This is a genomic window from Phytoactinopolyspora halophila (assembly GCF_003287285.1).
Lineage (GTDB): Bacteria > Actinomycetota > Actinomycetes > Jiangellales > Jiangellaceae > Phytoactinopolyspora_A > Phytoactinopolyspora_A halophila.
Map to the genome: position 1 here is coordinate 1 of NZ_QMIG01000019.1, position 57,671 is coordinate 57,671.

At 66.0% G+C, this 57,671-nt stretch carries 54 protein-coding genes and 1 CRISPR repeat array (1 of these 55 running past the window's edge); of the genes, 42 read left to right on the forward strand and 12 right to left on the reverse strand.

Annotated elements, in window-relative coordinates:
- Positions 1-212: 212 nt before the first annotated feature.
- The 15 genes from DPM12_RS15935 (at position 213) to DPM12_RS16005 (ending at position 14,948) form a co-directional block, all read left to right on the forward strand.
- The gene (locus tag DPM12_RS15935) at positions 213-701 is read left to right on the forward strand and encodes a DUF1707 SHOCT-like domain-containing protein (protein ID WP_112259335.1); all 489 of its coding nucleotides are present in this window, start codon (positions 213-215) and stop codon (positions 699-701) included.
- A gap of 255 nt (positions 702-956) precedes the next feature.
- A complete protein-coding gene (gene infA / locus DPM12_RS15940) occupies positions 957-1,178 on the forward strand; it encodes a translation initiation factor IF-1 (RefSeq protein WP_112259336.1) in 222 nt (73 codons plus the stop codon).
- 69 nt (positions 1,179-1,247) lie between these two features.
- Positions 1,248-1,361: a 50S ribosomal protein L36 gene (gene rpmJ / locus DPM12_RS15945; RefSeq protein WP_112259337.1), complete on the forward strand. Its 114-nt coding sequence runs from the start codon at positions 1,248-1,250 to the stop codon at positions 1,359-1,361.
- A gap of 197 nt (positions 1,362-1,558) precedes the next feature.
- Entirely contained in the window at positions 1,559-1,936 is a 378-nt protein-coding gene (rpsM, locus tag DPM12_RS15950) for a 30S ribosomal protein S13 (RefSeq protein ID WP_112259338.1), read from the forward strand.
- A gap of 74 nt (positions 1,937-2,010) precedes the next feature.
- Positions 2,011-2,409 carry a 30S ribosomal protein S11 gene (gene rpsK, locus DPM12_RS15955; RefSeq protein ID WP_112259339.1) on the forward strand — a complete coding sequence of 133 codons (399 nt, stop codon included), beginning with the start codon at positions 2,011-2,013 and terminating at the stop codon, positions 2,407-2,409.
- 34 nt (positions 2,410-2,443) lie between these two features.
- Positions 2,444-3,049 (forward strand): 30S ribosomal protein S4, encoded by a 606-nt coding sequence (rpsD, locus tag DPM12_RS15960; RefSeq protein WP_112259340.1) that lies wholly within the window; start codon positions 2,444-2,446, stop codon positions 3,047-3,049.
- Between the two features lie 117 nt (positions 3,050-3,166).
- Positions 3,167-4,180, forward strand: coding sequence for a DNA-directed RNA polymerase subunit alpha (locus tag DPM12_RS15965; protein ID WP_112259341.1), 1,014 nt, complete (start codon positions 3,167-3,169; stop codon positions 4,178-4,180).
- A gap of 81 nt (positions 4,181-4,261) precedes the next feature.
- Positions 4,262-4,876 carry a 50S ribosomal protein L17 gene (gene rplQ / locus DPM12_RS24350; RefSeq protein ID WP_112259342.1) on the forward strand — a complete coding sequence of 205 codons (615 nt, stop codon included), beginning with the start codon at positions 4,262-4,264 and terminating at the stop codon, positions 4,874-4,876.
- Between the two features lie 44 nt (positions 4,877-4,920).
- Entirely contained in the window at positions 4,921-5,829 is a 909-nt protein-coding gene (gene truA, locus DPM12_RS15975; RefSeq protein ID WP_170313710.1) for a tRNA pseudouridine(38-40) synthase TruA, read from the forward strand.
- Positions 5,830-5,890: 61 nt separating this feature from the next.
- Positions 5,891-6,304, forward strand: coding sequence for a hypothetical protein (locus DPM12_RS15980; RefSeq protein WP_112259343.1), 414 nt, complete (start codon positions 5,891-5,893; stop codon positions 6,302-6,304).
- Positions 6,305-6,527: 223 nt separating this feature from the next.
- Positions 6,528-9,239 carry a M64 family metallopeptidase gene (locus tag DPM12_RS15985; protein WP_112259344.1) on the forward strand — a complete coding sequence of 904 codons (2,712 nt, stop codon included), beginning with the start codon at positions 6,528-6,530 and terminating at the stop codon, positions 9,237-9,239.
- A gap of 19 nt (positions 9,240-9,258) precedes the next feature.
- Positions 9,259-9,714 carry a hypothetical protein gene (locus DPM12_RS15990; protein WP_123788588.1) on the forward strand — a complete coding sequence of 152 codons (456 nt, stop codon included), beginning with the start codon at positions 9,259-9,261 and terminating at the stop codon, positions 9,712-9,714.
- On the forward strand, positions 9,711-10,289 hold the full coding sequence (locus DPM12_RS15995; protein ID WP_123788587.1) for a TlpA family protein disulfide reductase: 579 nt from the start codon (positions 9,711-9,713) through the stop codon (positions 10,287-10,289). Before DPM12_RS15990 ends, DPM12_RS15995 begins: the two co-directional genes overlap by 4 nt.
- Before the next feature lie 213 nt (positions 10,290-10,502).
- Positions 10,503-12,836, forward strand: coding sequence for an immune inhibitor A domain-containing protein (locus DPM12_RS16000; RefSeq protein ID WP_112259347.1), 2,334 nt, complete (start codon positions 10,503-10,505; stop codon positions 12,834-12,836).
- Between the two features lie 90 nt (positions 12,837-12,926).
- On the forward strand, positions 12,927-14,948 hold the full coding sequence (locus DPM12_RS16005; protein WP_123788586.1) for a CocE/NonD family hydrolase: 2,022 nt from the start codon (positions 12,927-12,929) through the stop codon (positions 14,946-14,948).
- A 59-nt stretch (positions 14,949-15,007) separates the two neighbouring features.
- Here the strand turns inward: DPM12_RS16005 and DPM12_RS16010 are convergent, their stop codons facing one another.
- The gene (locus DPM12_RS16010; RefSeq protein ID WP_158542922.1) at positions 15,008-16,345 is read right to left on the reverse strand and encodes a PucR family transcriptional regulator; all 1,338 of its coding nucleotides are present in this window, start codon (positions 16,343-16,345) and stop codon (positions 15,008-15,010) included.
- Positions 16,346-16,726: 381 nt separating this feature from the next.
- Here DPM12_RS16010 and DPM12_RS16015 point away from each other — a divergent pair, with 381 nt between their 5' ends.
- The 11 genes from DPM12_RS16015 to glmM all read left to right on the forward strand — a co-directional run bounded on the left by DPM12_RS16015 (position 16,727) and on the right by glmM (position 31,007).
- Positions 16,727-18,319 carry an ABC transporter substrate-binding protein gene (locus DPM12_RS16015; protein WP_112259350.1) on the forward strand — a complete coding sequence of 531 codons (1,593 nt, stop codon included), beginning with the start codon at positions 16,727-16,729 and terminating at the stop codon, positions 18,317-18,319.
- Positions 18,320-18,421: 102 nt separating this feature from the next.
- The gene (locus tag DPM12_RS16020) at positions 18,422-19,453 is read left to right on the forward strand and encodes an ABC transporter permease (RefSeq protein WP_112259351.1); all 1,032 of its coding nucleotides are present in this window, start codon (positions 18,422-18,424) and stop codon (positions 19,451-19,453) included.
- On the forward strand, positions 19,453-20,532 hold the full coding sequence (locus DPM12_RS16025) for an ABC transporter permease (protein WP_112259352.1): 1,080 nt from the start codon (positions 19,453-19,455) through the stop codon (positions 20,530-20,532). The genes DPM12_RS16020 and DPM12_RS16025 overlap by 1 nt, the downstream gene beginning before the upstream one ends.
- On the forward strand, positions 20,529-21,551 hold the full coding sequence (locus tag DPM12_RS16030; protein WP_112259353.1) for an ABC transporter ATP-binding protein: 1,023 nt from the start codon (positions 20,529-20,531) through the stop codon (positions 21,549-21,551). Before DPM12_RS16025 ends, DPM12_RS16030 begins: the two co-directional genes overlap by 4 nt.
- Entirely contained in the window at positions 21,535-22,869 is a 1,335-nt protein-coding gene (locus tag DPM12_RS16035) for an ABC transporter ATP-binding protein (RefSeq protein ID WP_211659046.1), read from the forward strand. The genes DPM12_RS16030 and DPM12_RS16035 overlap by 17 nt, the downstream gene beginning before the upstream one ends.
- Positions 22,870-22,885: 16 nt before the next feature.
- Positions 22,886-23,971 (forward strand): C45 family autoproteolytic acyltransferase/hydrolase, encoded by a 1,086-nt coding sequence (locus DPM12_RS16040; RefSeq protein WP_112259354.1) that lies wholly within the window; start codon positions 22,886-22,888, stop codon positions 23,969-23,971.
- A gap of 73 nt (positions 23,972-24,044) precedes the next feature.
- Positions 24,045-24,842 carry an SDR family NAD(P)-dependent oxidoreductase gene (locus DPM12_RS16045; protein WP_112259417.1) on the forward strand — a complete coding sequence of 266 codons (798 nt, stop codon included), beginning with the start codon at positions 24,045-24,047 and terminating at the stop codon, positions 24,840-24,842.
- A 64-nt stretch (positions 24,843-24,906) separates the two neighbouring features.
- Positions 24,907-26,583, forward strand: a complete 1,677-nt coding sequence (locus DPM12_RS24355; RefSeq protein ID WP_112259355.1) for an ABC-F family ATP-binding cassette domain-containing protein — start codon at positions 24,907-24,909, stop codon at positions 26,581-26,583.
- Positions 26,584-26,977: 394 nt separating this feature from the next.
- Positions 26,978-28,163: a CRISPR direct-repeat array (repeat unit 28 nt; unit sequence GGATCATCCCCGCGTGCGCGGGGAACAC).
- Positions 28,164-28,531: 368 nt separating this feature from the next.
- Positions 28,532-28,975: a 50S ribosomal protein L13 gene (gene rplM / locus DPM12_RS16055; protein ID WP_112259356.1), complete on the forward strand. Its 444-nt coding sequence runs from the start codon at positions 28,532-28,534 to the stop codon at positions 28,973-28,975.
- A gap of 37 nt (positions 28,976-29,012) precedes the next feature.
- A complete protein-coding gene (gene rpsI, locus DPM12_RS16060) occupies positions 29,013-29,492 on the forward strand; it encodes a 30S ribosomal protein S9 (RefSeq protein WP_112259418.1) in 480 nt (159 codons plus the stop codon).
- 168 nt (positions 29,493-29,660) lie between these two features.
- Positions 29,661-31,007 carry a phosphoglucosamine mutase gene (gene glmM / locus DPM12_RS16065; protein ID WP_112259357.1) on the forward strand — a complete coding sequence of 449 codons (1,347 nt, stop codon included), beginning with the start codon at positions 29,661-29,663 and terminating at the stop codon, positions 31,005-31,007.
- 36 nt (positions 31,008-31,043) lie between these two features.
- On the opposite strand, the gene DPM12_RS16070 is transcribed toward glmM, so the two are convergent.
- The 3 genes from DPM12_RS16070 to coaA form a co-directional block, all read right to left on the reverse strand.
- Complete coding sequence (locus tag DPM12_RS16070) at positions 31,044-32,036, reverse strand: GNAT family N-acetyltransferase (protein WP_112259358.1); 993 nt, start codon at positions 32,034-32,036, stop codon at positions 31,044-31,046.
- A gap of 69 nt (positions 32,037-32,105) precedes the next feature.
- Positions 32,106-32,891, reverse strand: a complete 786-nt coding sequence (locus DPM12_RS16075) for a PP2C family protein-serine/threonine phosphatase (protein ID WP_112259359.1) — start codon at positions 32,889-32,891, stop codon at positions 32,106-32,108.
- Positions 32,892-32,941: 50 nt separating this feature from the next.
- Positions 32,942-33,895 (reverse strand): type I pantothenate kinase, encoded by a 954-nt coding sequence (gene coaA, locus DPM12_RS16080; RefSeq protein ID WP_211659047.1) that lies wholly within the window; start codon positions 33,893-33,895, stop codon positions 32,942-32,944.
- Between the two features lie 99 nt (positions 33,896-33,994).
- On the opposite strand from coaA, the gene glmS reads away from it, so the two are divergent.
- Positions 33,995-35,842, forward strand: a complete 1,848-nt coding sequence (gene glmS / locus DPM12_RS16085) for a glutamine--fructose-6-phosphate transaminase (isomerizing) (RefSeq protein ID WP_112259361.1) — start codon at positions 33,995-33,997, stop codon at positions 35,840-35,842.
- Positions 35,843-35,900: 58 nt separating this feature from the next.
- On the opposite strand, the gene DPM12_RS16090 is transcribed toward glmS, so the two are convergent.
- Entirely contained in the window at positions 35,901-36,380 is a 480-nt protein-coding gene (locus DPM12_RS16090) for a hypothetical protein (RefSeq protein ID WP_112259362.1), read from the reverse strand.
- A gap of 54 nt (positions 36,381-36,434) precedes the next feature.
- On the opposite strand from DPM12_RS16090, the gene DPM12_RS16095 reads away from it, so the two are divergent.
- The 10 genes from DPM12_RS16095 to DPM12_RS16140 all read left to right on the forward strand — a co-directional run bounded on the left by DPM12_RS16095 (position 36,435) and on the right by DPM12_RS16140 (position 46,213).
- Positions 36,435-36,821 (forward strand): holo-ACP synthase, encoded by a 387-nt coding sequence (locus tag DPM12_RS16095; RefSeq protein WP_112259419.1) that lies wholly within the window; start codon positions 36,435-36,437, stop codon positions 36,819-36,821.
- Between the two features lie 39 nt (positions 36,822-36,860).
- A complete protein-coding gene (locus DPM12_RS16100) occupies positions 36,861-38,330 on the forward strand; it encodes an NAD(P)H-hydrate dehydratase (RefSeq protein ID WP_112259363.1) in 1,470 nt (489 codons plus the stop codon).
- Between the two features lie 35 nt (positions 38,331-38,365).
- Positions 38,366-39,535 carry an alanine racemase gene (alr, locus tag DPM12_RS16105; RefSeq protein WP_112259420.1) on the forward strand — a complete coding sequence of 390 codons (1,170 nt, stop codon included), beginning with the start codon at positions 38,366-38,368 and terminating at the stop codon, positions 39,533-39,535.
- Positions 39,532-40,695: an alpha/beta fold hydrolase gene (locus DPM12_RS16110; RefSeq protein ID WP_112259364.1), complete on the forward strand. Its 1,164-nt coding sequence runs from the start codon at positions 39,532-39,534 to the stop codon at positions 40,693-40,695. The genes alr and DPM12_RS16110 overlap by 4 nt, the downstream gene beginning before the upstream one ends.
- Positions 40,692-41,177 carry a tRNA (adenosine(37)-N6)-threonylcarbamoyltransferase complex ATPase subunit type 1 TsaE gene (tsaE, locus tag DPM12_RS16115; RefSeq protein ID WP_112259365.1) on the forward strand — a complete coding sequence of 162 codons (486 nt, stop codon included), beginning with the start codon at positions 40,692-40,694 and terminating at the stop codon, positions 41,175-41,177. The genes DPM12_RS16110 and tsaE overlap by 4 nt, the downstream gene beginning before the upstream one ends.
- A 62-nt stretch (positions 41,178-41,239) precedes the next feature.
- Positions 41,240-42,043, forward strand: coding sequence for a pentapeptide repeat-containing protein (locus tag DPM12_RS16120; protein WP_112259366.1), 804 nt, complete (start codon positions 41,240-41,242; stop codon positions 42,041-42,043).
- A 101-nt stretch (positions 42,044-42,144) separates the two neighbouring features.
- A complete protein-coding gene (gene tsaB / locus DPM12_RS16125; RefSeq protein ID WP_112259367.1) occupies positions 42,145-42,810 on the forward strand; it encodes a tRNA (adenosine(37)-N6)-threonylcarbamoyltransferase complex dimerization subunit type 1 TsaB in 666 nt (221 codons plus the stop codon).
- Positions 42,811-42,856: 46 nt separating this feature from the next.
- Positions 42,857-43,375, forward strand: coding sequence for a ribosomal protein S18-alanine N-acetyltransferase (gene rimI, locus DPM12_RS16130; RefSeq protein ID WP_211659048.1), 519 nt, complete (start codon positions 42,857-42,859; stop codon positions 43,373-43,375).
- Positions 43,372-44,418, forward strand: a complete 1,047-nt coding sequence (gene tsaD, locus DPM12_RS16135; protein WP_245951294.1) for a tRNA (adenosine(37)-N6)-threonylcarbamoyltransferase complex transferase subunit TsaD — start codon at positions 43,372-43,374, stop codon at positions 44,416-44,418. Before rimI ends, tsaD begins: the two co-directional genes overlap by 4 nt.
- Before the next feature lie 163 nt (positions 44,419-44,581).
- Positions 44,582-46,213, forward strand: coding sequence for a glycoside hydrolase family 3 protein (locus DPM12_RS16140; RefSeq protein ID WP_112259421.1), 1,632 nt, complete (start codon positions 44,582-44,584; stop codon positions 46,211-46,213).
- 30 nt (positions 46,214-46,243) lie between these two features.
- On the opposite strand, the gene DPM12_RS16145 is transcribed toward DPM12_RS16140, so the two are convergent.
- The 5 genes from DPM12_RS16145 to DPM12_RS16165 are packed head-to-tail and all read right to left on the reverse strand — an operon-like array spanning position 46,244 to position 51,036.
- Positions 46,244-46,891 carry a GTP-binding protein gene (locus DPM12_RS16145; protein WP_112259370.1) on the reverse strand — a complete coding sequence of 216 codons (648 nt, stop codon included), beginning with the start codon at positions 46,889-46,891 and terminating at the stop codon, positions 46,244-46,246.
- Positions 46,872-47,252, reverse strand: coding sequence for a DUF742 domain-containing protein (locus DPM12_RS16150; protein WP_112259371.1), 381 nt, complete (start codon positions 47,250-47,252; stop codon positions 46,872-46,874). The genes DPM12_RS16145 and DPM12_RS16150 overlap by 20 nt, the downstream gene beginning before the upstream one ends.
- Positions 47,253-47,264: 12 nt before the next feature.
- Positions 47,265-47,693: a roadblock/LC7 domain-containing protein gene (locus DPM12_RS16155; protein WP_112259372.1), complete on the reverse strand. Its 429-nt coding sequence runs from the start codon at positions 47,691-47,693 to the stop codon at positions 47,265-47,267.
- Positions 47,690-50,239 carry a sensor histidine kinase gene (locus DPM12_RS16160; protein WP_112259373.1) on the reverse strand — a complete coding sequence of 850 codons (2,550 nt, stop codon included), beginning with the start codon at positions 50,237-50,239 and terminating at the stop codon, positions 47,690-47,692. Before DPM12_RS16160 ends, DPM12_RS16155 begins: the two co-directional genes overlap by 4 nt.
- 11 nt (positions 50,240-50,250) lie before the next feature.
- A complete protein-coding gene (locus DPM12_RS16165; protein WP_211659049.1) occupies positions 50,251-51,036 on the reverse strand; it encodes an MHYT domain-containing protein in 786 nt (261 codons plus the stop codon).
- 274 nt (positions 51,037-51,310) lie between these two features.
- Here DPM12_RS16165 and DPM12_RS16170 point away from each other — a divergent pair, with 274 nt between their 5' ends.
- The 5 genes from DPM12_RS16170 (at position 51,311) to DPM12_RS16190 (ending at position 55,368) form a co-directional block, all read left to right on the forward strand.
- Positions 51,311-52,522, forward strand: coding sequence for an ABC transporter substrate-binding protein (locus DPM12_RS16170; protein WP_211659050.1), 1,212 nt, complete (start codon positions 51,311-51,313; stop codon positions 52,520-52,522).
- A 96-nt stretch (positions 52,523-52,618) separates the two neighbouring features.
- Positions 52,619-53,395, forward strand: a complete 777-nt coding sequence (locus tag DPM12_RS16175) for an ABC transporter permease (protein ID WP_211659051.1) — start codon at positions 52,619-52,621, stop codon at positions 53,393-53,395.
- On the forward strand, positions 53,395-54,237 hold the full coding sequence (locus DPM12_RS16180; RefSeq protein ID WP_170313708.1) for an ABC transporter permease: 843 nt from the start codon (positions 53,395-53,397) through the stop codon (positions 54,235-54,237). The genes DPM12_RS16175 and DPM12_RS16180 overlap by 1 nt, the downstream gene beginning before the upstream one ends.
- Positions 54,234-55,034, forward strand: a complete 801-nt coding sequence (locus tag DPM12_RS16185; RefSeq protein WP_112259376.1) for an ABC transporter ATP-binding protein — start codon at positions 54,234-54,236, stop codon at positions 55,032-55,034. Before DPM12_RS16180 ends, DPM12_RS16185 begins: the two co-directional genes overlap by 4 nt.
- Positions 55,027-55,368: a hypothetical protein gene (locus DPM12_RS16190; protein ID WP_112259377.1), complete on the forward strand. Its 342-nt coding sequence runs from the start codon at positions 55,027-55,029 to the stop codon at positions 55,366-55,368. The genes DPM12_RS16185 and DPM12_RS16190 overlap by 8 nt, the downstream gene beginning before the upstream one ends.
- A gap of 22 nt (positions 55,369-55,390) precedes the next feature.
- Here DPM12_RS16190 and DPM12_RS16195 read toward each other — a convergent pair whose 3' ends face one another.
- Together DPM12_RS16195 and DPM12_RS16200 are read right to left on the reverse strand one after the other, a co-directional pair.
- Complete coding sequence (locus tag DPM12_RS16195) at positions 55,391-56,548, reverse strand: amidohydrolase (protein ID WP_112259378.1); 1,158 nt, start codon at positions 56,546-56,548, stop codon at positions 55,391-55,393.
- Between the two features lie 53 nt (positions 56,549-56,601).
- A protein-coding gene (locus tag DPM12_RS16200) for a glutamate--cysteine ligase (RefSeq protein WP_112259379.1) crosses the window boundary here: on the reverse strand, positions 56,602-57,671 show its 3' portion. 142 nt of this gene lie beyond the right edge of the window; 1,070 of the gene's 1,212 nt are visible here — the last part of the coding sequence; its start codon lies off the right edge, out of view; its stop codon occupies positions 56,602-56,604.

Below are 57,671 nucleotides of genomic sequence, written 5' to 3' on the forward strand. Positions count from 1 at the left end.
GCAGATACACCGCGTGATAGATCGTCTCGTGCGACACTTGCATCCCCGCATCACCGTGGTGTTTAGCCGCCAACCACGCCGAGATCTGCTCCGGCGACCAGGCGGGCGCAAGCACCGCTTGAGCCCGCCCATAGCCCGACAAGTGTTCATGATCAGCAGATCAGGGATGTTCCCGATGGTGGTGGGGGCTCGATGTGCGCATACTGGGATATATGGCGAGCCGTTCGGACATGCGCGCTGGTGATGAAGACCGGGAACGCGCAACGGAGATCTTGCAGGAGGCGCATGGCGATGGCCGGTTGTCGCATGACGAATTGATGGAGCGGCTCGAGTCCGCTTACACCGCACGCACCTTTCACGATCTCGACCGCGTCATCGACGACTTGCCCATTCCGCGCCGCGCCGGTGGGCAGCTCGCTGATCAGATCATGCAGCGGCCGCGCTCGGCTCCCGCGCCGGCACGACGGCTGACGGCTCGTCGGGTCGCACGTGTCTTCTTGAATGTGAACTGGTGGGTCTACGGCACCACTGTTGCCCTGTCCGTTGTTATCTGGCTGCTGGTACTTGTCGTATCCAGCTATGGTGTCCAACACCTCTGGCCCCTCTGGGTGGCCGGTCCGTGGGGCGTCGTGCTCGGCGCGGGCGAGCTCGCGTATCGCAGGCGATGGCCGGGCGGCGGCCCGAGGCCCGGCGTCGACTGACGTCCTCGCAACCGGATGGTTCGGTAGCCGCGGGTCCGGTTGACAGGTGGCACCCGGGTTTGGTCAACCTCCTCTCTGTGACGTAAACTCTGGCGTTGGCCCACTGTGGCTTACTTGGTCGTTCCCTTGCGGCTGACCCGTCGAATCAAGCATGCCGACGGGTGGGGTTGTGGCCAGGTTCACCGCCAACTGCGTCACGTGGCGGTGGCGCAGTGCGCCGAGGAAGACGACCAAGACCGAAGAAGTGCGGAGGCTATGCCGAAGAAGGACGGGGTCATCGAAATCGAGGGCACCGTGACCGAGGCTCTTCCCAACGCGATGTTCCGGGTGGAGCTGGAGAATGGTCATCAGGTGCTCGCCCACATATCAGGCAAGATGCGCCAGTACTACATTCGAATCCTCCCGGAGGATCGAGTTGTCGTGGAGCTGAGTCCGTATGACCTCACCCGCGGTCGCATCGTCTACCGCTACAAGTAAACCGCGCGCACGTGTGGAGGATCCGGAGAACGTTCCGACCTCGCAACACGCCGACATGAGAGAGATCTGATGAAGGTCAAGCCGAGCGTGAAGCCTATGTGCGACCACTGCCGAGTGATCCGCCGTCACGGACGGGTGATGGTGATCTGCTCAAATCCGCGCCACAAGCAGCGCCAGGGTTGAGCCTGCACGGACAGGATCACGCGCGTTCGTCGCCCGTCACAACTGAATAATTCCGACGGCGCACCAGCTGCGCTCACCACCAAGCAGGGTGAGCGTCCACCCCTGGAAGCGAGGGCCGGGGCTCGGGAGCTGTCCGGCAGCTCACCGAGACGCTGTGCGCACAGACCTTCGCACGAGTCAAGGAGAAGCACGACCAGATGGCACGTATCGTTGGTGTCGACCTCCCACGCGACAAGCGTCTCGAGGTCGCCCTCACGTACATTTTTGGCATTGGCCGTACCCGTTCGCGCGAGACGCTGGAGGGGACGGGTGTGAGCCCGGACCTGCGCGTCAAGGACCTCGGTGACGAGGAGCTGGTGAAGCTCCGGGACTGGATCGAGAGTAACTACCAGACCGAGGGTGACCTGCGCCGCGAGGTACAGGGAGATATCCGCCGCAAGATCGAGATCGGTAGCTATCAGGGCATCCGTCATCGCCGGGGCCTCCCTGTCCGCGGTCAGCGCACGCATACCAACGCCCGCACGCGCAAGGGCAAGAAGAAGACAGTGGCCGGCAAGAAGAAGGCCGGTAAGTGAGGGCCTGATCGCATCAGGCCGCTGTCGCCCCCAGAGCGGATCGACACAGACCTTTCTCGAACGGGAGAACCAGAATGCCACCAGCGAAGGCCCGCACCACCAAGGTGCGCCGCAAGGAACGAAAGAATGTCGCTCATGGTGTCGCGCACATCAAGAGCACCTTCAACAACACCATCGTCTCGATCACCGATCCGCAAGGAAACGTGATCTCATGGGCCAGTGCCGGCCAGGTCGGTTTCAAAGGCTCGCGCAAGTCGACCCCGTACGCGGCGCAGATGGCGGCCGAGGCGGCCGCACGCCGGGCGCAGGAACACGGTATGCGCAAGGTCGACGTGCTGGTCAAAGGTCCGGGCTCCGGGCGTGAGACGGCCATCCGTTCGCTTCAGGCGGTGGGCCTCGAAGTCGGTTCGATTTCCGACGTGACCCCGCAGGCGCACAACGGTTGCCGCCCACCCAAGCGTCGCCGCGTCTGACCCGTACGAGATCACCCAGGAGATCTGAACCACCATGGCTCGATACACCGGTCCCATCACGAAGAAGTCCCGCCGCCTCGGCGTCGACCTGGTTGGCGAGGACAAGGCATACGAACGTCGTCCGTACCCGCCGGGCCAGCACGGCCGGGGGCGGCAGAAGGAGAGCGAGTACCGCGTCCAGCTGCAGGAGAAGCAGAAGGCCCGGTACACCTACGGCGTGCTGGAGAAGCAGTTCCGCCGGTACTACGAGGAAGCCAACAAGACCAAGGGCCGCACCGGTGAGCGGCTGCTGCAGATCCTCGAGTCGCGACTCGACAACGTCGTGTACCGAGCTGGCTTCGCCCGAACCCGGCGGCATGCTCGCCAGCTGGTCGTCCATGGCCATTTCCTGGTCAACGGCCGCAAGGTGAACATCCCTTCGTACCAGGTCACCCAGCACGACGTCATCGACGTGCGGGACAAGTCGAAGGAGATGACGCCGTTCATCATCGCGCGCGAGACCCACGGTGAGCGCACGGTGCCGGCGTGGCTCGAAGTCATCCCGAACACGATGCGGATTCTCGTCCACCAGCTTCCTACCCGGCAGCAGATCGACACGCCGGTACAGGAACAGCTCATCGTCGAGTTCTACTCGAAGTAGCGCACCACCCATAGTTCACGTTCGTGGCTATCCGGACCGGCGAAACAAGAGCATCCGATCCGATGCCACACCTGATCGCGGCAGTCATATAGCGGGCGTCGCGGAAAGGAAGTTCCCGTGCTCATTACACAGCGTCCATCGCTTTCCGAGGAATCGGTCGCAGAACACCGCTCCCGGTTCATCATCGAGCCGCTGGAGCCAGGCTTCGGCTACACGCTCGGAAACTCGCTTCGCCGGACCTTGCTGTCCTCCATTCCGGGGGCAGCGATCACGTCGATCCGGATCGATGGGGTACTCCACGAGTTCACCACCATCCCGGGAGTCAAAGAGGACGTCACCGACGTCATCCTCAACCTGAAGGGTCTGGTCGTCTCGTCCGAGCACGACGAGCCCGTGGTCATGTATCTGCGTAAGCAGGGCCCGGGAACCGTCACGGCCGCCGATATCGCTCCTCCGGCCGGCGTCGAGGTACACAACCCCGACTTGCAGATTGCAACTCTCAACGGCAAGGGCAAGCTGGAGATGGAGCTCACGGTCGAGCGGGGCCGTGGTTACGTCTCGGCGGTGCAGAACAACCGCAGTGACGCCGAGATCGGTCGGCTTCCGGTCGACTCGATCTACTCGCCGGTGCTGAAGGTGAGCTACAAGGTCGAGGCCACGCGAGTGGAAGGCCGTACGGACTTCGACAAGCTGATCGTCGACGTCGAGACCAAGGCCGCCATGCGCCCGCGTGATGCGCTGGCCTCCGCCGGCAGCACGCTGGTCGAGCTGTTCGGCCTGGCCCGCGAGCTCAACGTCGAGGCCGAGGGTATCGAGATCGGGCCGTCGCCGGTCGATGCGCAGCTTGCTGCGGATCTCGCCCTGCCGATCGAAGACCTGCAGCTCACCGTGCGGTCGTACAATTGCCTCAAGCGTGAGGGCATCCACACGGTCGGCGAGCTGGTCTCGCGCAGCGAGGCGGATCTGCTCGACATCCGCAACTTCGGGCAGAAATCCATCGACGAGGTGAAGGCCAAGCTGGCGACCATGGGTCTGGGCCTCAAGGACAGCGCTCCCGGCTTCGACCCGACGGCGGCGGTGGACACCTACGGCGACGACGACCAGTCCTTCGCCGAAGACGAACAGTTCTGAGCACAGCTGACGAGCCCCCGGGCGTGGTGTCCGTGACCAGTACCGGGGCTGACCACGGAAGAACACAGGAGAACGATCACGATGCCCACCCCCACCAAGGGAGCTCGCCTCGGCGGTTCGCCGTCGCACCAGCGTGCCATGCTTGCGAACCTGGCCACCGCGCTGTTCGAGCATGGCCGCATCACTACTACGGAGGCCAAGGCTCGTCGGCTGCGGCCGGTGGCCGAGCGCTTGATCACCAAGGCCAAGCGCGGTGATCTGCACGCCCGCCGCCAGGTGCTGCGCACCATCCGGGACAAGGACGTGGTGCACATCCTGTTCACCGACATCGGCCCGAGGTACGAGAATCGCAATGGCGGCTATACCCGGATCGTCAAGATTGGGCCGCGCAAGGGCGATAATGCACCCATGGCCATCATCGAGCTCGTCGAGCCGCTAGCCGAGCAGGTCGTGCAGGAGGCAACGAGTGCGGCTCGCCGCGCGGCGGGCAGCTCGGCGGCCGCGTCCACGGCTCAGGCGGATTCCGGCGTTGAGGCCGGCGAGGCCACCGACGTCGAGGAAGCCGCCGCTGCGGATGCCGGTGCCGGGGAGGCGACCGGCGACGCGGAGGACTCGGCCACCGAGTCCGAGCCGGCGGACTCCGACGACACGAACGACTCCGGCGACGCGAACGACCCGGACGACTCCAAGGCCTGACGACGCCGGTTCCGCGTCGTGACCTGACGAGTCCGCGCTACGTGATGACGCAGCAGCCCACCGATTCCCGAGGCCGGGACGGTGGGCTGCTGCGTATCCGGCTGGACGTCGCCTATGAGGGGACGGACTTCTCTGGCTGGGCAGCTCAGCCGGACCAGCGCACCGTGCAGGGAGTGCTGCAGGAGGCCCTCGGTCGCGTCCTGCGCTGCGAACCACCTCGCCTGACGGTTGCCGGACGTACGGATGCGGGGGTGCATGCTCGTGGCCAGGTCTGCCACGCGGACGTCAGCCCGGATGCCTGGCAGGCCGTCCCGGGCCGCTCGGAGCGAGCTCCCGGGGAAGCGCTGGTCCGCCGTCTCGCCGGTGTGTTGCCGTCCGATGTCCGCGTGACGGCGGCCGCTCAGGCGCCGGAGGGTTTCGACGCGCGCTTTTCCGCGATCTGGCGCCGTTATGTATATCGCGTGGCGGATACGCCCTACGGTGCGGATCCGTTGATGCGCCGTCAGGTACTCGCCTATCACCGTCCCGTCGAGCTCGGCGTCATGAATGCGGCTGCGGCCCGCCTTCTCGGCGAGCACGACTTCGCCGCCTACTGCCGAGCGCGGGAAGGCGCGACGACGATTCGCGAGCTGCTGCGTTTCGAGTGGGAACGCGATCCCGGAGGGATCGCGTGTGCCACGGTCGAGGCCGATGCGTTCTGCCACAACCAGGTACGAGCCATGGTGGGTGCGCTGCTCCACGTGGGGGACGGCCGCCGAGATGTCGACTGGCCGGCGACGGTGTTGGCCGGGCAGGAGCGCGATCCTCGCGTTGTTGTCGCTCCAGCGCACGGTCTGACGATGGAAGCCGTCGGATATCCACCGGAGCCGGAGCTTGCCCAGCGGGCACGTGCTGCTCGGAACGTGCGTCGCTCCGGAGAGCGACGGGTGAGCGCGGAAACAGAGAATTCCTGATGGGTGAAATCTGGAGGTTCCCCCTGAGGCATTCGCCGCCTATGGCACGTAGCCTGGATATATGGGCACCTTGATCTCGATTGCGGTAGCTGTCCTCGGAACCGGGATGGTCGCGTACGCCGTGCGAGAGGTTCGGACGAAGGGGGCCGCAGCAGCCCTGCAGATGGCCGCATTCGGCCTCATGTTCATCGGCGCGTCGGCGACCGGCCTCGTCCGTTTCATCACCACCCTCACCTTCAACCCGCTGGCGTGGATCGGCGCCGGGTTCCTGGCGTTGGCCGGTGTCTTGTTCCTCGTCGGCCAGAAACTCGAAGGTTCGGGCAAGGCCAAGAAGCCCAAGCAGCCCAAGCAGGTCGATGAGTCCGAGAGCCAGCCGGCCGTCGAGCAGTCCAAGGGCAAGTCCTCGAAGTCGGGTGGCGACGACGAGGACTTCGAGGACATCGAAGCGATCCTTCGCAAGCACGGCATCGAGTAGCGTCGAGCGTTCGGTCCCGGCTCGACGAGAATTGCCGGGTCGAGGAGAACGGCCGGACCGACGAGCGAGACGCGTTCGACGTTAGACGGACGGCAGTAGCCCCAACTTCCGTCAGATGACGGGTGCCCTCTACCTGACCTCATCGTTAGCGTGCTGTGACCGATACCCGACGTCGGCTGCCGGGTTTTCGGCGCTGTCGGCACGTGGATGAGGTGAAGCTCAGATGAGCCGGAGAATGGCGGCGCTGTCGGCGTCCGCGCTGCTGGTCGCGGGGTTGTCGTTGAGTACGTCGACGGTAGCGACGTCCGTGCAGGACACAGCCGAGGACGCGCCTGCCGGGGGCGCATTGCCCGAGTGGCCCGAGCCTGGAAGCGCGCGCGTCGTACCCCTGCACGAAACCGGACCGGCGAGCGAGCGGCTCAACCTCGTCATCCTGTGCGACGGTTATCAGTACGGGGAGATCGACAAGTGCCGCGACGACGTCGACCGAAATCAGGCGGTCCAGTGGAGCGTCGAGCCGTTTCGGACATATCGCCACTACATCAACGTCTATCTCGTCGAGATCGTGTCGTACGACTCCGGGGTGCGTCGGGACCCGGAGGAGGACGCGCCGCCGGAGGAGCGTGATGCCACGAACACGCCCTTGCGGTTGTGGTATGCCGACGGCCTCACGAACCCGTTGGCGCGGGGAATCACCTACGGCGAGCCGCTCGAGGGTGCCTCGGACGGCAGCGACTGCCCGGGCCATCCCACGCCCACGACCAATCCGGACTATCCCCTGGAGCCCGGCATCTTGGGTGATCCAGCGTGTAACGGTGACCAGCAACGGGCGATGTACTTGAACAGCTATGTCGCGGATGAGCTGGGCCTCCCACAGGGGAGTTTCGATCCCACTCGCGGGCCCGGCTCGGGGCCACAGAACGTGCAGACGTTGGCGATCTCCAACACGTTTACCTATGGCGGCATCGGTGGCCGGGATGCGACCACTTCGGGCGGTAGCCCGCAGGCGCCGTTGATCTCCCTGCATGAGCTCGGCCACTCGCTGGGCGAGATGCAGGACGAGTATCCCTACTGGGCGAGGGACGTCCCGGGAGATCCGTATCCGGATTCGGAACCGGGCTCGTTCCATCACACCCGGATGACAGCCGAGGAGATGATCGAGGCCGAGGCGAAGTGGTTCCGCTGGCTCGGGGAGGAGAGCGAATCGGGCGGGACGATCCGCGCAGCCGACCCGGACGGTTACGAGAGCGGGCTGTACAGCGGGTCGAATGTCTGGCGGCCGAGCCAGAGTTCGATGATGCGCTGGATCGGTTTCTACTTTGACCAGGTGGGCCGCGAGCACATGGTCGCGCGGATCACCGGCCAGCGCGATCGTGGCGAGATGAGCCTGGAGCACACCCCGGAGGGCGAGGTGCGCAGGGATAGCGTGCTGTGGGTCGAGCCGATGCAGCCGCGTTACCACGAGATGCAGGTCACCTGGCGCGTAGGCGGCCCCGACGGTGATGTGTTGGACACCGGCAACAGTCGCTACCTGGATCTGAGCGAGGTCGACGTGCAGCCGGGCACGTCGATCCATGTCGAGGTTCGGGACCCGGTGGGTCCGGACGGTATCGACTGGGTTCGCAATCCCTCTACGGGAAACAGCGCCACCGATTCTGGGTACAACGGCCCCCGATTCGTTCAGACGCGCGAGTGGACCGTGGGCCGCCAGCGGGTAATGCCCGATCGCGGCCCGGTCGAGTTCACCGGGTGGACGCCGGACGAGCAGCCGGTCGCCGGCGACGAGGTCGTCTACGTCCGCACGCAGAACCCCCGGGATCGCGTCCTGGAGGTCACGTGGTTACTCGACGGTGAGGAGCTGGCCACAGAGCCGCACAGCAGGACTCTGAACCTGGATGACCTGGATCTTGACGAGGGCACGTACGACCTCACGGCCGTCCTCAGCGATCCGGGCACCGACGACGCGGAGGCCGACGACGCGGAGGTAGACAGCGTCACCTGGGTTGTCGACAACGAACTGCCGAGCGCACCACGGACCCTGTCGGAATCATTGACCACGCTCGACGGTGACGTCGAGCACCCGGTCTATTTCGGGGGCTGGGACATGTGGCTGGATCCCCAGGATGAGCGGGCAGGATACGACGACGATCCGTACGTCGTTGGCGAGTTCCGGCTGAACGACGGCGGCTGGTTCAACTACTTCGGTTTTCCGGAGGAGCCGATGCCCGAGTCGCCGTTCCGGTTCCGTCATTCCGGCATCGACGTGAAGGCCCTGACGTACGGCAATCTCGGCACCGGGGGCCTGTCGAAGGCGGCCTTCGAGCAAGAGTACGGGCCGGACGACCCGAACGGCCCGTTCGTCCCCGGGTATGGCACGCACGTGGTCGAACACCGCGCGATCGATCCGGCAGGCAATATCGGCGCGGCGGACGAGTACCGCGCGACGGTCCTCCCGGGTGGCATGCCGGAGTGCACGCAGACGGTCTCCGGTTCGCACGACGGCCCGCTCATGATCACCGACGGTGTCGTGTGCGTGGAGGACGCACAGGTCGATGGTGGTGTGACGGTGCGCGGCGGCTCGCTCGTGGTGTCCGACAGCTCGATCGACGGCACGCTGATCGTGGACGACGCCGCCGACGTCCAGGTGTTCGGCTCGACGCTTCGGGGGCGTGTCCGGGTGTCGGGGACGCAGGGGAGTGTCACGGTGGCGGGCAGCACCTTCCACGGCGCCGTCACGTTGTCCGGTAACGAGCAGGTACCCCACGACGAGTCGGCCGAGCGGTTCAGCGAGTACGGCTACGAGTACGGACCGATCCTGGCCGGAAACACCTTCTACGGCCGGTTGTCCTGCACGGGCAACGATGCCCCGGCGCGGGACTTCGACGCCGCGAACCGGATCGACGGGCCAGCCCGTGGCGACTGCGCCGATCTGTGATCGGTAGGCGGGCGGGCCGATGACATGGCACGAGCGACGTCTCGCTGGGATGCTCACCGTTGCGGCGGTGCTGGCGCTCTCGACGGCGGCGTGCTCGAATCCGGAGGGACGCCACGAGTCCCCGGACGCGGCGCTCCAGGTGCGGCTGGTCATTCCGGACGGACATATCCGTGAGCCCGAGGCGACGTGCTCCGGTGCGGATGCGTACCGCGACGTTCATCCGGAGGTGCCGTTCACGGTCGAAGATTCCGCGGGCCAGCGGGTCGTCTCCGGTTCGCTGCCTCACGGGCGAGCCGAGGAAGCCGTTACCCTCGACGTCGGAGACGATCCCCAGCCGACGATCTGTGTCATGACGCTCGATCTCCCCGGGCTGGACTCTGTCGATGATCACGTTCTGATCATCGACGGCCGCGACCCGGCACCGATCACGAGGAATCCGAAACTCGACGACCAGCCGGAGGTGGTCCTGCCGTGAGACCGCCACGTCAGGTGCTCGCGCTCGTGACGGCCGTGGCCGGAGCGATGGCGGTGGCGTGTTCGTCGGCGGGAGCGCAGGGCGGGACCATCGAGGCGCTCCCAGGTCCGGTACCCGAGGACGCCGAGTTTCGGGAGGCGCCGGACGATGCCCCGTCGGCTCCCGAGTTCGAGCTGGAACTGCTCGACGGTGAGATGGTCAAGATGAGCGAGCTCTGGGAGGAACGTCCCGTGGTGCTCGTGTTCTTCGAGGCCTGGTGCGAGCCGTGCGGGGAGCTCCAGCCTGGCCTCAACGACGTGGTCGACGACTATCGGGACGTGGTCACGTTCATCGGCGTGGCCGGGTATTCCGAACCCGATGAGCTTCGCGAGTATGTGGACGAGCACGACGTCGGCTATCCGGTGGGTACCGATCCGGATGGGAGCAGGTGGCTCAAATACGGGGTCTCCGAGCCGCCGCTGCTGGCCCTGGTGAGCCAGGGCGGGGCGCTGCTGCGCGGCTGGCCGGGAGGCATCACCGAATCTGACCTGCGTGCGTACATCGACGAGTACGCCGTGGCTCACCCTCATCCCTGAACAGGTGATCGCAGTTGCGCTGCACAGGCATGACGAGTCGCGTCTCGACAGATGTTCGATGAACGACCGAGCTATTCCGTACAGATGCTCGGTGACGGTCGATGACCCCCGCCTCTAGGGTCCTGGGATCGCGTTACCCGTGGCGATCGACCCTGGGTCGATGTTGGGAGGGTGAGGTCATTGAGAAACCGGCAATCATCTCGGAAGAGGTCGATGGGCTGGCGGGCCAGCGGCGTGGCTGGTTCTGTGGCGTTGACGCTGTCCCTGCTCGGTGGCTTCGGCTCCGCATCGGCGCAGGATCTGCACGCAACTGGTGATTCTCCGGATCCGGTCGTGCCGCCGGATCCGCAGCAGTGGGTCGATCAGGCCGAGATGACGTGGGACGACTACGTGTCGATCCGGCCGGAGGAATGGTATTCCTCCGAGACCAGCCAGGGCAGCGAGGAGCAGTGGAACAGCGCCTTCATCCTGCTCGATTACGAGGACCAACCTTTCCTGATTACGGAGGAACCCGAGTCCCATCCCTTCGGTAATCCGCAGAGCGGATGGGAACCGGTCGACTCTCATGAGGTCAACGAGTGGTACGAGGAGTACTACACGGTCCCGAACGAGTACAACGGTGGCCAGACACTCCACGGGTACTGGATGGAGAACACTCACGGCCGTCTGGGCATCGACGTCGACGTGTTCGGCCCGTACACGCTGCCGGGCAAGGTGCACGAGTACGGTCTCGCCGGTTGGGGCCGTCCGGTCGGCGACGAGGAGGATTCGCTGTGCCCGGCCGGTGACGAATGCGATAAGGACCTGCGTGGTGATGGCGGCGACCTCTGGCGCACGGACATCGGCTGCGACACCAGACTGTGCGGCTACGACAGCATCTTCTTCGTCACGGCCGGGCACGATGAATCGTCGACCTGGCAGGAACTCGGCGAGATGATGTTCCGGACCGCGGACGACGTCCCGGCGGCGTTCGGTCCGCCAGGTGCCGAGGACGGCCCCGTCTTGAACGAAGCGGGTAATCCGATCACGAATTACGCTGGAACGCGCTACGTGCCGTGGACGTCGTGGCGCGCGGCAGCCAACCATTGGCCGAGCGCATCCCGTGGTCTGACGACCCAGGCGGAGAGCTCCGGGCAGAGCGTGTTCGCGCACGAGTTCAGCCATGTGCGCGGCCTGCCGGACAACTACAACAACCCGTTCGTCGCGGCCACGGGACGCAACTACACCGGCTACTGGGAGATGATGAGCCGTGGGACGTTCAACGGTCCCGGCGGTACCCACAACCGGTGGCAGGTGCCGAACGTCGGCGGTTCCGGTCTCGGGCCGCACCACATGGTGTATTTCAAGACCAGTGGCGATGGCCGGCTGGATGTGTTGGCCGAGGACGAGCACATCCAGCTGAACCGGCAGGAGCTGGCCGACGAGGGCGTCGCGGTCGTTCCGCTCAAGGCGCGTTCGGCACAGCCAGATGGCGATCTTGTCGGACTCACCATCGAGCTCGGGGAAGGTGGCTTCACCCCCGGTGCGTGTGAGGATCGCGTCGACGACGACTTCTGGTGTACACCCAGCGCGACGAACTGGCAGAACTTCACGATGGAGGTCGTCGACCGGGTCGGCAACGACTCGTTCACACCTGGCCACGGAGTCTTGCTCGCGCAAACTCGGCCGAGCGGATATCCGCGAGTGTGGATGGTCGACGCTAACCCGGAGGACATCGACCGGGTGGACTTCTACCGGCCGGGCAACGACGAGGAACCGGGCGGCGAACCCGTGCCGGTGTCGAAGGGAGATCCGCGCCAGCTCGACGACGCCACCTTCCACGCGGGGACCGGTTCGGACAGCGAGTTCGAGTACGTCGACGAATACAACGACGTGCACTTCTACGTCCTCGATGCGTATCGGGACGACGAAGGGACGCTGTTCTACGACGTCGCGGTGCGCAATCTCGACGGTGCCGGAGAGTACGAGCGGGGCGCCGAGCTCGGTGACCCGGTGGTTCATCCGGCCGGAGCGTCGACGGCGCTGGTGACCGCGGACCTCACGAACACCGGCGACGCGGGGGACGGGGTGTACGGCTCCGACGTATACCGTCTCTCCGCGAGCGTCGACGCCGATGGCTGGGACGTGTCCCTGCCCTATGAGGTCACATCGGCAGCTTCCGGGGAGAGCGTGCCGATCGTGGCTCATGCGACGGCGGGCGACGGCGCCGGCGATGTTGCCACCGTCACGATCACGGCCACCAGCGAGTCCGATCCGGAGGCGTCGGCCACCGTCGAGTTCGACGTGACGGCCGACGACGTGACCACCACGTTCGAGAGCGCAGCGGCCCTGGTGGACGCCTACGCCGAGCAGGGCCTCCTCGAGCGTTCGGAGCGGCAACGGCTGCTCGCGCAGCTCCGCGTCGCCGAGCGGAGTCCGCAGCGTCCAGCGGAGCGAGCTCTCGACCGGTTCGTCGAGATCGCCGAGGACGTTGCCGAGGTCGGAGCGGCCAATCTTGCCAGCGCGGCGCTCGTGTCCGTGGCAGAAGAGCTTCGCACCCACCTGTAGCAGCCCATTGACGGGGGCAGCGCCGCCGAGGGGAGGCGCTGTCCCTCTTGTATATCCAGCGACGGTTCAGCGGCGGTGAAGGAGGACTCGGTGCGTAGCTTCAGACGGGCCTGGCGGCGATCCCTCGTTGTTGTGGGGGCGGGTGCCCTGGCCATGGCGGCGGTCGCGGTGCCGGGACAGGCGGAACCAGCCGACGACGACACGGCGGCCGACGAGTGGCCGGCCACGGATACGTTCCCCGACGAGGATGTGGCTCCAGATCTGGCGCAGAAACAGGAGGAACGCCGATCAACTGACCGAGACGGGCAGTCCTCGTCCACCATGGAAGACGAGCCGGACGAGATCGTCGTCGATGATGGCGTAACCCAGCCGGTCTTTGACTATGCGGGAGCCGTGCGCGAGGCGGTGCGTATCCCCGGCGCGGTCGGCAGCGGTGATGATGGGGAAGAGGACTCGATCTATGTCGACATCATCCGCCCGGCGGCGTCGGACGGTGACCTGGACGTGCCGACCATCATCATCCCGAGCCCGTACTATCACGCGACCGGGCGTGGCCGTACCGGCGAGACCAAGCCCGAGCCCGGCGGGCCGATCGAGCAGTTCCCGCTGTATTACGACAATTACTTCGTGCCTCGCGGGTACGCGGTCGCACTGCTGGATCTGGCAGGGACGCGGGGCTCGACGGGGTGCTTGGACATCGGTGGACCAGCAGAGATCGAGAACACCGCGAAGCTCGTCGAGTGGCTCAACGGTCAGGGATCCGCCTATGATCTCGACGGCAACGAGATCTCTGCCGACTGGTCCAACGGGCTGTCCGCGATGGTCGGCAAGTCGTGGGACGGCACCGTGGCCAATGGTGTGGCGGCAACTGGCGTAGAGGGCCTGGCGACGGTCGTGCCGATCGCGGCGATCTCCGACTGGCATCAGTGGTTCTGGCACAACGGCGTGCACTTCTGGGGCCATACTGCATTGAGCCTGGCCACGGTCATCCAAGACATCAATGAGGTGCCCCCGGTATCGGAATGCACGCAGGTGCGAGACGAGCTGGCACGAGGCGGCGTCACCGCCGACCCAGCCGATGAACTGTGGGCGGAGCGCGATTACGTCAGCGCTGCTGGAGACGTCGAGGCCAGCGTTTTCGTCGTCCACGGAAAGAACGATTACAACGTCAAGCCGAACAACTATGGCGAATGGTGGGATGCGCTCGCCGAGCACGACGTTCCCCGCAAGATCTGGCTGTCGCAGGTGGCACACGAGAAGGCCTTCGACTTCCGGCGGGACGAGTGGCTGGACACCATCCACCGGTGGTTCGATCACTGGCTGCACGGCATCGAGAACGGCATCATGGACGAGCCCGTCGCCGACGTGGAGTACGACGTCGGCCAGTGGCAGACGTACGACGACTGGCCAGGCGGGACGCCGGCATTGCTCCGGCTCGGCCAGCCGGAGGGACCGGACGACCCCAGGCAGGGCGTGCTCAGTGTCGACCGGCGGAACCTCGTACCCCGCCAGCAGAGTTTCGAGGAGGCTCGCCGGCCCCTGGACACGGTCGTCGAAGATGGCTTTGCCGAGGACGACGAGCGCGTGGCCTTCATGACCGACGAGCTCACCGAGCCGGTCCGGATCAGCGGCTCGACCGAGCTGTCGTTGCGGGCGGCCATCGACGGAGACGATGCCGGCCTGTCGGCATACCTCGTGGACTACGGCACGGCCGAGCGTACGGACTGGACGTCTGATGGAGGTTTGCGGGATCTGTCCACCGTGAGCTGTTTCGGCCAGGGGACGGAGGCCGACACGGGGTGCTATCCCGATGTGGAACGGGTGACCCGTACCCGGCCGCACGAGGTCGTGGCGCGGGGCTGGGCACGGGCGAGTTTCGTCGCCGACGGCGGCCTCTCGTCCCGTGGATCTGATCGGCTGACGTGGGACATCATGACCGACGACTACATCTTCGACGCCGGGCACCGGATCGGCATCGTGATCGCTGGTGTGGACACGAGTATCCACCAGAGGTTCGACTTCGGCAGCAGCATCGACGTGAACCTCAACGGCAGTCAGGTGCGGCTTCCCGTCGTCGGGGGGACGTCGGCGTTGCGCCGCGCGCTGGATTGACGCCTTCGCCCTCGACGTGGCCTGATGCCGGATGCGACCCCGGCGTCGCGGTTCAGCGATCAGTGCCGCGCGTGAGCGGGAACCGTCACATACGGTCCAGGGTTGTCGTTTCGCGATTCTGACGGCAGGCCGGGACCGGCGTCGTGGGCGTTCGTCCTGCCAGTACGCTCCCCGCCGTGGCGGGGAGCGTACTGGCCGGTCATTCTGGCCACCTTGAGTGCCAGATGTAGGGACAGCCGCTCGACGCCGTTCTTGAGGTCGGTGTGTGCCAGCTGTTCGAGCCGCTGGAGCCGGTAGTACAGCGACGTCCGATGAAGGTTCAACCGTTCGGCGGTGACCTGGGCGTTGCCCGCGACGTCCAGGTACGTCTCCAGGGTTTCGAGCAGGGGAAGGGTATCTGGATCGCCGAGCAGCCTGCCGAGCCCGCGATGAACCACGGGTACCTGCTCGCCGAGCGCGGCCAGCTTCACCACGATCTGATGGACACCCAGGTGTGACCAGTAGACGATGTCTCCGACGCCGGGCAGCTGGAGCGCGGCGTCAACGGACATCCGCGCTTCGCGGAAGGAATGCACCGCATCCTCGAGGCGGGTCCGGCGACTTCCGATGCCGGCGACGAGAGACACCGGCGACGGCGAGGCGGCCAGGCTGGACTGCGCCATGGCCACGGCGGTGTTCACCCGTTCGTGCAGATGCGGGTCGTCGTCGCTGGTGCACGACATCACGACGACACAATGGTCCCGGCTTACCAGGTCGAGCGCCTGACCGCGACGGACAAGGCGGCGGAAGTCGGCCATCGCCTGGGCGAGCGGATCTTCGATGTCGACGTCCGTCGATCCATCGTGGGCAATGCCCTGCAAGACGAGGGCGACGATCCCGTCGCCCGCGGTGAGATAGCCGGCCTCTTCGAGACTCGTGGCCGCTTCCGCGGTCATCGCCGAGTCGCTGAGCAGCATGTGCATCGTGTCGGCGAGCCGTGCCGTGGCGAACAGGCTCGCCACGCTCTCGCGGTGCAGCTGCTCGCCCAGCTCTTCGGCCTCTGCCACACAGACGTCGATCTCGTCGGTGGTCATGGTGCTGTCGGAGTCGACGAACCACAGGTAGCCCAGGACCCTGTCCTTGTAGAGCACGGGAATGCAGACCCGTGGGAGCATGTGCAGTTCGGGATTCGCGGGCAGGCGAAGAGGGCGACGTGCCTCGGCCAGGCCGAACTCCTTCAGCCAGCGGCTCACCTCGGTAGAGGCGTGCTTACGCAGGATGGAATCTTCGCGAACTTCATCGAGGGGGCGATCGTGGGCACTGTAGGCGATGAGCTTGAGGAAGCGGTCCTCCAGGACTGCCGGGCGACCGATGCGCTCGGCGACGGCATCCAAGAGCTGCTGCAGCGTGAGTTCCAAGGACGCCTCCGGACGGAGAACTCTGAGGCAGGCTCGCAGATAGTACGAACTATGACATATGACATGTCTCTCCGCGACGGCATATCTCATGTGATGAGAACCTCTTATCACCTTCCTGTCTATTCTTTCCGAACGTGACGAATGTGTTGACGCACGGGCGGGGCCGGGTGGGGTGTCGGAACGTGTCGCACGAAGTTTCGTCACGTGTTGGAACGAGCGTGTATGCGTGATTGGATCGTTACCTTAGTGGGATCGGGGGTTCGTCCGCATACCGAGACCCAAAGGACTAGTCTTCCCGTAAGCACCGAACGGCCAGCATGGTGGGAGGGGTCGTTCGCTGCTTCATCGGGCCCACATTTCTAGAACATCGAGGTGAACCTAATGCGCGCACGAAGGTTTCGAGGTGCCGCCGCGTTCGTCCTGGCCGGCGCATTCGCGCTGGCCGCATGTGGAGGTGACGACGACACGGCCGCCGATGACGACGGTGGTGAGGCCGGCGATTCGTCGCTTCCTGTCGTGCTCGGAACGACCGATACCGTCACCAACATTGATCCGGCGGGCTCCTACGACAAGCCTTCCTGGAACATCGTTTACAACACGTACCAGCGCCTGCTCGCGGTGCCGCTCGGGGGGAGCGAGCCCCAGCCCGACGCTGCGGAGTCGTGTGACTGGGATGACGACACGACATACCGGTGCACGCTGAAGAGCGGGCAGACGTTCGCCGACGGCAGCGAGATCACCTCGGAGAACGTGGTGCATTCCATCGAGCGCCAGCTCGAGATCCAGCACGAGTCCAACGGCTGGCAGCTGCTGACCGGGATCGAGGAGGTCGAAGCCCCCGACGAATCCACCGTCGTCTTCCACCTCGAATCTCCCGATGCCACCTTCCCGTTCATCCTCACCACCGCGGCCGCGGCGATCGTCCCGATGGACTATCCCGCCGACGAGCTGCAGCCCAATGACCAGGTGGTCGGTTCTGGTCCTTACACGGTCGACGAGTTCGATCCCACCCAGCAGATCCAGCTGGGCGTCAACGAGAACTACGCGGGTGACCGCGAGGTCAACAACAGCGGCGTGATCTTGCAGTTCTACCAGACCGAGTCGGCGCTGAAGCAGGCCATCGAAGAGGGCGAAGTCATGATCGCCTACCGGAGCCTCGCCGTGACCGACGTCGAGGACCTCGAAGAGAACGGAGCGGAACGCGGGGTCGAAGTCGTCGTGGGTGAGGGCACCGAGATCAACTACATGGTGCTGCAAGCGAGCCGGGAACCGTTCGACGAGCCGGCCGTTCGCCAGGCGGTGGCGCAGATCATCGACCGGGAGACCATCGCCGAATCGGTCTACCGGGGCACAGTGACTCCGTTGTACGGGCCCATCCCCGAGGGTGTGCCCGGTCACGTGCCGTCCTTCAAGGAGCAATACGGCGAGCCGGATCCGGAGGCGGCCGAGCAGCTCCTCGACGAGGCGGGAGTCGAGACACCGGTCGAGTTCGACGCCTGGTGGATGCCGGATCGCTACGGTGAAGAGATCGGCGACATGTTCGGCGAGATCGAGCGTCAGCTGGAAGACACCGGGCTGTTCGAGGTCAACCTCGAACAACTCTCCTGGGCGCAGTACGCGGAGACGTTCTCCGATCAGAGCATGGACGCGTTCGATCTCGGCTGGTTCCCGGACTACCCGGATGCCTCCAACTACATCGAGCCCTTCTATCACGCGGAAAGCGTCGTCAATAACGGATACAGCGACGACGAGATGGACGAGCTCATCGATGTGATGCTGACGGACACCGACGAGGAGGCGCGGTTGGACGCCTTCGAGCGGGCCTCGGAGATCGTGGCCGAAGACGCACCGATCATCCAGCTGTGGCAGCGTGATCAGATCGCTGCGGTCCGCGAGGGCGTCGAGGGGGTCGAAGAGACCCTGGATCCGTCGTTCATCTTCTACTACGACGTCGTGAGTGGCGTGGAAGAGTGAGTTCCGCATAAGGCCACATGACCCCGGCTCTGGGGTCGGTCTCTACAGGCCGGCCCCAGAGCCGGATCGCGAACGACGGTCGAGAGAAAGGCGGGTACCGGGTTGTCCACTCGCACCGCGGGCTCGTTGCGGACATATCTGCTCACCCGGGTGTTGCTGTTCGTTCCGCAGGTCATCGTCATCCTGACGATCGTGTTCGTCCTCATGCGGGTCGCACCGGGAGACCCGGTGAGCGTCGCACTCGGGGGCCAGCGCTCGGAGGAAGAGCTCGCCGAACTGCGAGCGGCGGCTGGCTACGATCGGCCGATCATCGTCCAATACTGGGAATACATCAGTGGCGTCCTGCGTCTGGACTTCGGCCACACCATCATCGACAATCGCTCGGTTGCTGAGATATTCGCGGTCAACGGTGGGGCGACCCTGACGCTCACGGTTGCCGCGTTCGTCGTCGCCCTGTTGCTCGCCGTGCCGTTGGGTCTCATCGCCGGGCGGTTCCGGGACACTCCGTTGGACGGCTCGCTGCGGGTGTTCGGCATCTTGACCTATGCCGCTCCGGTGTTCTTCGTCGGGCTGCTCATGCAGCTCGCCTTCGCACGCGGCCTGGGCTGGCTGCCGTCGAGTTCGCAGGCGAGTCCCGTCGTCACGGCCAGGGTCCCGTCCCAGACGAACATATTCCTGGTCGACGCGCTGCTGGCAGGTGACACCGCCGCATTCTGGAACGGGGTCCAGCACCTCGTGCTGCCGGCGGTCACCCTCGGGCTGCTGCTGACCGGAACCTTCATGCGCATCATCCGGGTGAACTTGATTCAGACCATGCGCAGTGACTATGTGGAGGCGGCGCGAGCTCGCGGCGTGAGCGAAACGCGAGTCGTCATCCAGCATGCCTTCCGCAATGCCATGGTGCCGTTCGTGACGATCCTCGGCCTCCAGGTCGCCCTGCTGCTCGGAGGTGCCATCTTGACCGAGCAGACCTTCAACTGGAACGGCATCGGTAGTCAGCTCGTTCGCTACCTGGACAGTCGTGACTACATCGCTGTGCAGGGCATCATCACGCTGTTCGCGCTCGCGGTGGTGACGGCGTCACTGCTGATCGACATCATCAACGCGATCATCGACCCGAGGGTGAGGTACTGATGGCCACGGCGGCAGGTCCCCCGCCGGACGATTCCGCGGTGCCGGCCGGCGGTCGCACCCGGACGCGGCGCGTTCTCAGCGGTATTGCCCGGCCGTATCGGGACTCGCACGGCGTGGGCCGGTTCATGCTGGTGACCGGAACGGTCCTCGCGGCGATCATGGTGGTGCTCGCCGTCTTCGCGCCCCTGATAGCCCCATTTGGCTTCGCCCAGGTGGCCGATGTGGACGGCGAGCGGTTCGGCAACCACCTCGAACCTGGCGGCGTGCACTTGTTCGGCACCACGACACAAGGCTTCGACGTGTTCAGCCGCGTGGTCTGGGGTGCCCGCACAGCCGTCACGGTGGTGCTTCTCGCCCTCGTCTTCTCGCTCATCGTCGGAGTCTTGCTCGGGCTGGTGGCCGGGTACGTGGGGCGCTGGGTGGACCGCTTACTCGTCATGATCATGGATTCGCTGTTCGCGCTCCCGGCGCTGCTGCTCGCGATTGTCGTCGCATTCCTGCTGGCCGAGCACATCGGCGGGGGAGCCGCCACGGCTGCGTTGGCCATCACGGCGGTCTACGTACCGCAGTATTTCCGGGTGGTACGCGCGGCGACGGTCAGCGCCAAGGAACAGACCTACGTCGAGGCCGCTCGCGCGATGGGGGCTCGGTCCGGCACGATCATGTTCCGTTACCTGCTCAACAACGTGATCCAGAGCGTTCCGGTGATCGCGACGTTGAACGCCGCAGACGCCATCCTGACTCTAGCCGGCCTGGGCTTCCTCGGTTACGGCATCCAGCCCACCGAGGCTGCCGAATGGGGCTATGACCTGCAGCGTGCCGTGACCGATGCGGGTACGGGTATCTGGTGGACCGGCCTCTTCCCCGGGATGGCCATCGTTCTCCTCGTCATGGGGCTGACCCTGATGGGTGAGGGACTCAACGAGACGATCAACCCCGCCATCCGGGTACGCCGGATGCTGTCCATCACGTTGCCGGAGCGGGCACACGAGTCTCGACCGGGTGTCTCCCCGGTGTCGAGACAGCCCGGGCCCGGACCCGAGCAAGACGGCGAGGCCGGGAAGGATGGTGCACAGTGACCGAACCCGTTCTGTCGGTGCAGGACCTCCGGGTTTGGTACGGCAGCGAGCGGGGTGCCGTACGCGCTGTCGACGGGGTGTCTTTCGATCTGCGTCCCGGAGAGACTCTCGGCTTGGTCGGGGAGTCCGGCTGCGGCAAGACCACGCTCGGCCGCGGTGTGCTTGGCCTGCTGCCGCGAGGCGCGAAGCTGGACGGCGAGGTGAACTATGGTGGGCGCAACCTGGTCACCACGAGCCGGCGCGAGCTCCAGCAAATGCGTGGTCCGGAACTCGGATTGATCTTCCAAGAGCCGCTGACCAGACTGAATCCGCTCCTGCGTGTCTCCGAGCACTTCGAGGAGGCGCTCGGAACCCACGAACCGGATCTGGACAAGGAGGAGATCAAACACCGCAGTATCGAGGCGTTGCGGGCTATGGGAATTCCACCCACCCGATACCGCGCCTATCCGCACGAGTTCTCCGGTGGCATGCGGCAGCGGATCATGATCGCGTTGGCGCTGGTCTTGCGGCCGTCGTTCATCGTTGCCGACGAGCCGACCACGGCGTTGGACGTTCTGGTCGAAGCGCAGATCATCCGTATTCTCGGCGACCTGCGCCGCAACTTCGACACGTCGTTGTTGTTCATCACGCACAATCTCGGGATCGTGGCCGAGGCGTGCGATCGCGTCGCCGTCATGTATGCCGGGCGGATCGTCGAACAAGGCCCGGTCACGGACGTTTTCGCCCGCCCGCAGCATCCGTATACGCGTGAGCTGCTACGTTCCACCATCTCGCTGGCCACCACGGGGCTGCACTACATCCCCGGCGCCCCGCCGGACCTGATCGATCCACCGTCGGGCTGCCGTTTCCATCCGCGTTGCCCCGAAGCCATGCGGATGTGTCCCCAGCAGTTCCCCCAGCCCGTGGCTCTCGGGCCGCAAACGGTGGAATGCTGGCTACACGGGCCGCAGAACTTGGTTCCCGAAGGTGGCCAGGAGCCCTTGGAACGTGAGGAGGTCACCGTTGCCGACGAAGCCTGACGTGCTCACCTCGACAGGTGGAGCGCAGGACGACGCGCTGATGGAGATCCGCGATCTGGAAGTGCACTTCCAGCTGCGGTCCAACGCGCTGGCCAGGCTGGTCGGCGGTGGAGGCGAGACGGTCAAAGCTGTCGACGGAGTCAACATCACCCTGCGCAAGGGCGAGGTTCTTGGCCTCGTCGGCGAGTCCGGTAGCGGGAAAACCACGCTAGGACGGACCTTGCTGGGATTGGTCCGGCCGTCGTCGGGACAGATCCTGTACGGGAACCAGGACATCGCGCGACTTCGCCAGAACAAGATGCGCAAGTTGCGGCAACGGCTGCAGATGGTCTTCCAGGATCCGCACGCCGCGCTGAACCCGGCCATGGACGTGCGGGCCGCTCTTGGTCATCCGTTACGGATCCAGGGGTTGGTGCGCAACAAGGCAGAAGAGCGGGCACGGGTGGTCGAGGCGCTCGAACGGGTCGGGTTGACGCCGGCGGAGCAGTTCCTCGACAAGTTGCCGTCGGAGCTATCCGGTGGGCAGAAACAGCGGGCTGTCATCGCGCGGGCCATCATCTGTGGCCCGGAGTTGCTGGTGGCCGACGAACCGATCTCGATGCTCGACATGAGCGTTCGAGCGAAGATCCTCGAACTCATGCTGGAGCTGCGACGGGATCTCGACCTGACGTACGTGTACATCACGCATGATCTCGCGACCGCCAAGTTCTTCTGTGATCGTGTGGCGATCATGTACCTCGGCCGAGTCGTCGAGATCGGTCCCACCGAGGAGATCTTCGCCGACCCGAAGCACCCCTACACGCAAGCTCTGCTCGCCGCAGTGCCCGACCCGGATCCGGAACGCCGGATTCCCCGAGAGCTCCCACGCGGTGAGATCCCTGACGCGGCCGCACCGCCACACGGATGCTCCTTCCACCCGCGGTGCCCGTTCGCCTTCGAGCCGTGCGGCTGGGAGGCGCGAGACCTCCAGGCGCTGTTCGAACGTCGTTGGACAGAGCGGGGTGAGGAGGTCTTCGCGCGAGAGGAACACCTGGTTGAGGGCCTGTCTGACCTGCCGTCGGGCCAGGAGACAGTGCGGTTGCCGGTGCCGTCGGGTCGCAACGCCTCCGAGCTGAAATCCCTGCTCGACGATGCTCGGGCCGAGGCGCCGGACGATCCGCTGTGGCGTGGCGTGGAAGACATCGACGTGGAGGACGGCCAGGTGACATTGCGCTTCCGGGCCGGCATCGATCCGGAACTGCGCACCGTCGGCGGCGTCGACGTCGCATGCCATCTGCACGATCCCGATCTCAAGCCGCCAGAGAACGCCGGGTATTGAGCGGCAGACGATGCCCATGAACCCGGCGAGCATACCGACGTTCGAATCCACCGAGACGGATCCGTGGGCGCGAGGTCGCGAATTCGGCCTGGCGTGGGCGAGCGATATCGAGGCCACGTGCGCCGGGTACGCCGATCTGTTTCGCGCCCAGGGTGCCGCTGATGAACAGGTGAGGTCGTGGGGCTTGCGCGCCGTCGGCCAGCTGGAGACATGGGCGCCGGAGATGGCCGACGAGATCGCCGGGATCGCCGATGGCGCGAACCTCGAATTGTGGAGGATCGGAGCGCTCAACGCCCGCACCGAGATCATCGCCGCACTTCGGGCACGAGGGGGATCGGAGTGCTCGGCGTCCGTTGTCGTTCCCGAGCACGGTGCCCCGCGAACCATCCAGACATGGGATTGGCGGGACACGCTCAGGCACGTGCCGGTGGCCTGGAGCTACGATACCGGCGCCGGCCGCGCGGTTCGCGGATTCACCGAGTTCGGCCTTCTAGGCAAGATCGGAGTGAACAGCGATCGGGTCGGGGTGCACTTCAACATCCTCCGGCACGTCTCGGATCACGCCGACATCGGCGTGCCAGTCCACGCCGTGGCTCGCCGGATCCTCGATCGGGCCGGGAACATCGACGACGCGACGACGATCGCGCGCTCGGCGTGGACCTCAGCGTCGTCGGTCATCTCCGTGGTCGCCGTCGAGAACGGGCGAGGCCGCGTACGTGGACTGGAGCTGTGCCCGGACGGCGTGGGCGTCGTCGAGCCGGACGCGGACGGTTTCTATGCCCACACCAACCACTTTCTCGACTCCGAGCTGGCGTCCGGTGAGCTGCAGGGTATCGAGCGGCCCGGAACCTACCAGCGGCTGCGACATCTCCGATCCCACATCGATGGGCTGGCGTCGGAGGATCTCGACCGGCGGGTCGCGGCGATGCGCAGCCACGCCGTTGATGGCGCTGCGGTGTGCTGTCACGCATCGCCCGAGGAGCCGTTTCACGAGCGCTCCGAGACGCTCGCGACGATCAGTCTCGACCTCGACGTGGGACAGCTCTGGCTCCATCGCGGCGGGCCGTGCCAGGTGTCTGCCCGCACCTGGCAGCGTTGCTGAGCGATCGGTTCACGTTCTCCGTCCGGTTCGACGGAAGCGAACCTGTCGGATGTCGCTGCTAGCGTCATCGACCATGGAACTCGATCTCCGTGGTCGCCGCGCGCTGGTGACCGGAAGCAGTGGGGGTATAGGCGCAGCCATCGCGGAGAACCTCGCCGCTGAGGGGTGCCACGTCCTGGTGCACGGCCGGCGCCGCGACGCCGCCGAGAACGTCGCCGAACGTGCCCGGTCCCGCGGTGCCGAAGCCGATGTCGTGTTGGGAGATCTGACCGCGGACGGGATAACTGAGCGAGTCGGAGAGGCGGCGGTCCAGTTCGGGGCACAGATCCTGGTCAACAACGCGGGCCCGTTCGCCGAACATGACTGGGACGATGTCCAAGCGACGGATTGGCACACGGCGTTCGACGGGAATGTCGTCAGCGCGGTACGAGTCACCAAGACTCTGCTGCCGCTGATGCGCGAGCACGGCTGGGGCCGGGTGATCACGATCGGCAGCCGAGCGGTCACCACCCCACTGCCGAACATGGTGGAGTACTCCGCGGCCAAAGCGTCGGTGGTGAACATGACCACTTCTCTGGCGCAACATCTGGCCGGAAGCGGCGTCACCGCGAACTGTGTCAGTCCTGGCGTCATCCGCACGCCGTCGTTCGAGCAGATGTTCAGCACTCGGGCGGCTGACTCGCCACGCGGCGGTGTTGACCGCTCGCGGATCGAGGCGGAAGCGACGGCGGAATACGCTCCCAACCCGACTGGCCGGCTGGGCCGCGCCGAAGACATCGCTTACGCGGTGACATTTCTCGCCAGCCCTCTGACGGGCTACATCAACGGCATCAACCTTCGTGTCGACGGCGGCATCACAGGTACGCCCTGAACGTCCTGGCTGGCCGCAAAATTGCGTCGACACGTCCGCTTCCTTCACGTGACACTGAACGGCTGTGGGTCACGTCGATTTGAACTCCGTCTCATTCACCCTGCCCGATGGCCGGGTACTGCTCGACGACATCTCGTTCCGCGTCGGCGACGGCGCGAAGGTGGCGTTGGTCGGGGCGAATGGGTCCGGCAAGACCACGCTGTTACGGATCATCGCGGGTGATATCGATCCGCATGCGGGCAGCGTGACGCGTAGTGGCGGTCTCGGCGTCATGCGGCAGTTCGTGGCGCGGGAATCCGAGGACGTGCGCTCCCTCCTGTTGTCGGTGGCGCCTCCGCGTTTGCGGGAGGCGGCGGCTGCCGTCGACGCCGCGGAGCTGGCCATGATGGAACGCGACGACGAGAAGGCGCAGCTGGCTTACGCGGACGCGCTGGCCGAATGGTCCGATGCCGGTGGTTACGAGATCGAGGTGATGTGGGACGCGTGCACGACGGCAGCGCTCGGTGTCGGCTTCGATCGTTGCCGGTGGCGCGAGGTGTCGACGCTCTCCGGAGGCGAGCAGAAACGGCTCGTGCTTGAGGCGTTGCTCCGCGGCCCGGATGAGGTACTGCTGCTGGACGAGCCGGATAACTATCTCGATGTGCCCGGCAAGCGCTGGCTGGAAGAGCGGCTCACCGAGACGCCGAAGACGGTCTTGTTCGTCAGCCATGACCGGGAGCTGCTGGCGCAGACCGCCACCCGGATCGTGACCGTGGAGCTGGGAGCGGCGGGCAACACCGCGTGGGTCCATCCCGGCGGATTCGCCACTTATCACGCGGCTCGCCAGGAACGCTTCGCGCGGTTGGAGGAGCTGCGTCGCCGCTGGGACGAGGATCACGCCAGGCTGAAGGCCCTCGTCCAGATGTACAAGCAGAAAGCCGCGTACAACTCCGACATGGCGTCGCGTTACCGCTCTGCCCAGACACGGCTTCGCAAGTTCGAGGAGGCCGGCCCGCCCCAGGCGCTACCGCGAGAGCAGAACGTGCGGATGCGACTGCGCGGTGGCCGGACGGGCAAACGAGCGGTGGTCTGTGAGCGGCTCGAGTTGACGGGGTTGATGCGGCCGTTCGATCTGGAAGTGTGGTACGGCGAGCGGGTTGCCGTGCTGGGATCCAACGGGTCGGGCAAGTCGTTCTTCCTGCGCCTGCTGGCAGCCGGTGGTACGGATCCGGAGCCGGACCAGATGCCTGTCGACGAGACACCGGTGGAACCCGTCGAGCACGATGGCATCGCACGGCTCGGTGCTCGGGTCCGCCCGGGATGGTTCGCCCAGACGCATGAGCATCCTGAACTGGCCGGACGCACTCTCGTGGAGGTGCTGCACCGTGGTGATGGCCGCCGCGATGGCATGCCGAGGGAACAGGCGGGCCGGGTGCTGGACCGATACGAACTCGCCTACGCGGCCGAGCAGACCTTCGAGTCCCTGTCAGGCGGGCAGCAGGCCCGATTCCAGATCTTGCTTCTCGAACTCTCGGGAGCGACATTGCTGCTGCTCGACGAGCCGACCGACAACCTCGATCTGGTGTCCGCCGAGGCCTTGCAGGACGGACTGGAGGCGTTCGAGGGAACGGTGCTGGCAGTCACCCACGATCGGTGGTTTGCGCGGGACTTCGATCGGTTTCTCGTCTTCGGCGCCGACGGCACGATCTATGAGTCGCCCGAGCCGGTCTGGGACGAGGGACGTGTCGCCCGCTCCCGTTGACGGTGGTTGATTCCGTTGACGATCGTCGCGGGTTGAACGTGGGCTCGGGAGACGGACGCCTGCCGCTCGGGTGGATCTACGAGACGGTCAGCATGCTGCTCGAATGGAGCCTGAGAGGTTACCTGCCGCCCGAACGGACACGGTGATCCATGATCGATGTGGAGTTCCGGTTACCCGTGCGTGGCGTGTGGCATACAGGTCGCTATAGCGACCTATTCTCCGCACACAAGGCGCGGAAACTCCACACCCGATCATGGCCCGCATGCGAGGTGACGTCCCTCGCGATCGATACGCTCGATGCCCACGTGATCGTTGACGATAGTGCATATGTCCATGGAGGCGATCGTCGACGATCAGCAAAGCCTGGCCATTTCAGATGCACTCATTTAGTTGACGATCATCCCCGCGTGCGCAGGGAACACGAATGTTTCCCTGATGGGTTCGTGCGGTCCTCATGGATCATCCCCGCGTGCGCGGGGAACACCACCCAACCCAAGGCAGAGCACACGGAAGAACCGGATCATCCCCGCGTGCGCGGGGAACACCATGTCGACGTTCAGGTGATTGAGGATGGCCCAGGATCATCCCCGCGTGCGCGGGGAACACGCCGTAGGCGTCGCTCCAGTCTGCGACGTCGACGGATCATCCCCGCGTGCGCGGGGAACACTTGTTGTTATTGAATTCAACGTCGCCTGAACCAGGATCATCCCCGCGTGCGCGGGGAACACTCGGGCATTGTGGCGTCCTCCATCGCAGAGGGGGGATCATCCCCGCGTGCGCGGGGAACACCGAACCAGAACCTGAGAGGCCATTTCTTCCTGAGGATCATCCCCGCGTGCGCGGGGAACACATTATGCCAACAATCGAAAATCCCTATCAGGCGGGATCATCCCCGCGTGCGCGGGGAACACGCGGTGTCGTGCTTCTGATAGTTGGTGTAGTCCGGATCATCCCCGCGTGCGCGGGGAACACATATACGCGCCGTTGGGTTCGGTCAGAGCAATGGGATCATCCCCGCGTGCGCGGGGAACACAGATTGGTGGACGTTCCCAGGGTCAGCGGGTGTGGATCATCCCCGCGTGCGCGGGGAACACTTCCGTCGCGGGGTTCGATGATGTCGGGCGAGAGGATCATCCCCGCGTGCGCGGGGAACACGGTCGCGCTGCGCGACCCGGACACCGGGAACTAGGATCATCCCCGCGTGCGCGGGGAACACAGATCACCGGCCGGCCCCAGCTGACCCAACCGCGGATCATCCCCGCGTGCGCGGGGAACACTGCGCCACCGAGTTCTCGGACGGGTCGTAACAGGGATCATCCCCGCGTGCGCGGGGAACACGATCACGTAGTGGGGAGCCTGGCACGTTCTCAAGGATCATCCCCGCGTGCGCGGGGAACACGCATCGTCCTGGATAACCAGGTGATAGTCCGGGATCATCCCCGCGTGCGCGGGGAACACGAACAAATCAGTTTCTTCTTCTAAATCGAATTGGGATCATCCCCGCGTGCGCGGGGAACACAAATTTCCGCTGGCACAAACCTGACGCCATATCGGATCATCCCCGCGTGCGCGGGGAACACCCTTAATGACCAGCTAGTTTAGCGCGTCGGTGGCCGGTTTTCAGTCACTTGCGGCTGATCATTGTCGTGGAGATGGAAGCTGGATCCGACCTGCGCATCGCATTCTCGTCGTGCTCGGCTCGCGCACCGTGTATCGGGTCGGCTGTGCTTTCTGATGGCCCCCGGGCACATGGTCGGTGTTTGCCGGTAGGGTGGTTCGTGATGCCGGTTGGCTCGGAGTCGTTGCCGATCCAGGGTAGGTTTTGACCGGCCGGCGTCTGGACGAGTAAGCTAGGGCTTCGTTGTGTGCGCCAGCGGTGACCTCGTGATGGGTGACGGCGCGCCACAGACCTGAACCATCCCGACGGACGAAGTGAAGGCCTACGACCGTGCGCACGTACAGCCCCAAACCCGGCGACGTCGAGCGTCAGTGGTATGTCATCGACGCCAAAGATGTCGTTCTCGGCAGGCTCGCCTCCCACGCTGCCATCCTGCTCCGCGGTAAGCACAAGCCGCGCTACGCACCGCACGTTGACTCCGGCGACTTCGTGATCATCATCAACGCGGACAAGGTCGCGCTGTCGGGGCGTAAACTGGAACAGAAACTCGATTACCGGCATTCTGGGCGCCCCGGCGGATTGCGGTCGATGACCTACGCGCAGTTGATCGAAAAGGATCCTCGCCGGCTGGTCGAGAAGGCGGTGAAGGGGATGCTGCCGCACAACCGTCTCGGGCGGAAGTTGCTAGGCAAGCTGAAGGTCTACGCCGGGCCAGAGCATCCGCACCAGGCCCAGAAGCCGGTGCCGTACGAGATCACGCAGCCCACCCAGTGAGCACTGTCGAGACCCCATGAGCGACGTGAGCGAGGATATGACCGAAACGACAGTCGAGAACGAGGCTGACGAAGCCTCGGTCCAGACCTTCACTTCTGAAACGGCGCCGACCCCGCGTTCGTCGGCTATCGAGCCCGCCATGGCCACGGGCCGCCGCAAGGAGGCCGTGGCCCGGGTTCGGATCAAGCCTGGCACTGGCCAGTGGAAGATCAACGGTCGGTCGCTGGAGGAATACTTCCCCAACAAGGTTCATCAGCAGGTCGCCAAGTCGCCGTTCGCCGAGCTTCACTTGGATGGCCAGTATGATGTCTTCGCACGGCTGAATGGCGGAGGTATCTCTGGTCAGGCGGGTGCCTTGCGGCTGGCGCTGGCGCGTGCGTTGAATTCGGCAGATGTCGAGAACAACCGGCCGGCTCTGAAGAAGGCTGGATTTCTCACCCGGGATTCTCGCGCGACGGAGCGCAAGAAGGCTGGGTTGAAGAAGGCACGCAAGGCTCCGCAGTACAGCAAGCGTTGATGTCGCGCTACTAGACAAGCGTTGTCGGCCGTGTGGGGACTTTTTTGCACGGCTATTGATTCGGCCCCGGGGAAACCGTGCTCCGGGGCCGAAGCTGTATCTCATACTGTTGCCACCCGAGTACGGGGGCCAGTACAAGGGTGATGAGCCGGAGCAAGGAGAAGATACGTGGCGCGCCTCTTCGGAACTGACGGTGTACGGGGTCGAGCGAACATCGATCTCACGGCAGAGCTCGCTCTCGATCTGTCGGTCGCGGCTGTGCATGTTTTGACTGAAGCCGGTGCGTTCAGCACGGGTAGACCTACTGCCGTCGTGGGCCGAGACACTCGCGTCTCCGGCGAGTTCCTGGAGTCCGCGGTTTCCGCCGGATTGGCCAGCGCGGGGCTGGATGTTCTGCGGGTGGGCGTGTTGCCGACCCCGGCCGTCGCCTTTCTCACCGATCGTCTCGGCGCGGATCTGGGCGTCATGCTGTCGGCCAGTCACAACCCGATGCCGGACAACGGCGTGAAGTTCTTCAACAAGGGTGGCCACAAGATCGACGACGCGCTCGAAGACGCGATCGAAGCACGATTGCGAGAGCCGTGGAACCGGCCCACGGGCGCCGACGTGGGCCGGATCCGAGACTTTCCGGAAGCTCAGGAGACCTACATCGATCACATCGTCGGCTCGGCACCTCACCGCCTGGACGGACTGAAGGTCGTCGTCGACTGTGCTCACGGAGCGGCGTTCGTGGTGGCGCCGGAGGTCTTGCGCCGTCTCGGCGCCGAGGTCGTGGCGATCGCCGCCGATCCGGACGGTACGAACATCAACGATCGTTGTGGCTCGACCCACATCGAGACCCTCGTCGACGCGGTTCAGGAGCATGGCGCCGATGCTGGCGTGGCGCATGACGGCGACGCTGACCGTTGTCTAGCCGTCGATTCCCGGGGCAAGGTCGTCGACGGTGATCAGATACTTGCGATCCTGGCGTTGGCGATGCAGGAACGAGGTGCGTTGCGCCACGACACCGTGGTCGCCACCGTCATGTCGAACGAGGGAATGCGCCTCGCGATGCGATCTGCTGGGCTGACGGTGGTGGATACGGCCGTCGGGGATCGTTACGTGCTGGAGGCGATGAAAGGTGGCGGGTACTCCCTCGGTGGGGAGCAGTCCGGGCACATCGTCATGCTCGATCACGGCACCACCGGCGACGGAGTGCAGACGGCCACCCATCTGCTGGCCCACGTCGCGGCGGGTGATCGTTCGTTGGATGAGTTGGCCGCGGTCGTGCAGCCGCTTCCCCAGATCCTGGTCAACGTCTCGGGTGTGGACAAGGCGCGGGTGACCACGGACGAGGCCATCAGGATGGCCGTTGCCAGCGCTGAAGAAGAACTCATGGGAACGGGCCGCGTGTTGCTCCGGCCCTCGGGGACGGAACCGGTCGTACGCGTCATGGTCGAAGCGAGCACCGCTGATCAGGCCGATACGATCGCGCGGCGGCTGGCTCACGTCGTGGAGGCCTCGCTCGCCCACTGACTCATGAACTGCTGCGGTGAGGCTGTCCCGCAGGTGTCAGAGTTTTCGTTGATATCCCGCGCCCCAACCTTCCACCTGGTAGCCCAACGTCTCGTTGACGCTGATCATGTGCTGATTAGACTCGGCGTTCCACGTCCAGATGGCCCTGATACCGGGACGGTCGTGCAGTACCGCCCGAAGGTTCGCTGCTTTGAGTAACAGGCCGAGCCGATGTCCGCGATGTGGAGGATCGACGAGGGTCGAGTCCTGAAAGCCGTTCTCGTCGCTGTGTTGTTGGAGCGAGATTCGCGTCAAGCCAGCCAGGCCACCGTCCGGAGCGACCGCCACCGCCGTCCAATAGCTGCGGCCCATGCGCTCGTGTCGTCGCTCGGAGATCCGGATCCGGTCTTCGTCCCAGGCCTCGCCTTCGTAGTCCAGCTCACCGAGCGGCGCATCGGTGCTCAGCCGTCCTTCCAAGCGGGCGTATTCACGCACGTACTCATCCGGTGTTCGCCCGCGCCAGGTGACGATCTCGTAGCCGTCGGCCCGGGGCCGAGCTTCCTCCTCCGCCGCGGCGATCCTCGCCAGATGGAACGGGGCACGCTGAACACGGGCGATCTCGGTGATCCGGTGAGTGAATCCATGCCGCGCGGCGAAGCGAGTTCCCGAGGTCGACGATGTGCTAGCGGGACCCTCGATCTGGCTCAGGAGGCTGGTTCGCCCGTACTGCTGAGCTACCGTTTCCAGCTCCTCGAGCAGGGCAGTGCCGATACCGCGGCGTCGAGCCTCGGGACGTACCCAAATCTCGGACTCGCCGAGGCTGAGATTGTCTCGCAACGGCAGATGCAGCACGGCGGCACCGAGTGCCTGCTGGTCCTCTTCAGCTAGCCACAGCTTGACGTCACGATATTCGTGGGTCTCGTGGACGACCTCGAGTTCGCTCTTCTCGAACCGTGGACCGTGGGGATAGTCGGCAGCATGCCCGTGCCGATAGACGTCGTACCAGGATGCGAACGCGTCGTCCGCGGACGTGATGGGGCGAATATGCACGTCTCAAGCCTGGATGACGCCGTGCCCGCGAGCAACTCATTTACCGCGCGGTGACAGCCGTCGCCGTCGTCATTCGGGCGCGGCCGAGCCGACGAGGTAGGTCGAGGGCCCAGTGTCCGAACCAGCGGCGTCGTGCTCGAGGATGTCGGCCAGTACCACGGTGATGTTGTCCGGGCCACCTCTGGACAGGCTGGCGTCGATCAGGTCCTGAGCCGTCTGACCCGGCGTGGATCCCGCCGTGAGCAGCCGAGTGATCACATCGTCAGCGACCACATCCGTGAGCCCATCGCTGCAAATCAGAATGCGGTCCCCCGGCTCCACCTCGACGAGCGAGAGATCGGCGTCGACGTCGTGCTGCCCCTGCAAGGCCTTGACCACCATCGATCGCGCTGGATGGCTCCGGGCCTGTTCCGCTGTGATCTCTCCGTCGTCGACGAGTGCCTGGACGAGCGTGTGATCGTGCGTGAGCTGTCGCAGCTGTGCACCCCGGAGCAGGTAGGCGCGGGAATCGCCGATGTGTCCGAGAGCGATCCGCGATGGCGGGGCCCCGTCTTCGGCGATCACGACCGCTGTGGCGGTCGTGCCCATACCGTCCCGCGCCGGGGCGTCGTCGATGAGCTGGCGGATGCGCGTATTGGCGGCGTGGAATCGCTCCTTCAGTACCTCGAGTGGGTCACCGCGCGTCCCGTCGAGGTTGGCGAGCTCACTGATGACTGCGTGGCTGGCCACTTCCCCCGCGGCATGTCCCCCCATCCCGTCGGCTACGGCGAAGACGTATGGCCCGGCAATACCCGCATCTTCGTTGCCCTCGCGATCCAAACCGGCATCGGAACGCGCAACATAGCGCACGTGCATAGGAATACCCTAGAGCCTTTGCTTTCCAATCGGTGCCGGCATGCCAGAGATCAGATCTTACGCAAACGGACGCGTTGTACGGAGTGGTCCGACGCCTTGGACAGGACGAGGGTCGCGCGGCCACGGGTGGGCAGGATGTTCTGGTTCAGGTTGGGCCCGTTGATGGTGTCCCACAGGTGTTCGGCCTGTGCCACGGCGGCATCATGATCCAGCTCGGCATAGCGGCGGAAGTATGACTCCGGCCGGCGAAAGGCCGTCTCGCGTAGGCGCAGGAAGCGCGTGACGTACCACTGCCGGATATCCTCTGCCGCGGCATCGACGTAGATCGAGAAGTCGAAGAAGTCGCTGACAGCCAGGCCAGATACGCCATTCTCGCGTGGGCGGGCCGGTTGGAGAACGTTCAGCCCTTCGAGGAGCACGATGTCGGGATGCCTGACAACGACCTTCTCGTCGGGCACGATGTCGTACGTCAAGTGCGAGTAGACCGGCGCGCTCACCTCGGCGGCGCCGGATTTCACGGCGGCGACGAATCTCAGCAGTGCCCGCCGATCATACGACTCCGGGAAGCCCTTGCGCTGCATCAACTGCCGGCGCTCGAGCTCCGCGTTCGGAAGCAGGAACCCGTCGGTGGTGACCAGGGAGACGCGCGGATGGTCGGGCCAGCGGGCGAGCAGCAGGCGGAGAAGCCGGGCAATCGTGGATTTCCCGACGGCCACCGAGCCACCGATGCCGATGACGTACGGGGTGCGCTCAGCGTAGGTGCCGAGGAACGTCTTCGTCGCCTCGTACAGCCGCGCTACACCACGCACGTGCAGGTTGAGCAGGCGAGACAGCGGTAGATAGATGTCTCGTACCTCGTCCAGGTCGACCTCGTCCCCGAGCCCGCGCAGTTCTTCGAGCTCATCCGCGGTCAGGGGGAGTGGGGTCTGGTCTCGCAGTCGTGCCCATTCGCTCCTGGTGAGGTCGACGAACGGGGACAGCGGCTGTGCTTCGTGTTCGGCCATAGCGACGCCCATTCTGCCGTGTGCCTCGACATGTCCGGTCGCGGGCGGTGGTATGGGTCTCCCTGTGGGTATCGAGGAAGGACAGCTACGCTGGCTTGGGTGTGCGGCATCGTAGGTTACGCAGGCAGCCAGCAGGCGATGGACGTCGTCCTGGAAGGGCTGCGCAGACTCGAGTATCGCGGCTATGACTCCGCTGGAGTCGCGGTCGTCGCGGACGGCGCCCTCGCTTCGGTCAAACGTGCAGGTAAGCTGGGCAACCTCGAGAAGGCGTTGGGGGAGACGCCACTGCCGTCGGCGACCACTGGTCTAGGACATACTCGCTGGGCCACACACGGCCCGCCCAACGATCGAAATGCGCATCCCCATCTGGACGGACCCGGGCAGGTGGCGGTGATCCACAATGGCATCATCGAGAATTTCGCCCGGCTCCGTGCCGAGCTAGAAGCCGGTGGTGTCGGTTTCAACTCCGACACGGATACCGAGGTGGTCGCTCATCTCCTGGCCGCCGAGGTCGCGGCGGGATCCGAGCTGGCCGACGCCATGCGGTCGGTGTGCCGTCGGCTCTCCGGGGCGTTCACGCTGCTCGCGGTGCACGCCGAAGCACCCGACCGGGTGGTGGCCGCGCGGCAGAATTCACCGCTGGTCGTGGGCGTCGGTACCGGTGAGAACTTCCTCGCGTCTGACGTCGCGGCATTCATCGCCCATACGCGTGAGGCCATGGAGATCGACGACGGCCAGGTGGTCGAGATCACTCCCGATGAGGTCACGGTCACTGACTTCGACGGGGTATCCGCGCAGCAGCGCCGTTTCCACGTCGACTGGGATGCGTCGGCCGCCGTGAAGGACGGCTACGACTACTTCATGCTCAAGGAGATCGCCGAGCAGCCCACGGCGGTGGCGAACACGTTGCTGGGCCGGATCAGCTCCAGCGGGAGACTCTCCCTGGATCAGATGCGCCTGTCCGACGAGGAGTTGCGCGAGATCGACAAGGTGGTGGTCCTGGCGTGCGGGACCGCCTATCACGCGGGAATGGTCACCAAGTACGCCATCGAGCATTGGACCCGCGTCCCCTGTGAAGTGGAGCTCGCCAGCGAGTTCCGCTACCGCGATCCCGTGGTCGACCGGCAGACGCTGGTCGTGGCGATCAGCCAGTCAGGCGAGACGATGGACACCCTCATGGCGCTGCGCTATGCGCGCGAGCAAGGGGCACGCGTGCTCGCAGTCTGCAACACGAACGGCTCGACCATCCCGCGCGAGTCCGACGCCGTCCTGTACACGTACGCCGGTCCCGAGGTTGCTGTCGCGTCCACCAAAGCGTTCCTCACCCAGCTCATCGCGTGCTACCTCGTCGGGCTGTATCTGGGGCAGGTCCGGGGAACGAAGTGGGGCGACGAGATCCGTTCCGTGGTGCGGGACCTCGCGGATCTACCCGCCAAGGTCGAGCAGGTTCTCGAGACGATGGAACCGGTACGGTCGCTGGCGCGCGAACTGGCCGGCTCGACATCGGTGCTGTTCCTCGGCCGGCACGTGGGCTACCCCGTGGCGCTGGAGGGCGCGCTCAAGCTCAAGGAGCTGGCGTACATGCACGCGGAAGGATTCGCCGCGGGTGAACTCAAGCACGGACCGATCGCCTTGATCGAGGATGGTGTCCCGGTGATCGTTGTGGTTCCGTCGCCGCGGGGCCGGTCCGTCCTGCATGACAAGATCGTGAGCAACATCCAGGAGATCCGGGCACGCGGCGCGCGGACCATCGTCATCGCGGAGGAAGGTGACGAAGCGGTGCAACCCTATGCGGATCATCTGGTCGCCGTGCCGGAGTGCCCGACGCTGCTTCAGCCGGTCGTGACCACTGTCCCGCTTCAGGTCTTCGCGTGCGAGATGGCCAGCGCTCGCGGCTTCGACGTGGACCAGCCACGGAATCTCGCCAAGAGCGTGACCGTCGAATAGCCGCCCCACCCGCTGATCATGAACACTAGCCGGCCTATGGGCGGGCTAGTGTTCATGATCAGCGGGATGTGGGGGTGGCCGTCAGGATGGCGAGAACGGCGAGCGTGAACGTGACGCCCACCAGAGCGATCATCGTTACCGCGTGCCGGTGCAGCACGCGTCGATGTGCCGGGCGCTCCTCAGGCAACGCGAACACCCGGCGTGGCCACAGCCGCCACGAGACGCGCACGAACACGGCCAGCGCCGCCAGGAGCGCGAGACCTTCGAGGGCGAAGAGCATGATCGACGACGTCGCGAGCTTGCCGGCGACGGCCAAGAGCAGACCGGAGATGCCGAGTACGGCGACGATCGCCAGCACCGGCCTCCGGTTTCCCGCGCCGAGTGTGGTGAGGAACGCTTCCAGCCCGTCGTCGTCTGCCGCGAGGAACCGGGAAGCTCGCGGTTGCACGATGAGCAGGCTGTAGAGCATGGAACCCAACCAGATACCGAGCAGACCGAGGTGCGCGATGGCGAGAAGTGCGAAGAGTGCGAAGGCCACGGTCGGTCAGTGTAAAACGCCAGATCGACGGGATGCGGGCTTAGGCTGGTGCGCGTGATCGTGGGCGTGGGGATCGACGTCGTCGACATTAGCCGTTTCGCGGAAGTGCTGGAACGCACTCCCGCCCTGGCCGAACGGGTATTCACCTCTGACGAGCGCAAGCGCTCCATTCCGTCGCAGGCCGCACGATTCGCTGCGAAGGAGGCGCTTGCCAAGGCGTTGGGGGCGCCGGTGGGCCTGCAGTGGCACGACGCGGAAGTCGTCAGTGACGATGATGGCCGGCCATGGTTTCGGATCCGGAACACCGTGGAGCGCCGGTGTACTGAGCTGGAGGTCGCCCGCGTGCACCTCTCGCTCTCCCATGACGCCGGGATCGCTTCGGCCATGGTGGTACTCGAGGGTCCAGGAGCCAGCGGGCAAAGTCGGACCGTCCCGATATGAGAGTGACGACGCGAACGGCGCCATGGAGGGAGCCGCACGATGATTCGAGCGCATGCGGTAGCTGACGTCCGGGAGGCGGAGGCCGCTCTCATGGCGGAGTTGCCACCGGGCACTCTCATGCAACGTGCTGCGGCTGGACTGGCGGCGGTATGTGCACAGGTACTGAAAGGCGGGCTGCCCGAACGCGGCGGAGGTACATACGGCGCACGTGTGGTGTTGCTGGTCGGGGCGGGCGACAACGGCGGCGACGCCTTGTGGGCAGGAGCCCGGCTGGCCCGCCGCGGCGCCCGGGTCGATGCCATCCTGACGCGGCACGATCGGGCCCATCCCGAGGGCCTTGCCGCGCTGCGAGCTGCGGGTGGGTCGGTCGTGTCCGATCCCGCATCGCCGCTTGGCCCGGAGGCCCGCCGAGCGCTCTCGCGAGCGGACATCGTCATCGACGGCATCCTCGGCATCGGTGGCCAGGCCGGCTTGCGGGCGGATGCAGCGGAGCTGGCGGAGGTCGCGGCTGCCGAGGCCGGCCTGGTCGTCGCGGTCGACCTTCCCAGCGGGGTCGACCCCGACACGGGGGAAGCGCCCGGCGCGCACGTGCACGCCGACATCACCGTCACCTTTGGCACGCACAAGATCGCCCTGCTTGTCGATCCCGCAGCGGAGGCGGCTGGACATGTCGAGTTCGTCGACATCGGGCTCGAGCCGTACCTGCCCGAGCCGGTTGTCGAAGCCCTGGAACCAGGGGACGTGACGATGATGCTCCCGTACCCCGATCGCCAGGCGGACAAGTATCGGCGCGGCGTTCTCGGCGTGCTCGCCGGTTCGGAGCGGTATCCGGGTGCCGCCGTGCTGGCCGCTGGCGGTGCGATACATGGCGGGGCCGGCATGGTTCGCTATGCCGGACCGGGTGCCGTGGCTGACGGCGTGTTGGCGCACTGGCCGGAGATCGTGACCGGTCCCGGTGTCGAGGCCGTCGGCCGCGTGCAAGCGTGGGCCGTGGGCTCCGGGCTGGGCGACGGCCGCGGCGCCGACGTCGCGGCAGCGCTCGCCGCGGGGGTTCCGGTGCTGGCCGATGCCGATGCTCTGGCATACCTGCCGTCACGGCTCGACGTTCCGGCCTTGTTGACGCCTCATGCGGGCGAGCTCGCTCGCATGCTCGGCGTCGAGCGGGCCGACGTCGAGGCGCGCCGGTGGCACCATGCTCGCGAGGCAGCATCGCGATGGAACGCGACGATCTTGCTCAAAGGGTCGACGACGCTGGTCGTGACCCCGGATGGTGAGGCGCGGGTGAACCCGACGGGGAGTCCGGCCCTGGCGACGGCCGGCTCCGGCGACGTCCTCGCCGGGTTCGCCGGGGCACTCCTTGCCACCGGTCTCAGCCCACTCGATGCGGGAAGCGTCGCTGCGTACATTCACGGCATGGCGGGTCAGGCAGCTGCTAGCCGGGCCGGAGCTCCCAGTGCCAGTATGGTGCTGGATGCACTGCCCACCGTGGTCGCTGCAATGTGTTCGTGACGAGGTCTGCAAGAATTTGCGATGTGTTCGATCAGATGAGCGATGCAGTGCCACACGCGGAGGTTGAGATCGATCTCAACGCGATCCGTGACAATGTTGCGCAGCTGTGCGATCGAGCCGGCGACGCCCAGGTCATGGCCGTGGTCAAGGGCGATGCGTACGGCCACGGTCTGGTTCGCGCGGCGCGCGCGGCGCGTGCCGGTGGCGCGACATGGCTGGGTACTGCCGTCCTGGCTGAGGCGCTGGCGCTGCGCGCGGCCGGTGATCGGGGCCGGTTGATGGCGTGGCTCTACGCTCCAGGTGAACGTTTCGCTGACGCGCTCGCGGAAGAGATCGACCTGTCGGCGTCGGCGCCGTGGACAGTGGACGCGATTGCCGACGCGGCACGCGAGACCGGCCGTACGGCGCGGCTGCACTTGAAGATCGATACCGGATTGGGCAGGTCCGGTGCTGCCGAGGCGCGCTGGCCCGAGCTCGTCGACGCCGCGTTGAAGGCGCAGGCCGAGGGACTGGTGAATGTCGTCGGCCTGTGGTCGCACTTTGCGGTCGCCGACGAGCCCGAACATCCGGCGAACCTGGCTCAGCTCGAGACCTACCACTCGGCCGTGGCGATGGCCGAGTCCCGCGGCGTCGCCCCGGAGGTCCGCCACCTGGCCAACTCGGCCGCCACCCTGATGCTTCCCCAGGCGCACTTCGACCTCGTGCGCACCGGCCTATCGATCTACGGGCTGTCTCCGTCACCGCAGGCGGCACCCGCGCACGAGATCGGGCTTCGCCCCGCCATGTCGGTACGTGCCCGGCTGGCGCTGGTCAAGCGGGTACCGGCGGGTCAGGGGATCTCGTACGGGCACCTCCACGTCACCGATCGGGAAACGAACCTGGCACTGGTGCCCATGGGATATGCCGACGGCATCCCGCGTCACGGTTCCGGAGGTGCCGGTGGGCCGGGCGCGCCGCTGCTCGTCGGCGACACGATCCGGCGGGTGACCGGACGGGTGTGCATGGATCAGCTGGTCGTCGACATCGGCGACGACGACCTGCGCGCCGGCGACGAGGTGGTGCTGTTCGGTGATCCGGCGAGGGGCGAGCCATCGGCCCAGGACTGGGCTGATGCATGCGGGACCATCTCCTACGAGATCGTCACCCGCATGGCTCCCCGGCTGCCTCGGACGTACCTGGGTGCTGACGGGGGAACGTCGCAGTGAGTACCGTCTTCCAGGCTGGCAAGAAACTCGGTGCCGCCGGCGTGTGGCTGGGCGCGGCGACGGCGGGTGCGGCAGTGGGCTTCGCGGCCGAGCGGTACGTGATGGGCCGGTCCTTGCGCAGGGATGATCCGTATCGGGCGGAGCCGTTCGGGAGCTTGCGCGGGACTCCCCAGACCGTGGTGGCCGACGACGGTGCGCGGCTATACGTGGAGGTGGACGAACCCGACGGCACACCGGACCTGACCGTCGTGTTCAGCCATGGCTACGCACTGACGCAGGACTCGTGGCACTTTCAGCGCCGTGACCTGCGCGGTAGCGCCCGCTTAGTGTTCTGGGATCAGCGCCGGCACGGGCGCTCGGCTGAAATCGCCGAGGGGGAGACCGTCGCGGCGGACGAACGCCAGGCGGTCTTGCAGGGCCAGCGCCAGCAAGTGGTGCGGGAGCGGCTGGCTGCCGATCTTGCCTCGGTGCTGGATGCCACCGCGCCGACCGGCCCGGTCGTTCTGGTGGGGCACTCGATGGGTGGGATGACGATCCTGGCACTCGCGCTGGAACGGCCGGAGATGTTCGGCGAGCGGATCCGTGGCGCGGCCTTCATCGCCACCAGTGCCGACGGAGGTAGCGGGTTCCGGCTGGGCCTCCCGGCACCGCTGGGCTCCCTGGCCAGCAGAAGTGTGCCGGGCCTCGTGGCGACGCTCGGACGGCGGCCCGAGCTGGTCGAACACGGCCGCCGTGCCGGTAGCGATCTCGGCTACGTGCTCACCCGCCGCTACTCGTTCGGGAGCGGGGCATCGCCAGCACTGGTGGAGTTCACCGCGGCGATGAACGCCGCTACGCCGGTCGACGTGCTCGCCGAGTTCCTTCCGGTCGTGTGGGGCATCGATGCCAGGGACGCGCTTCCGGTGCTGGCCGGAATCCCCACCCTGGTGATCGCCGCGGAGAACGATCATCTGACGCCGGTGGAGCATGGGCGCGCGATCGCCGAGGCGCTTCCCCAGGCAGAGTACGTCGAGGTCGCCGACTGCGGGCACATGGTCATCTTCGAGTGCCACGAGCTGGTCACGGAACACGTGAAGACCCTGATCGCCCAGACCCGGCGCGGCATGCCACGGTCACGCGGGAGCCGGACGAAGGTGAGGAATCTGGTGGGCAGGCGATGATCGAGCTGGACGTGCCCGATGCCGCGCGGATGCATGCCCTGGGTGAGCGGCTCGCGACGTTGCTGTGCGCGGGGGACCTCCTTCTGCTGGGGGGTGACCTGGGTGCCGGCAAGACGACCCTGACCCAGGGGATCGGTGCCGGGCTGGGTGTGCGCGGGCCGGTGACATCGCCGACCTTCGTGCTGGCGCGGACCCATCCATCGCTGGTGGGCGGCGCACCCCTGGTGCACGTCGACGCGTACCGGCTCGGTGGCTGGGACGAGCTTGAGGACATCGACGTGGACGCCACTCTCGACGAGTCGGTGACCGTGGTCGAATGGGGTGAAGGTCTTGCGGAGGGGTTAGCTGGCGAGCGTCTGGAGATCCACATCGACCGGTCCGTGGGCCCCGCCGCCGATGCCGTTGACCTGCGGCATGTGGCAGTGACCGGTATCGGTTCTCGCTGGGACGAAGATCAGCTTCGCCGGACGTTGTCGGTGTGAGCCGTCATGCTCGTGACGAGTAGCGGATCGGCGCATCGGGCTCGCTGGGGAGGGCACGCGGCATGACTGAAGCCGCACGGGAGCGACTGCACCACGAAACGGAGATCGCCGACGCGGATCTGGTCGAGTGTGACCTCCGTGACGTCCTGCGTGCCGATCCTTCCAGCCGCCCTTCTCCCGGCAGCTCTTCCAGCGACTCTCCCGCCGGCTCTCCCGTCGATGCCCCCGGCGCTTCCCCGGGCCCGGTGCCGCGGGTATTCCGCCGGTGCGATCTCTCCGCTGCCAACCTGGGCAAGGCGGCGCTGGCAGGGGTCACATTCGAGGACTGCCGCCTGGACCGTGCCGTCCTGAACGGTGCCATGCTCGACGGCTCGACCTGGAAGGGCGGTTCGGCGGCCAGGGCCTCGTTCACTGGGGCCGATCTCGCCGATGCGTCGTTCTCCGGGGTCGACCTTGCCAATACGACGTGGGCGCGGTCCATGCTGGCGAGCACGGCGTTTACGGGTTGCCGGCTGGTCGGGGCGCGCTTCGACGACAGCCGGGGGCTCGGCACCCGGTTCGTTCGCTGCAATCTGATGCTCGCGTCGCTCGCTGGCATGAGCCTGCGTGGCCAGCGGCTCGAGGGATTGCGGATGGATGACGCGATTCTCGCCGGTGCCGATCTGCGCGACACCGTCTGGGTGGATTCGAGGCTGCGCGGCGTGGAGTTGCGTGCGGCCGAGTTCGACGGCGCGGACCTCCGCGATGCCGATCTGGGAGATCTCGCCCTGCAGGATGCGCACCAGCTGGCAGGCGCGACGATCTCCTCCCGGCAGGCCGCCACGATCCTCGGCCAGCTCGGCATCGTCGTTGACGACGGGACGTAGGCACCGCGTTCTCGGCCCGCTGGTAGCTGGATTCGTTGGCTGACCAGTACGTTTGCGTGCTGCTCCGGTGTCGTCATGGTGGTGCAAGTAAAGTTGAGACCGTGCTGCTCTTGGCTTTGGACACCTCGACGCCGGCGGTGACGGTCGCACTCCATGACGGTGAGCGCGCAGTGGCGCACTCCACCCACGCCGATGCGCGACGGCACACCGAACTGCTCGCGCCGGCCATCAGTGACGTGCTGGCAGAGGCTGGCGTGGACCGGCGGGAGATCACCGGGGTGGCCGTGGGGATCGGGCCGGGTCCGTTCACCGGGCTGCGGGTCGGTGTCACTGCCGCCCGCACGCTCGGTACGGCGCTCGACGTGCCCGTGGTCGGTGTGTGCAGCCTGGACATCATCGCCCGGGAGGTGACGATGCGGGAGGCACCGCACGGGTCGCCGTTCCTCGTCGTCACGGACGCGCGTCGCCGGGAGGTCTACTGGAGCGCCTATGACTCCGCCGGCGTGCGCACGAGAGGTCCCGAGGTCGGGCCGGCGTCCGGGATCCCGGACGCGCTGCCGGCGGCCGGTGCCGGAGCGCGGACCTATCGGGATGCGTTTCCGGGTCTCTTGGAGCCGGAGTTCCCCTCGGCGGTGTTCCTGGCGGCAGCCGTCGTCGACGGGGCCGTGGACACGTGCGAGCCACGACCGCTCTACCTGCGCCGTCCGGACGCCGCACCGCCGGCGGCCCGAAAACCCGTCCTGACGCCGGTGCACCCCTCCAGATGAACGTCGGGGCACCTGGCCGCCGGGCACTGACCGAGCGAGGACCGCGGTGACGGTCTGGGTCAGACCCATGCGGCTGGGTGACATCGACGGCCTGCTGCCGCTGGAGCGGGAGCTGTTCGCCGGCGATCCCCCGTGGACCGCCGAGATCTTCCGGTCGGAGCTGACCGACATGCCAGGAACCCGGTGGTACGTGGTGGCCGAGGAGTACGGAGGGCGCCAGGTTGTGGGTTATGCGGGCCTGCGGCTTCCAGCAGTGGCGGGTGAACCCGCCGACGTGCACACGATCGCGGTCGCGTCGGACTGGCAGCGCCACGGCCTCGGAAGCCGGCTCATGGACATGCTGATCGAGGAGGCTGTGGCGCACCGGGCCGGTTCGATCATGTTGGAGGTGCGGTCGGACAACGAAGCCGCGCTCGACTTCTACGCGGACTACGGATTCCAGCGCCTCGCCGTACGGCCCGCCTACTTTCATGGCGGCCGGGATGCTCTCGTGTTGCGAAAGAGCCTCGACGTCTCCACCGGTGAGCGTTCCGACGAGTCAGATGGGGATAATCGTTGCCTGTGACATCCCAGCCCTTGATTCTCGGTATCGAGACGTCGTGCGACGAGACCGGTGTCGGCCTGGTCCGTGGCACCACCATGCTCGCTAACGCCGTGGCGAGCAGCGTGGACGAGCACGCCCGTTTCGGCGGCGTGGTGCCGGAGGTGGCGAGCCGAGCCCATCTCGAGGCGATGACGCCGACGCTCCATCGGGCTCTCGACGAGGCCGGTGTAGGACTGGAGGACGTGGACGCGATCGCGGTCACTGCAGGCCCCGGCCTGGCGGGAGCGTTGATGGTCGGCGTATCGGCGGCCAAGGCGCTGGCCATCGCGGTGGACAAGCCTCTCTACGGCGTCAACCATCTCGTCGGGCACGTTGCCGCTGAACAGCTGGAGAACGGCGCGCTGACCGAGCCGGTGGTGGCCCTGCTGGTCTCTGGCGGGCACACGGAGCTGTTGGAGGTATCTGACGTTGCCAGCGCTGCAAAGCTGCTGGGAGGCACCATCGACGACGCGGCCGGTGAGGCGTTTGACAAGATCGCCAGGTTGATCGGCTTGCCCTATCCTGGTGGGCCGCATATCCAGAAGGCGGCGGCCGACGGCGATCCGTCGTCGATCCGATTCCCGCGCGGGCTGACCAGCGAACGAGACATGACGCGGCACCGTTACGACTTCTCCTTCTCCGGATTGAAGACCGCGGTGGCGCGCTGGGTCGAGACGGCGGAACGTGACGGGGTCCCGGTTCCCGTGGCCGATGTCGCGGCAGCGTTTCAGGAGTCCGTCGCCGATGTGTTGACGCGCAAGGCCGTGCTGGCGTGCCAAGAGCGCGATATCGGGACGATGGTGCTCGCCGGCGGCGTGGCCGCGAACGCACGCGTACGCGATCTCGCCCGTGAGCGTTGTGCCGAGGCCGGGATCGAGCTCCGGCAGCCACGGCTGTCTCTGTGCACGGACAACGGTGCGATGATCGCCGCGTTGGGTGCGGCCGTCGTCGAGCAGAATCTCGAACCAAGCGCGCCCGATTTCGCGACCGATTCGTCGTTGCCGGTGACCCAGGTCCTCGTATGAGTCATATCGTGATCGCGGTTCACGAACGGATGGGCGGCCGGTACCCGCAAACCGTGCCCCCAGCGTCGGCCGGGACGGCCTTGAGGAGATACTTTTCATGATCGAGATAGCAGGTGAGCAACTGTTGCCGCGCCGTGCCGGTGCTCGTGGCAGACTGCCTCGGATGAGGGGAATGTTCGCTGCCCTTGCCGTGGCGGCCGTGGCGACAGCGGCCTGCTCGTCTGATGACACACTCCCGAAGGAGGCAGCTCCCGTGCCCGGAACCACGTCGCCGACGTCCGAAGCGACCGTACTGCCCAATTCGACCGACCCCGAAGAGTTGCCGTGGGGGCCCACGGTCGAGGAGTACGAGGAAGCCGAGTCGATCGTCTCGGAGATGTCCCTCGAACAGCGCGCCGGTCAGGTGATCGTGGCGAACTATTCGGGAACCGAGCCACCTGTTGATCTGATTGCCGAGCTCGGGCTCGGCGGGATCATCGTGATGGCGGACAACATCGAGTCGCCGGAACAGTTGCGGCGTACCGCGGATGCCGTGCAGAGCGCGGACGATCGAAGCCATCCGCTGATCATGAGCATCGATCAGGAAGGTGGCGGGGTGGCGCGGGTCCGGGAGCCCGCGACGGAGTTTCCCTCCTACATGAGCTTGGGCGCGGCCCGCGATCCCGAGCTGGCTGCGGAGGTCGCGCAGGCGAGCGGGGAAGAGCTACGCGCGATGGGGTTCACCATGGTGTTCGCCCCGGACGCCGACGTCACGACGGGACCTGACGACCCGACCATCGGCAGCCGTTCCGCGTCGTCCGATCCGACGCTGGTGTCCGACATCGTCGCGGCATCGGTGCGCGGCTATCGGGACGCCGGGATCGTCCCCGTGGCCAAGCACTTTCCCGGACACGGATCGGTGCCCGCCGATAGCCACGAAGAGCTGCCGGTTCAGCGGGCGTCGCTCGACGACCTTCGCGGCCGTGACTTCGTGCCCTTCCGGGGTGCGGTCGACGCCGGGATCCCGGCGATCATGATGGCGCACATCGACCTGCGGACGGTGGATGCCGACACACCGGCGTCCCTCTCCGGTGACGTCGCCGACGTGTTGCGTTCGGAGCTCGAGTTCGAGGGCCTGATCGTCACGGATGCGCTCGACATGGCCGCGGTCGCCGATGAGCACGAACCGGGTGAGGCTGCGGTGCGCGCCCTCGAAGCCGGTGCAGACATCGTCCTGATGCCGGCTGACGTGCGGGAGGCGCACGCCGCCATCGTGGAAGCGGTCGACAGCGGGCGGCTGCCCGAGGAGCGGCTCGAAGAGGCCGCCACCCGGGGTGTGGCGACGATGCTGCACCAGCAGAACACCGGTGATGATCCGGAGCTCGACGTCCTCGGCTCACATGGGGACCTCTCGTACCGGGTGTCGCTGTCCGCGCTGACCGTCGTGTCCGGCGAGTGCGAAGGTCCTTACGTGGGCGATTCGATCGAGGTGGTCGGCGGCAGGGAGCAGGATCGGGCACGGTTGGCTGCGGCCGCTGAGGCGGCCGGGCTCGATGTCGGTTCGGGTGATGTGGTGCGCCTGCTCGGCGCCGGTGACGAGCCGGCCCCGGGCGACGTCGTCGTGACGATGGACACGCCCTACGTGCTCGGCGAGAGCGAGGCGTCGACCGCCCGGCTGGCCCTCTACGGCCGCACTCCGGCGGCCTTTCGGGCGCTCGTCGACGTCTTGCGAGGTGAGGAGACAGCACACGGCCGGCTCCCGGTCGACGTTGACGGTGCTGATCAACTGGGGTGCCCCAGCTCGCCTGGCCGCTAGTCCGGTATCGGCGGGTGCCGAGCCAGCCCGCTAGCGGTTGACCGGTCGTTTTGGAAGCGAGTTCTTCGTCGCGTTCGGCGCCGGGTCGCTGGTGCCGTAGTGCAGCGTGCTGACGTGCTCGACCAATGTGATCAAGACTTTCTTGCTCGTCTCGCGGTCACGTGCGTCGCACATGACGACGGGAGTGTGGGTGTCGAGGTCGAGGGCTTCCTTGACCTTGTCCGGCTGGTAACGCTTGGAGCCCTCGAAGACGTTGACGCCCACGATGAACGGAATGTTGCGGTGTTCGAAGTAGTCGACTGCGGGGAAGCAGTCTTCCAGGCGGCGAGTATCGGCCATGACCACGGCCCCGAGGGCGCCCTGGGTGAGCTCGTCCCACATGAACCAGAAGCGGTCCTGGCCCGGAGTACCGAACAAATACAGGCACAGACCGTCTCTGATGGTGATACGGCCGAAGTCCATCGCGACCGTCGTCGTGGTCTTGCGCTCGACGCCGCTGACATCGTCGACGACCTGTCCGGCTCCGGTGAGGCCCTCTTCCGTATGTAAGGGCCGGATTTCGCTGACGGAGCCGACGAGTGTGGTCTTGCCGACGCCGAATCCTCCGGCGACGAGGATCTTCAAGGCGACGAGGGGACCGCCGCCGTTCGTGGTTGGGTCAGAGTGCTCGGAGGCCATCGATGACTTCCCTGAGGATATGGGTGTCTGGAAGCTGGGTCGGTTGCACGGGGCGGGTGACGTATATGAGCCCGGCATCGAGGAGATCGCCGAGCAAGACGCGCACCACGCCCAGGGGCAGGTTGGACTCGGAAGCGATGTCCGTCACCGTCTGTGGCTGTCGTCTGCAGATGCGTAGAAGGGTTAGCTGTTCAGGGGAAAGCGTCGGCTCGTCCCGCGCCGCCGGGACGGCCTGGATGGTTGCCATCAGGTCGAACGCTTCGTCGATGCTCTTGCTCCTCGCACGGCCCGCAGTCATCGCATACAGGCGCACGAGGGGCCCGGCTTCGTCGTCGTACCACTGCGGGGTCGAGTCACTCATGGAAGTGTCCCTTTACTCCGGAGCAGGTACGGTTTCGAGAGGCTCCGGCCGAGATGGCACGTAGAGATGCTCGCGGACCTGTTTCACCAAGCGAGCCATCTCGTAGGCGACCATGCCGATATCGGCGTTGGCATCGCTGAAGACGGCAAGGCACGAGCGATCTCCCGCGGCGACGACGAACAGGAAGCCGCCCTCGAGCTCGACCATGGTCTGAACGACGGCGCCGGCTTCGAAATGTTGCCCGGTGCCCTTGGCGAGGCTGTGGAAACCGGAAGCTATGGCAGCGAATCGTTCGCGTTCCTCGCGGCTGAGGTGGCTGGAGGCACCAACAGGCAGGCCGTCACCAGAAAGTACGACTGCATGCCGGATCTGCGCTACCCGGCTCACGAGGTCATCGAGCAGCCAGTTCAGCTCGCCCGACGTCTGTGCCGGCTCGGTCATTGGTTGTGTCCCCCTTGTGGCGACTCATCATGTTTCTCGGATTGTCCTTGAAGCCACCCGGTCCGCATCGCCGACAGTGTGGCGCGGGCTTGTTCAGGTGAGCGGGCAGCATGGTCGTTCGTGTTCGGCGCCTCCCTGGGAGGTGGCGGTGGCTCGTTCTGGTTGCGCAACTCGGGCCGGAGGCTGGCCTGCCGGACACGACGTGGCAGTTCGTCCACGTCTCCCTCTTGAGACTGGTCCGCAGCTCCGTTCTCGGCAGCGGAGTTGGCGTGATGGGACGGGGGCGGCGCTTGTTGCGGCCCCTGCTCCCCGCGTGCCTGCCTTCTGGGCATCTGCTGGGCGGGCTCGTGCTCGCCCCCGCCTTGTTCCCCGTCAGAGAAGGCGGACCGTGGCCCGGGCATGGAGCTGGCCGAGCCAACGGCGGCCAGCTGCGGTTGCTGTTGCTGCTCGACGGCTGGCGCGTGACCAGGCGAGGTGGCCTCCAGGTCCTCGGGATGCTCGGATTTCTCGAGCAGTTCATCGGGTATCAGGACGATGGCGATGACGCCCCCGTAAGCGGAGCGCTGCAGGGTGACCTCGATGTTGTGCCGACGGGAGAGCCGGTTGACCACGAACAGCCCGAGCTGGTCCGCCTCGAGCAGGTCGACCTGGTCGGTCTCCTTGATGCGGCGGTTGGCGTCCTCCATGGCCTGCCGGCTCATGCCGAGACCGCGATCCTCGATCTCGAGCGCCAGGCCGTTGCCCACGAGCTCGCCACGAACCGTGGCCTTGGTGTTCGGTGGAGAGAAGACAACGGCGTTCTCGACGAGCTCCGCGATCAAGTGCGTGAGGTCGGCGATGGCCGAGCCAGCGATACGGACGTCGGGGATCCTCGCTACCTCGACCCTGGTGAAGTCCTCCACCTCGGCAACTGCTCCACGTACGACATCCATCATCGGCACAGGGTTCCTCCAGCGACGGGCTGGTGTGACGCCGGACAAGATGATGAGGCTCTCGGCTTGCCGGCGCATGCGGGTGGTGAGGTGATCCAACCGGAACAGGTCTTCCAGCTGATCGGGATCCTCGGTCCGGCGTTCCATGTTGTCGAGCAGGGAGAGTTGCCGATGGAGGAGCACCTGACTGCGGCGCGCGAGGTAGACGTAGACGCCCGAGATGCCCTTGAGCACGTCCGAGCGCTCGATCGCCGCCTCGACCGCTGAGCGGTGCACGGTGTTGAGGGCCTCGGCCACCTGGCTGACCTCGTCGTCGCCGTGCGCGACCCGTGGCGCCTCGGTCTCGACATCGACCTTCTGCCCGGCGTTGAGCCGGCGGAGAGTGGCGGGCAATTTCCGGGTGGCCAGATCCATCGCCGTGTTGTGCAGGCCGGCAAGCTCGACGACCAGGCCCCGGCCGATGAAGACGGAGATCAACAGCGATAGCACGACACCGGCGAGGCCGAGGGCGACCGCGATGCCGGAGGTGCCGAGGACGTCGAAGCTGAACAGATCGGCTTCTTCGGCCGCGATGGTGCTCACCCTCGCCTCGGCGTTGGCCAGCTGCTGGAGTGTCGAGTCGGCGACGCCGCTCCAGTCGCTCTCGGCGATGTCCGAGACGATGAGGTACCCGGCGCTCTGCGCGACGAAATTCTCTTCGAGGTCACGCAGCGTCTGATACGACTCGCCTTCGAGGATGTCGCGGTACGCGTCCTCCGCCGACGGCCGGGGGTCGTCGATGTCGGTCCAGAGCAACGCCTGGCCTGCGTTGGCCGCCTCCTCGAGAGTGGTGAACTGCGAGTGCGTCATCACATCGCCGGCCTCTGCCGCCCTGATGGCAGCGTCACCCTGCGAGATCATCTCGCGGGCCAAGGACAGCTCCATGACGATCCGGGGATCGAAATCGACGCCTGGCGCGTCGAGCTGGGTGAGAACGCCGGTGACCTGGAAAGCGTTGTTGATGGTCGCGCTATAGGCATCGAACGCGGCAATCCAGCTCACGCTCTGTTCGTTGACCCGTTCGCGGATGGTCGAGACGAAGTCCGCGCTCTCCACCAGGGTCTCGATTCGCTCGGGGAGGCGGGGATCAAGACCGGCGGCGTCGGTGCTGCTCTGCGATATCCCGTCACGCAGTGCTGCCGCGGCGGCGTCCGTCTGCTGTCCGGCCTCGACGAGCGCGTCGGTGCCGATCTCCGGATCGGCCATGTACTCGGCCGCGGCCGTTCGTTCCTCCTGGACGGCGGCGACGAACTCGTTGATGGGAGAGAGCAGGGTCGCATTGACCTCTTTGAGCTGTTGCAGCTCGGAGACGCTCTGTGCGGTCGTGACCGTGGCGAAGCCCCACAGCGCCATCAGGGAGATGACAGGCACCATGAGAACCGCGACGATCTTTGCCCGAACCGACCGCGGGCGCAAGAAGCCCGACGACTTCGTCCGGGACGGTACCGCGCGTCGTGATGCATGCCGCCCTGAGCGGGCTCCGGTTCCGTCCGGCCGGGAGACTTCCCCGTTCAGATCCCCGTCGCCGGTGGTGTCTTCGTTCTGGTCGTACGCCTCGTCCTGGCCTTCACTCATGATTTCCTCGATCAGCTCACTAGGTGGGAGTCTCGGCCACGCGTAGCCGACGTGGGAGCAGCGGCGTCCCGTTCATGCCGGAAAGGTGAGAGAGCAACGAAGGCCGAACTCAAGAACAGGAATGAACCAAAGATCACGATGAACGGGAAGAGGAACTCCACCGCGCTCGCGCCGGGCAAGACGGACGTGCCCGGGACGATCGCGACCTGGATCGCCACGATCCCGGTGTACTCGGTGACGGTCGCGGCGGCTCCCATCACGAGGGCAGCTATGACAGTTCCCCGGAATCCGCGCACGTGCAAGGAGAGCCACAACGCGAGCGTAGCGGCACCGATGGCGATGCCGATCGAGACGCCGACCAGAGTGGCGTCGTGGCTCATGGTGCCGTGGAACCGCATGCCGGCCATTCCGATGTAGTGCATCGCCGCGATGCCCAGCCCGCAGGCGACGCCTCCGATGAGGAGCCCGCGGACGAATGATGTGCTATAGCCGACGGCGAAGAGGCCGACGCCGACGAGAAGGATCGCGGCGAGCAAGCTGAGCAGGGTAAGCGGCACGTCGTACCGCACCGGCGATCCTTCGAGCCCGAAACCCAGGATCACGATCAGGTGCATGATCCAGATACCCGAGCCGACGGCGACGGCGGAGGTCGCAAGCCAGCTGTACTTGGCGGCGCCCGTCACCTCGGCCGCGCGTACCATGCAGCGCAGCCCGAGGCCAGCACCGACGCACGCCATCACGTAGGCGACCACAGCGGTCACTGGCCCGTATTGAAAGAAGTGGTGCAAGTGCTCCACGTGTAGTCCCTACAAATTGAACACCCTTGACATGGCCGGACACACTATGACAAATCTAGCTGTCGCGATCAAGGCCCAGGTCCTTCAGATCATGGCCGTGAGCCCTGGAACGTTGTCCAGGTGAAGGGCGCTGATCGCGGTTGACACGGACAGTTGGCCCACCTAGTGTCAAACCGTCCTGATCTGGGATTGTCCGGACATCGGCTGACCATTGCGAAGCCTCAGTTTCGCGTCGCGAAGTTGACGCTTCGTGGTGTGCGATCTAGGAGGTCACGTGACTCGCGCCACGCGCTTGCGCATGGTACTTGCCACCGGGATAGCCATTTCACTCCTGGCTGCCTGTGGTGGCAATGATGACGATGATGCCGCCGACGAGAACGAGCCGGCGGCAGAAGAAGATGAGCAAGGAAATGACGAAGAGGGGGATGACGAGGGGGGCGAGCAGGACCTCCCGGAACTTCCTGAGCTGACCGAAGTGACGGCGGGCTACGTCTCCGCCGTGGACCAGATGGGTGCGGCGGTCGCCTTCGACCTCGCCCTGTACGACGATCTCAACCTGGACGTGACGCTGGCCGATCCGTTCCCCACGGGTGTGGACGCGATTCAGGCCATGGAAGCCGGCGACGTTGATTTCATCCAGGTCGGTACGCCGAGCATCGGCGCGGTGCTCGAAGACGTCGACCTTGTCTACCTGGGCAACTACACCGGGAGTTCGACCCAGCTCGGTATCGACGAGACGATGGCCATGGTGGCCGCTCAGGACTCGGGTATCGAGTCCGACGACCTCAGCACCCTCGAAGGCAAGAGCATCGGGGTCTCGATCGGTTCGATCAACCACCTGTACCTGCTCGGTGTCCTGGAGGAGGCCGGGCTCACGCCGGACGACGTGCAGATCGAAAACACCTCGCCACCGGACATGGGCGTCGCGTTGGAGACCGAAGGTCTCGACGCGGCCGTGGTGTGGGATCCGTGGCCGATCACGATCTCCAACTCGGTCGAAGGTGCCAGCGAGGTCATTCGTGGTGGGGGCTACATCCCCTTCATCGGCTACATCATCGCCACCCGGGACTTCGTCGAGGAGAACCCCGATGTCGTCAAGGCGTTCCTGACAGCCCGGGCCGCAGCCGACCAGTGGATGCGGGAGAACCCCGACGAAGCCGCCGACGTGGTCACCCGGTGGATCCCGGATACCGAGATCGAGGTCGCCGAGGAAGCAATGCAGTACAACATCGAGCAGCTCGATCCGCGCTTCTCGGCGTGCAATTACGTCGCCCTCGATACGATGCAGGGTCTTCTCGAGGACGTCGACGCCATCGAGGACACGTTCGACGTCAATGATCACTTCGAACCCCAGTACATCCTCGAGGTCATGGAGGAGCAGCCGCAGCTCTTCGACGACCTGCCCGAGATTCCGGAGGAGGCAGAGATCACTGCCGACTACACCTTCGACCGTGCCGAGGCCGTGGAAGCCTGCCCGGAGAACTGACGTGATCCGGAGCGTCACTGAAACGTCCTCGAGGATGTCTGACACGAGAGAATCCTGATGGTCGCCCCTACGGCCGCCAGGCGGCGAGGTCATCGAATGTCCCGCCGCCTGGCGGCTGCTTTCTGGTTTGTCGTCCCGTTCGTCGGCCTCGTCGTGATCTGGGCCGCCATCGTCGCGCTGACCGGGGTGGATCGGCGAGTATTTCCGCAAGTCACCGATGTAGCCCGTGCCTTCGCCGATATGTGGGCGTCGGGTGAGCTGGCTACCCATGTCGGAGCGAGCCTGCAGCGCATCGCCATCGGCGTCGTCGCCGCATTGGTCACGGCCATACCGTTCGGGTTCGCGTTGGGGATCAGCCGCTGGGCAGCGGCGTTCTTCTCGCCGCTGCTGCGGTTCTCGGTCGCGCTGGCCGGTATCGCATGGATCCCGCTGGCCACCCTGTGGTTCGGGACAGGAGAGCAGGCGGTGATCTTCATCGTGTGGAACGCGATGTTCTTCGCGTTGACGTACAACGCCATGCTCGGTGTGCAGCGCATCCCGACGGAGCTGCTGCGAGCGGCGCGAAGCCTGGGCACCACCCGGTTGCGAATGTTCTCGGATGTCATGCTTCCCGGCGCGTTGCCGAGCATCGTCACCGGTCTGCGGGTCGGCTTGGGTTACGGGTGGCGCGGCCTGGTCGCGGCAGAGATCATCGCGACCAATGCCGGTATCGGCTATTCGATCTTTCTCGCGCAGCGGTTCTTCCGTACCGACGTGATCATTACCGGAATGATCATCATCGGCGTGCTGTGGCTCATCGTCGATCGCGTGTTGCTGGCTCCATTGGAGCGGCGCACGGTCGAGCGCTGGGGGATGAAGGCGGTGGTGTCCTAGTGTCCGTCTCCACGGATCGCGCACGTCCGGTCGCTGGCCGGCGACGGGGCTGGAAGCACCGGCTCGCACAAAACGGGACGGTGCGGACCTTGGGCCCGTTCGTGCCAGTGGTCTTCTTGTGGTGGCTCGTGGCCGAGCTCGATGTGTTTCCCTCGGCATTCTTCGTGGGGCCCGCCACGGTGCTCGCGGAGATGGCTGACCTGATCTACAAGGGAATCTTGCCGTCCTACCTGGCCGACTCGCTGAACCGGCTATGGAACGGCGTCCTGTTCGGCATGCTCATCGGAATACCGGCGGGATTCGTCGTCGCGCTCTCCACGTGGGCCCGCAAGCTCACGTGGCCACTGCTGATGTTCTTTCAGGCCATTGCCGACATCGCGTGGCTGCCAATCGTGATCGTCTGGTTCGGGTTCAGTCTCACCGCGGTGACCTTCGTCATCGTCTACACGATCGTGTTCCCGTTGATGATCAGTATCGTCGCCGGCGTCGAACAGGTGCCGCGTGATGTCATCCGGGCCGCGCGCAGTCTCGGAGCCGGGCGTTTCCGGGTCTTCACCGACGTGATCGTGCCCGGTTCACTGCCGTCGGTGGCCACGGGTATCCGGACCGGTCTGGGCTACGGTTGGCGCGCGCTCATTGCGGCTGAGATCATCATCGGTAGCAGCGGCCTCGGGTTCATGATGTTTGATTCCCGCCGGGCAGGTGAGGTGACCGGGGTGTTCGTCGGCATGATCGTGCTCGGCGTGTTGTGGTTCGCGCTCGACGCGCTCGTTCTCGCTCCGTTCGAACGGAGCACCATCGAGCGGTGGGGCATGGTGAAGACGGCAGAGGTGGGCCGATGAAGACTCTGGAGATCAGCGGGCTGCACAAGCAGTTCGTCGACAGCTATACGGACGAGGTGGTCACGGCCGTCGGCGATGTGTCGTTCGCCGTCGAGCAGGGCGAGTTCATCTCGGTGCTCGGGCCGAGCGGCTGCGGAAAGACGACCGTGCTCAACATCGTGGCCGGGTTCGAGAAACAGACCGACGGCAGCGTGCTCGTCGGCGGGCGGGAGATCAGCGGCCCGTCGCCGGAGCGAGGCGTCGTGTTCCAGAGTTTCGCCCTGTTCCCGTGGAAGACCGTGCTTGGCAACGTCGTCTTCGGGTTGCGCATGCGCGGCGTGCCGCGCCAGGAGCGTGAACCGATAGCCCGTCAGTACCTGGATCTGGTCGGCCTCGAAGGCTTCGAACGCAAGTTCCCGCACGAGCTGTCCGGCGGTATGCAACAGCGGCTGGGCGTTGCTCGGGTGCTGGCCAACGAGCCCGAAGTGATGCTGATGGACGAGCCCTTCGCCAGTGTCGATGCGCAGACCCGGCGCAAGTTGCAGGAAGATCTGACGGGCATCTTCGAGTCGAAACGTCCGACGGTCTTTTTCGTCACGCACGACGTCGACGAGGCCGTGTTTCTCTCCGATCGGGTCGTCGTGCTGTCGTCCCGTCCCAGCCAGGTGAACGAGATCGTCACCGTGCCGCTTGAACGGCCCAGGGATTGGCGGAGCGTGTTGGACGATCCCGATTTCCGGCACACGGTCACGCACATCACCGATCTGCTGTCAGGAGATGAGTCGCGTGTGGTCCAGGCTGATCTGGATAGTGCGTAGAGCGCTCGGCACCGTCGGCGGGCGTGCGCTCGCCGGCTTGCTCGTGCTCGTGGTCGCTTACCAGGTGTGGATCGGGATCACCGCCACCACCAAGGTGGACGATGACGTGGGACGTGACCGGAGCCAGGAAGGTCACTTCGCGATCGACGTCGTGCTCGGATTCGTGCCGGAGCGGTTTCACATGCTCCAGCTGCAAGATCACGGGCGGATCGGGGGGAGAACCGACAACGTCCTGCACATGCATCGGGTAACTGACGAGGACGTCGACGCGATCGCGCGCAAGTACTGGGTCGAGGAGATCCGGGCGGGCGAAACGTTCTCGCCATTCGACTGAGATGCAGCCCGTCCGGCTGACGTCACGCCAACGCGTGCAAGGCGGTGCGTGCGAGGACGCGGACGCCGACGCCGATCGCGCGTTCGTCGATATCGAAGTTCGCCTGATGTATGTCGTGAACGGCATTGCCGTTGTGGACACCGAGCCGGGCCATCGCTACCGGTGCGTGCTCGCCGTACCAGGCGAAGTCCTCGCCACCCATGCTGGTGTTCGTACGAGTTACGGCGTCGTCGCCGAGTTCGGCCGCGATGGCGGTGCGCATCAGATCGACGCAGGCGTCGTCGTTGACGACCGGCGGCACGCCCCGCTCGTAATGGACCTCGGCGGAGGCGCCACACGCGGCAGCGACGTCGGCCACGATCGCCCGCAGATTCTTCTCCGCTTCGGCCCAGGCGGCATGATCGAGCACCCGGACCGTGCCCTTCAAGGTGCCCGTGGAAGGGATGGCGTTGGCGGCTTCGCCCGCCTGGATGGCTCCCCAGGCCAGGAGAAGGCGGGCGCGCACATCTGCTCGCCGGGCCAGGAGCGCCGGGGTGTCCACCGCGATCCGGGAGAGCGCATCGACGACGTCGACGGTGAGGTGCGGGCGGGCCGTGTGTCCACCGGGACCGGTGACGTTCAGCTCGACGAGATCGCATGCCGCGGTGATCGGGCCAAGCTTGATGCCGATCCGGCCCACGTGCAGCCGTGGATCGCAATGCAGCGCGAACACCCGCTCGACACCGTCGAGTTCGCCGGCGGCGATGACTTCGCGTGCGCCGGCCATCCGTTCTTCGGCCGGCTGGAATATCACCCGGACCCGGCCTGGAAGCTCGGAAGCTTCTGCCAGGGCGAGGGCGATGCCCAACCCGATGGCGGCGTGTGCGTCGTGGCCACACGCGTGGCACGCGCCCTCGACGGCCGAACGGTAGGGGACGTCCTTGGGATCGGACAGCGGAAGGGCATCGATGTCCGCGCGCACGGCCACCGTTCGTGGCCCGGTGCCGACGTCGACGACGAGTCCGGTGCCGCGGGGCAGCCGCCGTGGCGCGAGCCCGGCGTCGGTCAGCCGCTGCACCAGGAGCTCGGTCGTGGCCTTTTCCTCGAACGCGAGCTCAGGATGTGTGTGCAGGTGGCGCCGCACGCCGACCAGTTCGTCGTGATGCGCTTCTACCCAGGTAGCCAGCCAATGTGTAGTCACTTCATGCCTCGTCGCGTCTGTCCGTGAAGCCGGCGCGGGGCGCCGGATGTGGCTCAGGTTATCGCGCCGGGCGCGAGGTCCGTGCTTGTGGCAGGCCTCGGCTGTGGGACACCGACCGGCTGATGCTCAGATACGAGTAGTCCGGTTGTCATCTCTTCCAGGAGGCCGTCGACGACCTTCGTCAGATCTCCGTCATTGGCCTCCGCAATGGCGCGTTGGCGCTGATAGCTCGCACCGATCTGCAAGAGCTGCTCGATCGTTGCGAGCTCATCAGCGCAGCCAAGTCTACGCGCGATGGGTTCGAGATCGTGAACCAAATCGAGGATCGCTCGCCGAAGCGGCCGGACCGTTCCGGCGCCATCGATGATGATCTCGCCGTCCAGGCCGAACCGGGCAGCGCGCCACTTGTTCTCCCGCACCACCCAGCTGGGCGGATTGGGCAGGGCATGACCGCGGTCGAACTCGACGTCGAGCTGGTACACAAGACACTGGGTCAGCGCGGCGATGGCGTCCACCTCGTCGAACGTGGGCAGTCCATCGCAGATCCGCAGTTCGACGGTGCCGAAATCGGGATGGGGGCGGACGTCCCACCAGACCTCCCGGACCGACTCGATCGCCTGTGCCGTCGTCAGCGTCTCCATGAAGCTCTCGAACTGGTCCCATCCGGAAAGCTGGTAGGGCAGGCCGGCGGTGGGAAGGATCTCGAAGACCTTGCTGCGCGACGACGCGAGACCGGTGTCGTGACCCACCCAGTACGGCGATGACGCGGACAGCGCCAGGAAGTGGGGAATGTACGAGGTGAGGGCGTTGACGATGGGGATCGCCTTGCGTGGCGAGCGGATGCCGACGTGGATGTGCACCCCGAAGATCTGCAGGCGCCGCGCGAGCCACTGCAGGTGGTCGACGAGTTGCTGGTACCGCGGCTTGGGACTGATCTCTTGGGTCGCCCAGCTGGTGATGGGGTGGGTGCCCGCGCAGATCACTCCGAGCCCGCGGCGTCTGGCGGCGTCCGAAACCGTCTGGACGGTTTCGGCGAGGTCGGCACGTGCTTCGGCGACCGTGCTGCACACGCCGGTGATGACCTCCACGGTCGACTGGAACAGCTCGTGTTTGGCCTTGGGAT

Excerpts from the sequence above, each read along its gene's own strand:
- DPM12_RS15935 (WP_112259335.1), top strand. The coding sequence starts at position 213 with ATGGCGAGCCGTTCGGACATGCGCGCTGGTGATGAAGACCGGGAACGC.
- infA (WP_112259336.1), top strand. The coding sequence starts at position 957 with ATGCCGAAGAAGGACGGGGTCATCGAAATCGAGGGCACCGTGACCGAG.
- rpmJ (WP_112259337.1), top strand. The coding sequence starts at position 1,248 with ATGAAGGTCAAGCCGAGCGTGAAGCCTATGTGCGACCACTGCCGAGTG.
- rpsM (WP_112259338.1), top strand. The coding sequence starts at position 1,559 with ATGGCACGTATCGTTGGTGTCGACCTCCCACGCGACAAGCGTCTCGAG.
- rpsK (WP_112259339.1), top strand. The coding sequence starts at position 2,011 with ATGCCACCAGCGAAGGCCCGCACCACCAAGGTGCGCCGCAAGGAACGA.
- rpsD (WP_112259340.1), top strand. The coding sequence starts at position 2,444 with ATGGCTCGATACACCGGTCCCATCACGAAGAAGTCCCGCCGCCTCGGC.
- rplQ (WP_112259342.1), top strand. The coding sequence starts at position 4,262 with ATGCCCACCCCCACCAAGGGAGCTCGCCTCGGCGGTTCGCCGTCGCAC.
- truA (WP_170313710.1), top strand. The coding sequence starts at position 4,921 with ATGACGCAGCAGCCCACCGATTCCCGAGGCCGGGACGGTGGGCTGCTG.
- DPM12_RS15980 (WP_112259343.1), top strand. The coding sequence starts at position 5,891 with ATGGGCACCTTGATCTCGATTGCGGTAGCTGTCCTCGGAACCGGGATG.
- DPM12_RS15985 (WP_112259344.1), top strand. The coding sequence starts at position 6,528 with ATGAGCCGGAGAATGGCGGCGCTGTCGGCGTCCGCGCTGCTGGTCGCG.
- DPM12_RS15990 (WP_123788588.1), top strand. The coding sequence starts at position 9,259 with ATGACATGGCACGAGCGACGTCTCGCTGGGATGCTCACCGTTGCGGCG.
- DPM12_RS16000 (WP_112259347.1), top strand. The coding sequence starts at position 10,503 with ATGGGCTGGCGGGCCAGCGGCGTGGCTGGTTCTGTGGCGTTGACGCTG.
- DPM12_RS16015 (WP_112259350.1), top strand. The coding sequence starts at position 16,727 with ATGCGCGCACGAAGGTTTCGAGGTGCCGCCGCGTTCGTCCTGGCCGGC.
- DPM12_RS16025 (WP_112259352.1), top strand. The coding sequence starts at position 19,453 with ATGGCCACGGCGGCAGGTCCCCCGCCGGACGATTCCGCGGTGCCGGCC.
- DPM12_RS16040 (WP_112259354.1), top strand. The coding sequence starts at position 22,886 with ATGAACCCGGCGAGCATACCGACGTTCGAATCCACCGAGACGGATCCG.
- DPM12_RS16045 (WP_112259417.1), top strand. The coding sequence starts at position 24,045 with ATGGAACTCGATCTCCGTGGTCGCCGCGCGCTGGTGACCGGAAGCAGT.
- rpsI (WP_112259418.1), top strand. The coding sequence starts at position 29,013 with ATGACCGAAACGACAGTCGAGAACGAGGCTGACGAAGCCTCGGTCCAG.
- DPM12_RS16075 (WP_112259359.1), bottom strand. The coding sequence starts at position 32,891 with ATGCACGTGCGCTATGTTGCGCGTTCCGATGCCGGTTTGGATCGCGAG.
- coaA (WP_211659047.1), bottom strand. The coding sequence starts at position 33,895 with ATGGCCGAACACGAAGCACAGCCGCTGTCCCCGTTCGTCGACCTCACC.
- DPM12_RS16100 (WP_112259363.1), top strand. The coding sequence starts at position 36,861 with ATGATTCGAGCGCATGCGGTAGCTGACGTCCGGGAGGCGGAGGCCGCT.
- alr (WP_112259420.1), top strand. The coding sequence starts at position 38,366 with ATGAGCGATGCAGTGCCACACGCGGAGGTTGAGATCGATCTCAACGCG.
- tsaE (WP_112259365.1), top strand. The coding sequence starts at position 40,692 with ATGATCGAGCTGGACGTGCCCGATGCCGCGCGGATGCATGCCCTGGGT.
- DPM12_RS16120 (WP_112259366.1), top strand. The coding sequence starts at position 41,240 with ATGACTGAAGCCGCACGGGAGCGACTGCACCACGAAACGGAGATCGCC.
- DPM12_RS16140 (WP_112259421.1), top strand. The coding sequence starts at position 44,582 with ATGAGGGGAATGTTCGCTGCCCTTGCCGTGGCGGCCGTGGCGACAGCG.
- DPM12_RS16145 (WP_112259370.1), bottom strand. The coding sequence starts at position 46,891 with ATGGCCTCCGAGCACTCTGACCCAACCACGAACGGCGGCGGTCCCCTC.
- DPM12_RS16150 (WP_112259371.1), bottom strand. The coding sequence starts at position 47,252 with ATGAGTGACTCGACCCCGCAGTGGTACGACGACGAAGCCGGGCCCCTC.
- DPM12_RS16155 (WP_112259372.1), bottom strand. The coding sequence starts at position 47,693 with ATGACCGAGCCGGCACAGACGTCGGGCGAGCTGAACTGGCTGCTCGAT.
- DPM12_RS16160 (WP_112259373.1), bottom strand. The coding sequence starts at position 50,239 with ATGAGTGAAGGCCAGGACGAGGCGTACGACCAGAACGAAGACACCACC.
- DPM12_RS16175 (WP_211659051.1), top strand. The coding sequence starts at position 52,619 with ATGTCCCGCCGCCTGGCGGCTGCTTTCTGGTTTGTCGTCCCGTTCGTC.
- DPM12_RS16185 (WP_112259376.1), top strand. The coding sequence starts at position 54,234 with ATGAAGACTCTGGAGATCAGCGGGCTGCACAAGCAGTTCGTCGACAGC.